The organism is Bifidobacterium callitrichos (assembly GCF_008698085.1).
GTDB lineage: Bacteria > Actinomycetota > Actinomycetes > Actinomycetales > Bifidobacteriaceae > Bifidobacterium > Bifidobacterium callitrichos.
Window position 1 is genome coordinate 173015 of the sequence record NZ_RZJP01000004.1, and the last position, 57671, is coordinate 230685.

General features: G+C 62.0%; 41 protein-coding genes and 1 pseudogene (2 of these 42 running past the window's edge). 30 read left to right on the forward strand and 12 right to left on the reverse strand.

Annotation, left to right across the window (positions count from 1 at the left end; genetic code table 11):
* From EMB92_RS09520 to EMB92_RS09530, 3 genes are all read left to right on the forward strand, one after another.
* On the forward strand, positions 1-840 hold the 3' portion of the coding sequence (locus tag EMB92_RS09520; protein ID WP_190973657.1) for a glycoside hydrolase family 27 protein. 522 nt of this gene lie to the left of the window's left edge; only the last 840 of its 1362 coding nucleotides appear in the window; its start codon lies beyond the left edge, outside the window; its stop codon occupies positions 838-840.
* 58 nt (positions 841-898) lie between these two features.
* Positions 899-3373 carry an alpha-L-arabinofuranosidase family protein gene (locus tag EMB92_RS09525; protein WP_150394695.1) on the forward strand — a complete coding sequence of 825 codons (2475 nt, stop codon included), beginning with the start codon at positions 899-901 and terminating at the stop codon, positions 3371-3373.
* Between the two features lie 92 nt (positions 3374-3465).
* Positions 3466-5031: an MFS transporter gene (locus EMB92_RS09530; RefSeq protein ID WP_150394696.1), complete on the forward strand. Its 1566-nt coding sequence runs from the start codon at positions 3466-3468 to the stop codon at positions 5029-5031.
* A 12-nt stretch (positions 5032-5043) separates the two neighbouring features.
* Here the strand turns inward: EMB92_RS09530 and EMB92_RS09535 are convergent, their stop codons facing one another.
* The 4 genes from EMB92_RS09535 to EMB92_RS09550 form a co-directional block, all read right to left on the reverse strand.
* Positions 5044-6474, reverse strand: a complete 1431-nt coding sequence (locus EMB92_RS09535) for an ATP-binding protein (RefSeq protein ID WP_150394697.1) — start codon at positions 6472-6474, stop codon at positions 5044-5046.
* Positions 6475-6944: 470 nt separating this feature from the next.
* Positions 6945-9299: an alpha-galactosidase gene (locus tag EMB92_RS09540; RefSeq protein WP_223847680.1), complete on the reverse strand. Its 2355-nt coding sequence runs from the start codon at positions 9297-9299 to the stop codon at positions 6945-6947.
* A gap of 202 nt (positions 9300-9501) precedes the next feature.
* The gene (locus EMB92_RS09545; protein WP_150394699.1) at positions 9502-10623 is read right to left on the reverse strand and encodes a DUF8462 domain-containing protein; all 1122 of its coding nucleotides are present in this window, start codon (positions 10621-10623) and stop codon (positions 9502-9504) included.
* 477 nt (positions 10624-11100) lie between these two features.
* Positions 11101-12561 carry a C1 family peptidase gene (locus tag EMB92_RS09550; protein WP_150394700.1) on the reverse strand — a complete coding sequence of 487 codons (1461 nt, stop codon included), beginning with the start codon at positions 12559-12561 and terminating at the stop codon, positions 11101-11103.
* A gap of 384 nt (positions 12562-12945) precedes the next feature.
* Between EMB92_RS09550 and EMB92_RS09555 the strand changes: the two genes are divergently transcribed.
* The 4 genes from EMB92_RS09555 (at position 12946) to EMB92_RS09570 (ending at position 18917) form a co-directional block, all read left to right on the forward strand.
* The gene (locus EMB92_RS09555; protein WP_181162592.1) at positions 12946-13929 is read left to right on the forward strand and encodes an ABC transporter permease; all 984 of its coding nucleotides are present in this window, start codon (positions 12946-12948) and stop codon (positions 13927-13929) included.
* 34 nt (positions 13930-13963) lie between these two features.
* On the forward strand, positions 13964-14971 hold the full coding sequence (locus EMB92_RS09560) for an ABC transporter permease (RefSeq protein ID WP_223847681.1): 1008 nt from the start codon (positions 13964-13966) through the stop codon (positions 14969-14971).
* Between the two features lie 47 nt (positions 14972-15018).
* Positions 15019-17112 carry a dipeptide ABC transporter ATP-binding protein gene (locus EMB92_RS09565; protein ID WP_223847682.1) on the forward strand — a complete coding sequence of 698 codons (2094 nt, stop codon included), beginning with the start codon at positions 15019-15021 and terminating at the stop codon, positions 17110-17112.
* A gap of 62 nt (positions 17113-17174) precedes the next feature.
* A complete protein-coding gene (locus EMB92_RS09570) occupies positions 17175-18917 on the forward strand; it encodes an ABC transporter family substrate-binding protein (RefSeq protein ID WP_150394702.1) in 1743 nt (580 codons plus the stop codon).
* A 664-nt stretch (positions 18918-19581) separates the two neighbouring features.
* Here EMB92_RS09570 and EMB92_RS09575 read toward each other — a convergent pair.
* Positions 19582-20379, reverse strand: coding sequence for a meso-2,3-butanediol dehydrogenase (locus tag EMB92_RS09575; protein WP_140445801.1), 798 nt, complete (start codon positions 20377-20379; stop codon positions 19582-19584).
* Positions 20380-20859: 480 nt separating this feature from the next.
* On the opposite strand from EMB92_RS09575, the gene EMB92_RS09580 reads away from it, so the two are divergent.
* The 4 genes from EMB92_RS09580 to EMB92_RS09595 all read left to right on the forward strand — a co-directional run bounded on the left by EMB92_RS09580 (position 20860) and on the right by EMB92_RS09595 (position 26283).
* Positions 20860-21819 (forward strand): TatD family hydrolase, encoded by a 960-nt coding sequence (locus EMB92_RS09580; protein WP_150394703.1) that lies wholly within the window; start codon positions 20860-20862, stop codon positions 21817-21819.
* Positions 21820-22016: 197 nt separating this feature from the next.
* Positions 22017-24491: a KUP/HAK/KT family potassium transporter gene (locus EMB92_RS09585; RefSeq protein WP_223847683.1), complete on the forward strand. Its 2475-nt coding sequence runs from the start codon at positions 22017-22019 to the stop codon at positions 24489-24491.
* Positions 24492-24577: 86 nt separating this feature from the next.
* Entirely contained in the window at positions 24578-25447 is an 870-nt protein-coding gene (locus EMB92_RS09590) for a class II glutamine amidotransferase (RefSeq protein ID WP_107044320.1), read from the forward strand.
* Between the two features lie 14 nt (positions 25448-25461).
* On the forward strand, positions 25462-26283 hold the full coding sequence (locus EMB92_RS09595) for an HD domain-containing protein (RefSeq protein WP_150394704.1): 822 nt from the start codon (positions 25462-25464) through the stop codon (positions 26281-26283).
* A gap of 27 nt (positions 26284-26310) precedes the next feature.
* Here the strand turns inward: EMB92_RS09595 and EMB92_RS09600 are convergent, their stop codons facing one another.
* Both EMB92_RS09600 and EMB92_RS09605 read right to left on the reverse strand, forming a co-directional pair.
* Positions 26311-27573: an ATP-binding cassette domain-containing protein gene (locus EMB92_RS09600; protein ID WP_150394705.1), complete on the reverse strand. Its 1263-nt coding sequence runs from the start codon at positions 27571-27573 to the stop codon at positions 26311-26313.
* Positions 27570-28943: an ABC transporter permease gene (locus EMB92_RS09605; protein ID WP_150394706.1), complete on the reverse strand. Its 1374-nt coding sequence runs from the start codon at positions 28941-28943 to the stop codon at positions 27570-27572. Before EMB92_RS09605 ends, EMB92_RS09600 begins: the two co-directional genes overlap by 4 nt.
* A gap of 355 nt (positions 28944-29298) precedes the next feature.
* Between EMB92_RS09605 and EMB92_RS09610 the strand changes: the two genes are divergently transcribed.
* The 4 genes from EMB92_RS09610 (at position 29299) to EMB92_RS09625 (ending at position 35146) form a co-directional block, all read left to right on the forward strand.
* Positions 29299-30924: an MFS transporter gene (locus EMB92_RS09610; RefSeq protein ID WP_150394707.1), complete on the forward strand. Its 1626-nt coding sequence runs from the start codon at positions 29299-29301 to the stop codon at positions 30922-30924.
* 11 nt (positions 30925-30935) lie between these two features.
* Positions 30936-32045, forward strand: coding sequence for a LacI family DNA-binding transcriptional regulator (locus EMB92_RS09615; protein WP_140445807.1), 1110 nt, complete (start codon positions 30936-30938; stop codon positions 32043-32045).
* Between the two features lie 152 nt (positions 32046-32197).
* Positions 32198-33718, forward strand: a complete 1521-nt coding sequence (gene gtfA, locus EMB92_RS09620) for a sucrose phosphorylase (RefSeq protein ID WP_150394708.1) — start codon at positions 32198-32200, stop codon at positions 33716-33718.
* 60 nt (positions 33719-33778) lie between these two features.
* Entirely contained in the window at positions 33779-35146 is a 1368-nt protein-coding gene (locus EMB92_RS09625; RefSeq protein ID WP_140445808.1) for an MFS transporter, read from the forward strand.
* A 140-nt stretch (positions 35147-35286) separates the two neighbouring features.
* Here EMB92_RS09625 and EMB92_RS09630 read toward each other — a convergent pair whose 3' ends face one another.
* The gene (locus EMB92_RS09630) at positions 35287-36036 is read right to left on the reverse strand and encodes a hypothetical protein (RefSeq protein ID WP_150394709.1); all 750 of its coding nucleotides are present in this window, start codon (positions 36034-36036) and stop codon (positions 35287-35289) included.
* Between the two features lie 836 nt (positions 36037-36872).
* On the opposite strand from EMB92_RS09630, the gene EMB92_RS09635 reads away from it, so the two are divergent.
* The 13 genes from EMB92_RS09635 to EMB92_RS09690 all read left to right on the forward strand — a co-directional run bounded on the left by EMB92_RS09635 (position 36873) and on the right by EMB92_RS09690 (position 50867).
* Complete coding sequence (locus EMB92_RS09635; protein WP_146143607.1) at positions 36873-37196, forward strand: hypothetical protein; 324 nt, start codon at positions 36873-36875, stop codon at positions 37194-37196.
* Positions 37197-37201: 5 nt separating this feature from the next.
* Positions 37202-37942 (forward strand): hypothetical protein, encoded by a 741-nt coding sequence (locus EMB92_RS09640; protein ID WP_150394710.1) that lies wholly within the window; start codon positions 37202-37204, stop codon positions 37940-37942.
* A gap of 126 nt (positions 37943-38068) precedes the next feature.
* The gene (locus tag EMB92_RS09645) at positions 38069-38710 is read left to right on the forward strand and encodes a response regulator (RefSeq protein ID WP_190973645.1); all 642 of its coding nucleotides are present in this window, start codon (positions 38069-38071) and stop codon (positions 38708-38710) included.
* A gap of 111 nt (positions 38711-38821) precedes the next feature.
* On the forward strand, positions 38822-39883 hold the full coding sequence (locus EMB92_RS09650; protein WP_150394712.1) for a sensor histidine kinase: 1062 nt from the start codon (positions 38822-38824) through the stop codon (positions 39881-39883).
* Positions 39884-40344: 461 nt separating this feature from the next.
* Positions 40345-40965, forward strand: a complete 621-nt coding sequence (locus EMB92_RS09655; RefSeq protein WP_223847684.1) for a hypothetical protein — start codon at positions 40345-40347, stop codon at positions 40963-40965.
* 78 nt (positions 40966-41043) lie between these two features.
* Positions 41044-41475, forward strand: a complete 432-nt coding sequence (locus tag EMB92_RS11720; protein ID WP_223847685.1) for a hypothetical protein — start codon at positions 41044-41046, stop codon at positions 41473-41475.
* Positions 41463-42176, forward strand: a complete 714-nt coding sequence (locus EMB92_RS11725; RefSeq protein ID WP_223847686.1) for a hypothetical protein — start codon at positions 41463-41465, stop codon at positions 42174-42176. The genes EMB92_RS11720 and EMB92_RS11725 overlap by 13 nt, the downstream gene beginning before the upstream one ends.
* Before the next feature lie 35 nt (positions 42177-42211).
* The gene (locus EMB92_RS09665; RefSeq protein ID WP_150394836.1) at positions 42212-42967 is read left to right on the forward strand and encodes an ABC transporter ATP-binding protein; all 756 of its coding nucleotides are present in this window, start codon (positions 42212-42214) and stop codon (positions 42965-42967) included.
* Entirely contained in the window at positions 42964-44076 is a 1113-nt protein-coding gene (locus EMB92_RS09670) for a hypothetical protein (RefSeq protein WP_150394714.1), read from the forward strand. The genes EMB92_RS09665 and EMB92_RS09670 overlap by 4 nt, the downstream gene beginning before the upstream one ends.
* A gap of 516 nt (positions 44077-44592) precedes the next feature.
* A complete protein-coding gene (locus EMB92_RS09675) occupies positions 44593-45945 on the forward strand; it encodes an MFS transporter (protein WP_150394715.1) in 1353 nt (450 codons plus the stop codon).
* A gap of 482 nt (positions 45946-46427) precedes the next feature.
* The gene (gene ilvC, locus EMB92_RS09680; protein WP_140445274.1) at positions 46428-47480 is read left to right on the forward strand and encodes a ketol-acid reductoisomerase; all 1053 of its coding nucleotides are present in this window, start codon (positions 46428-46430) and stop codon (positions 47478-47480) included.
* A gap of 619 nt (positions 47481-48099) precedes the next feature.
* Positions 48100-49152 carry a ketol-acid reductoisomerase gene (gene ilvC / locus EMB92_RS09685; protein ID WP_043166757.1) on the forward strand — a complete coding sequence of 351 codons (1053 nt, stop codon included), beginning with the start codon at positions 48100-48102 and terminating at the stop codon, positions 49150-49152.
* Positions 49153-49457: 305 nt separating this feature from the next.
* On the forward strand, positions 49458-50867 hold the full coding sequence (locus EMB92_RS09690; RefSeq protein WP_043166758.1) for an ATP-binding protein: 1410 nt from the start codon (positions 49458-49460) through the stop codon (positions 50865-50867).
* A gap of 14 nt (positions 50868-50881) precedes the next feature.
* Here EMB92_RS09690 and EMB92_RS09695 read toward each other — a convergent pair whose 3' ends face one another.
* The 4 genes and pseudogenes from EMB92_RS09695 to EMB92_RS11730 all read right to left on the reverse strand — a co-directional run bounded on the left by EMB92_RS09695 (position 50882) and on the right by EMB92_RS11730 (position 54871).
* On the reverse strand, positions 50882-52360 hold the full coding sequence (locus EMB92_RS09695) for an amino acid permease (protein WP_043166759.1): 1479 nt from the start codon (positions 52358-52360) through the stop codon (positions 50882-50884).
* Positions 52361-52654: 294 nt separating this feature from the next.
* Positions 52655-53233: pseudogene (locus tag EMB92_RS09700) on the reverse strand (TetR/AcrR family transcriptional regulator); the annotation flags it as partial.
* Between the two features lie 174 nt (positions 53234-53407).
* Positions 53408-54616, reverse strand: coding sequence for an ATP-binding protein (locus EMB92_RS09705; protein ID WP_223847687.1), 1209 nt, complete (start codon positions 54614-54616; stop codon positions 53408-53410).
* The gene (locus tag EMB92_RS11730) at positions 54617-54871 is read right to left on the reverse strand and encodes an RNA-binding domain-containing protein (protein ID WP_223847688.1); all 255 of its coding nucleotides are present in this window, start codon (positions 54869-54871) and stop codon (positions 54617-54619) included.
* A gap of 325 nt (positions 54872-55196) precedes the next feature.
* Here EMB92_RS11730 and EMB92_RS09710 point away from each other — a divergent pair, with 325 nt between their 5' ends.
* Positions 55197-55901 carry an ABC transporter ATP-binding protein gene (locus EMB92_RS09710; protein WP_043166760.1) on the forward strand — a complete coding sequence of 235 codons (705 nt, stop codon included), beginning with the start codon at positions 55197-55199 and terminating at the stop codon, positions 55899-55901.
* Positions 55902-55914: 13 nt separating this feature from the next.
* Positions 55915-57671, forward strand: partial view of an FtsX-like permease family protein gene (locus EMB92_RS09715; RefSeq protein WP_043166762.1) — the 5' portion only. Its footprint extends 967 nt past the window's final position; 1757 of the gene's 2724 nt are visible here — the first part of the coding sequence; its start codon is at positions 55915-55917; its stop codon lies beyond the right edge, outside the window.

Below are 57671 nucleotides of genomic sequence, written 5' to 3' on the forward strand. Positions count from 1 at the left end.
ACCCCGTTCCACGTCGACGAGATCGCCGCCTATCACCGCGCGATCGCCAAGGCCGAAGTCAAATACGGGCGCGCGATCGACCTGTCCCTGTCGCCCGGCGGCTGGGTGTCGACCACGTACGTCGACTTCCTGCGCGAGAACGCACAGATGTGGCGCATCTCCGACGACCTGTGGGACCGCTGGGAGGACATCTACCAGCAGTTCGCGCGCCTCGCCCGCTGGGCCCCGTTCCAGTCCACCGGCCACTGGGCCGACGCCGACATGATCCCGTTCGGACACATCGGACTGCGCGCCGAGCGAGGCGACGACCGCCAGTCGCGCCTCACGCTCGACGAGCAGAAGACCCTCCTCGCCCTGTGGTGCATGGGCCGCTCGCCGCTCATGGTCGGCGGCGATCTGCCCACCAGCAACGACGACGCGATCGCCCTGCTCGCCAACCCCGCCCTGCGCGAGGTGACCGCCGGATCGACGAACAACCGCGAACTCGTGCGCGAGCGCCAGTTCGCCAAGTGGTGGGACGAGAACAGCTATCGCGGCGAGTTCATCGTCTGGGCCGCCGACGCCGCCGACTGGGCCGACGGCACGCCCTCCGCGCATGCGGGCGGCCACTACGCCGCGCTCTTCTGGACCGGCGACGACGAGTACGAGATCGGCGGCAACATCCAGCTGCAGTCGATCGTCGGCCTCGACGCGCGCGACGACGACTGGACCCTGACCGACCTCTACGCCGACGCCCCCGGCGCCAAGGCCGACGTGCGCATCGAAGGCGAAGGCTCCGACCGCGTCATCACCGGCACGATCCCGCCCCACGGCGTGCTCTGGGTGGCCCTTGACAAATGATTCAGTTCCCGGGATTTCGTCGCGGAATCCCGAGAGCCCACGAAAGGAACAAAACGATATGACCGACACCCTCATCGCAACGCTCGACAAGGCGGGCGAGCGCTCCATCAGCACCGACCTGTGGGGCGTGTTCTTCGAGGACATCAGCTACGCGGCCGACGGCGGCCTCAACTCGGAGCTCGTCCAGAACGGCGCGTTCGAATACGATCGTGCCGATCGCGAAGGCTGGAGCAACTACAGCTTCTGGCGCGAGGTCGTGCCGGAGGGCACGTTCGCCGCGTTTGCGATCCGCGATGTCGCGCCCGTGGCCGACGAGAACCCGCATTACGCGGTCGCTGAAATCGGCAAGGTCGGGGAGTCGGGCGATCCGTCCGCCGCTCCCGCCCTCGAGAACGTCGGCTTCGACGGCATGACGTTCCGCGCAGGCGAGACGTACGATTTCTCCGTCTGGACGCGCGCGCACGGCAGGGGTCTGCCGATCGTCGTCTCGCTGATCGGCGACGACGGCGAGACGCTCGCCTCCGCAACCGTCCACGCGCCCGCATCCGCCGCCAATGGCGAGTGGACGCAGCTGCACGCGGAACTGAGCGTGCCGGGTACATCGGGCGAGTCGGTGTCCAACGCGTCGGGCGATCCTGCCGCCGACGACGTCTACGCCGGCAAACCGGTCGTCGCGCGCCGGGGCGTGCTGCGACTCGCCTTCCCCGAGACCGGCGTCATCGACCTCGACTCCGTCTCGCTCGAGCCGCGCACCACCTACAAGGGCCTCGAGCACTTCCGTCCCGACCTCGTCAAGGCGCTCGCCGACCTGAAACCCCGGTTCATGCGCTTCCCCGGCGGATGCGTCGCGCATGGTCTTGGCATCGACAACATGTATCACTGGGATCGCACGATTGGACCGGTCGAGCATCGCCCGCACGACTTCAACCTGTGGGGTTACCACCAGTCCTTCCGATTGGGCTACTACGAGTACCTGCGCCTGTGCGAGACGATCGGCGCCAAGCCGCTGCCGGTGCTCGCCGCCGGCGTGAGCTGCCAGAACACCAGCCAGGGGCCGGTGCCGATCGCCCTCGAGGACATGCCCGCGTACATCGACGAGGTGCTCGCCCTGATCGACTTCTGCAACGCGGACCCGGCCACCAACCAGTGGGCCGCCAAGCGCGCGGCGATGGGCCATCCCGAGCCGTTCGGCCTCGAATACCTCGGCATCGGTAATGAGGACCTCATCGACGACGTGTTCAAGGACCGCTTCGAGCGCATCTTCGACGTCGTCAGGGCCGCACACCCGGAGATCACCGTCGTCGGCACGATCGGCCCGGCGCCGGCCGGCCGCGACTACGAGCAGGGCTGGGACTACGCGCGCAAGGCCCGCATCCCGATCGTCGACGAGCACTCCTACCAGTCGTCGAGCTGGTGGTTCCACAACCTCGACCACTACGATCTGACCGACCGCGAAGGCCCCAAGGTGTACTTGGGCGAGTACGGCTCGTGGGGCACCGGGCTCATCAACGGCCTGTCCGAAGCCGCGTTCATGGGGCGTGCGATGGAGCTCAACGGCGACGCCGTACACATGGCGTCCTACGCGCCGCTGTTCTGCAAGAACGGCCACGATTCGTGGAACCCGGACTTGATCTACTTCGACAACGAGCACGTCTACCACCCGTACAGCTACTGGGTGCAGAAGATGTTCGCCAACACCACCGCCGACACCGCGTGGCCGGTCGCGCTTTCGGGGCCGACCACGCTGCGCCGTGATCTGCCGAACCGCATCGGACTGCGTATTGGTGGTGGCGCGAAGGCCGACATCACCGACCTGTCGATCGAAACGGCGGATGGCCGTCGCGTCGATCTGCCGGACGTCGAGTACCGCGGCAGCGGAATCACGCTGGATACGCCGGATGATCTCGCGGCCGACGCATACACGATCCGCGCCACCATCACCTACTACGAGGGCATGTGGGGCGTCGGATTCGACTTCGGCGACATCGACGGCAAAAATCACAACGGCGCGTCGTTCGGCCGCGGTTTCGCGCTGCGTTTGGTGCGCGACGGCTCCGGATACAACCTCGCCAACACCGAGGCGTCGATGGACGCGGTGCGTCCCGGCACCGTGTGGCACGCGCGCATCGAGGTCGCGGACCGCGGCGAGTCGCTGGCGTTGTACATCGACGACCGGCTCGTGATCGAAGGCCGTGAGGTCGCCGAGGAGCCGCGTCGCACGGTGTCCGTGTCGCGCGATTCCGCGGCGGGCGTCGACTACATCCGCATCGTCAACGCGCTGCCCGATGCGGTCGACGTGGATCTGACGCAGGTGCTCGACGCGCTGGGACTTGAGTCTGGTGAGGGCGATGGCGCGGTCGTCACCGCGACCGCCACCGTCCTGACCGGCGATGACCCGTACGCCGGGAACAAGGGCGCCGAATCGCCCACCGCTCCGGTCGTGATGACCGACGTCGTGTTGGCCGGTAGCGCTGGCAAGGCCGCATACACGGCCCCCGCCTGGTCGTTCACCGTCCTCGCTATCCGCCACTGACAGTTTTATTGATCGATCTCGGTCCCCTCTGACGAGGGGGCCACGTCGCGCCAGTCACCACCAATTCCGGACAGAAAGGTCGCAACCCTCCCATGACCGACAGCGAAAGCGACGCCCTACGCAGCGCAATCGACTCGTCGAAGGGCCGTCACATCACCTTCCCGCAGGCGTTCGGCTACGGTATCGGCGATGTGTTCGGCGGCGGCCAGTTGACGCTGATCACGACGTACCTGTCGCTGTTCTGGACGCGATTCTGCGGCATGGACATCGCCACCTCGCAGTCGGTGATCGGCATGAGCGCGCTGGTGAGCGCGGTGGCGGCCCTGTTGTTCGGCGTGCTCGACGACAATCTGTACCGCTACGATGTGGGCCGGCGGTTCGGTCGGCGTCGCTTTCTGCTGATGCTGACCTCGCCGCTGCTGCTGTTCGGCGTGTTCCTGTGGATCCCCGGACTGCCACTTGCCGCGTACGCGGCCGCCTACGTGCTGTGGGTGGTGCTCGCGCAGATGTTCGCGACCTCCTACAGCGCGCTGCCGGGGGAGATGACGACTGATTTCACCGGTCGCACGAAGCTGTCGACCGTGCGTCTGTTCGTGTCGACGGCGTCGACGACGGTGATCCCGCTGGCGGGCAGTGCGGTCCTGTCGGTGACGGGCGAGGATCGGCCGGTCGGGTATATGGTGTTCACGATCGCGACGGTCGTGGCGTTCTCGTTGGCCGTGTTCGTCTGCTGGCGTCGCACCTGGGAGATGACGCCGGAGGCTGCCGGTTTCGGCGCCTACGCGCGTGGCGAGGTGCGCGACGGGCATATTGGTCTGGCTGGTTGGGCTCGTCGTATGGTCAAGGTGTTGCACGAGTATGCGACGACGCTTCGGGTGAAGGAGTTCCGCAAGCATCTGGCGATCTATCTGATGGTGCAGGTGTCGATGGACGTGTTCGGGCAGACGTTCGTGTTCTTCGTGGTGTTCGACTGGGGGAGTACGGCCGCGTTCGCCTCGCTGCTCTTGGGTTGTGCGGCGGTGTCCCTGCCGTTGATGCCCCTGTTCGGCATGGGCATGACGAAGCTGGGCCCGCGTCGCATGTACGCGATCAACTTCGCCGGATGCCTCTCCGGCGTGGCGGGTCTGCTGCTGGTGTGGGTGCTGGCGGGTCGCCTGCCGGGGCCGGTGTGGACGGTGGTGGCGGTGGCGGCCTCGTTGTGGTTCTTCGCGTTCAAGTCCCTGTGCGGCTACCTGCCGTGGGCGGTGTTCCCGTACATGGCCGACGTGGATCAGGTGGTGACGCGTCGCTACCGGTCGGCGACGTTCTCGGCGATTCAGGCGTCGTTCCGTCAGCTGTTCTCGGGGCTGGCGACGATCCTGGTGGGCGTGGTGCTGGGCGTTGTCGGGTTCGATGCGACCCGGTCGGTGCAGTCGCCGACGGCGCGGATCGGCGTGGGCGTGGTGCTGTTGGGCTGGTTCGGGGTGTCGATGGTCCTGTGCTGGCTGATCTCCGCGCACCTGAGGATCGACAAGAAGACCGATGGCATGGTGCTTTCCGAGATCGACCGTCTGCAGTCCGGCGGGCGCAAGTCGGCGGTCGACAAGGAGACCCGTCGCACGATCGAGAAGCTCACCGGCATGCCCTACGACCAGGTCTGGCTCAACGGCGGCCGGTGACCTCGGTTCCTTTCAGACCTTCCTTTTCAAAACCTCCTCGAACATGTCCTTTACCGGAACGAATAGCATATCCGGGTCGTTCCGGTATTTCGCCAAGGTGGCTTCGTGCATTGGATTCTTGGTGAAAAATGCCAGGGTTGTTTTCCGATATCCGCCAATGAGACCGATTCGTTCCCGCAATGCCTCGATCATCTCGGTTTCATCGACTCTGTTGCGCCATTTGCATTCACCGAGCAGTATGTGCTTTTCGGCTGGATCGGCCGCTACGAGATCGATATCCGTTTCCTCTCGTTTCATCGGATTGTTGCCCCACCATTTACCTATCTGTGTAGGCATCAGCGGTAGTGTTCCGGCACCGAAGGAACGCAGTACCCATTGCTGACACATGCTTTCGAATTGTTGTCCCACATATGTGGCGAATGGTCCACTTTGCGCGATTCGTTGGGCAAGCCTCTCTCCGTTTCCTGTTTCGATGAGGGTGACGTTGGGAGCCACGAAGTGATACCAGTATGCGAAAAATGGATCTACGATGTGGACATGGGATTTCCGTGAGGTGGGTTTCTCCCCGAAGGGCACGGCCTTTTCGATAAGCCGTAGACCTTCAAGCGTTTTCATATAGAAGGGCAGGGATGTCTGTTCGATGCCTATGCGCTCCGCAATGACTTTCGATGTGTTGCATCCGTTGCTGATGGCCTGAAGTATGGAATCATAGATGGCGGGGCTTTTGAGCTCCTCTCGTAGCAGCATCATCGGCTCTTCATACAGCAGTCCTGTCTTGTTGAAGCAGAGGGACGCTACGTTTTCCTCGTAGGTCAGATCCGGCCTGAGCTGTGCGAGATAGTATGGGGTTCCGCCGAATGTTGCGTAATACAGCACCTTATCCTGCGGTGAGCAGCTGGCGATGAATTCGGAGGCGTCCAGATAATCAAACGGCTGCATACGTAGTTGTCCGGTTCGTCTGCCGTATAGAGGGCTTTTGTATCCGAGCACACGGTTTTCCATGAATCCCTGATTGCTGCCGGAAAGAATGAGCATGGTGTTGGTGTCTTTGAATCCGTGATCGATGGCGATCTGCAGGGTTGATGGCAGACTCGGCTCGGCCTCAGCGGCGTAGGGGAATTCGTCAAAGACGATGACGAGCTTCTCTCCGGTATTCTGTTGGGCCTGTTTGACGAGGTAGTCGATGGCATTGCTCCATGTCCCGAAGTTCAATACATCCGGGTATCCGAAGTATTCGGACATAGCTGCGGAGAAGGAACGAAGAACCAGTTGGGAATTCTGCTGCCGTGCAGTGAAGTACAGGGCCTTGCGTCTTGCGAGGAAGCGGTCGATCAATGCGGTCTTCCCTACGCGTCGACGTCCGTAAATCACCATCATCTCGAATCTGTCGCTGTCGTACATGCGATTCAGCGCGGTGAGCTCTTGCTGCCGTCCTACAAACATGGTTGCTTCTTTCGTCCCTGGCGTACCGTCTGTGCCTGAAGATAATGATAACACTATTATAGAAAATCCTATAATAGAATATTCTATTATAGGATTTTCTATAATAGATTCGTTGGTTCGGGGTGCCGTACGTTCTCTGTGGCTTGGGACGGGGATGCCCCGATGGGCGTACGGTGAGTCGGGCTGAGCGTACGCCCATCGGGGTGATGCCGGTTCTGTCACCCGTATTCGTACGCTGACTCCGGCCTGGCGTACGAATACGGGTGACAGAGCAGGGAAAGCCACCGGGAACGTACGCTGAGCATAGGGTGGCGTACGCAGAATGGGAGTCGGGCGACAATAGCCCCCGGGGACGTACGCCGGATGTGTAGCGGCATACGCAAAACGGGGGCGGATGGTGGACGACCACCGGGAACGTACGCCGGGCATGGGGCCGGCGTACGTACAACGGGGGTTGAATGTCCCGCCGATCAGAGTCGGTCGATGAGATAGAGTCGGGAGGTGAAGTCCGGGCCGATGTTGGTGTCGTTGATGCCGATATGCATGAGTTCGGCACCGGAACGGACGACACCGGGGGTGATGGGGGCGGCCTTGGTGTCGGTTCCGGATTCGGCATCGGCACTGGTCCCGGTGGTCCTGGCACCGATACCCTCATCCTCCGCCGAGTATCCGAGTCGCCCACGCAATGCGTCGTCGGGGCCAAGGCCCGGCCCCAAAACCGTCGTCACGCGGTACATTGCATCCGCGTCCAGCCCGCGCAGACGCAGCCGCGACTTGTGCCGGTTCGGCATGCCCAGAATCACATAGTCGCCAACGATCGCGTGCGCTTGGTCGGCCGAGACGACCATCCATGCGGCCTGACGGTGATCGTACGGCGCGCGCAGGCGGTACAGGTCGCCATTATGCAGGAGCGGCGCGTGCTCTTTGAAGAACGCGACCTGCCGCGCGATCTCGTCGAGCTCGTCTTCCCCCACCTGCGTCAGGTCCATCTCGTAGCCGAACGTGCCGAACATCGCGACCGAACCGCGCATCGCGAGCGACTCGGATCGCCCGGTCTGATGGTTTGGCGTGATCGACACGTGCGCACCCATCGACGAGACGGGGAAGAAGTAGCTGGTGCCGTACTGGATCGACAGGCGTTCGACCGCATCGGTGTCGTCGCTGGTCCAGATCTGCGGCGAGTAGGCGAGGATACCCATGTCGAAGCGCGATCCGCCGGACGCGCAGCCTTCGATGATGAGGTCGGGGAACGCGGCGAGCAGTCGCCGGTAGAGTGCATACACGCCGAGGATGTAGCGGTGGAACACCTCGCCCTGATGCTCGGCGCCGCGCGTGGCGTCGTACGCCTCGGTGATGAAGCGGTTCATGTCCCACTTGATGTACGCCACGTTCGCGGAGTCGAGGATCGCGTGCATGCGCTCGTAGATGTGGTCGACGACCGCGGGATTCGCGAAGTTGAGCACGTACTGCTGGCGGTACACGGCGCTTTCGCGGCCTGGGGTCGCGATCACCCAGTCGGGGTGCGCCTCGTACAGGTCGGTGGCGCGGTTGACCATCTCCGGCTCGAACCACAAGCCGAATCGCATGCCGATCTCGTTGATCTTCCGGGCGATGCCGGCGATGCCTTCGGGCAGTCGCTCGGGATTCGTGATCCAGTCGCCGAGTCCCGCGCGATCGTTGACGCGCGCATGATCCCCGCGACCGAACCACCCGTCGTCGAGCACGAACAGCTCGATGCCGGCCCTGTGCGCGATCCGCGCGAGTTCCAGCAGCTTCTCCTCGGTGAAGTCGAAGTAGGTGGCCTCCCAGTTGTTGATGAGGATCGGCCGTTCGCGCCGCGCCCACTGCGGGCGCTCCAGATGGTCGAGGACGATGCGGTGGAGGGTCTGACTCAGGGCGTTCAATCCGCGATCGGTGTAGCCGAGCAGCGCCTCGGGGCTCTGGAACGAGTCGCCGGGCGCGAGTCGCCATGCGAATCCGGCCGGGTTGATGCCGAGCTGGAGTCGGGTGGCGCCGTACGCGTCGACCTCGGCGTGCAGGTCGAAGTTGCCCGAATAGACGAACGACAGGGAGAACGCCTCGCCCCGGTCCTCGTTGGTGTCGGGTCGGGCGAAGAGAGCGTTGGGGCTGAAGTAGGGGCTGCTCGCGCCCCACATCGAGGCGACGCTTTGCACACCCGGGTGCAACGGCTGGCGATGCGGCTCGCGTTCGCGCGCCCACGCGCCGGTGAACTCGATCATCTCGTAGTCGCTGTCCGGCAGGTCGAGGTTCAGGCTCGCGATGCGTTCGATCGTGACCGGTTCGTCGCCGTGGTTCGCGACGAGCACGCTGCGGGCGATGACCGGCTCGTCGCGGAAGATCGTGTAGTTCAGGGTGGCGGTGAGACCTGTGAGGTCGTCGACGAGATCGATGCTCAGGGTCTCGGCACCGGTATCACCCGGCACTGAAGTCGCGTATGTCGCCGGCAGTCCCTCGAGTTCCGGCTTGCCGGGGGCGACGCGGAACCCTGCGTACCGGAAGTCGGTGATGCGCGAGCCGTTGCCTTGCAGCACGGTGATCGCGGGACCACGGAAATCGCCGCGTCCGTATTCGGGGAACTCCTGGCGCGACTGCTCGATATGCAGCTCGCCGTGCTCGTCGGCGGTGGTCGCCTGCACGCGGAACCCGTCGTCGACGAGATAGCCGAAGTCAGGGCGATCGGGCACCGCCGCGCCGGTGTACAGGTTGATGAGCTTGCCTTCGACGACCTTGAGGATCATGCTCACCCGCCCATTGGTCAGGTGGAACTGGTTCAGGTCCTCATTGACTGTGATCAGGGATGTCATAGGGTCTTCCCTTCGTTGCGAACACGGCATGGTTATCGTTAACCACAGCGTATCACGCCGCAGCGGGTTTTGCATCACGCCCGCATTGAGCGGGTGCTCGAGATGATCACCGGCTACATTCAGGCCGGTTTCCCCGATGCCACACTCAAGCAGGTGGAGCATCAGGCGCCGAAGATCGCGATCAGGAACGACTGACCGTTCTTCATCCCCGCGGTTCCGTGGCCTGCAGGTACTCCCGCAGGAACGGGATGGCGAAGTCGACGCGGCCCCGCGCCGGTGCGGCGATGATGTGCTTGTCGAGCAGCCGTTGCCGGTAGATGTTGGCGTAGTTCATGCTCTCTCCCATGCGCGATGCCACCACCGAAGTCGATGACGGCACATCATCCTGGGCCATCGCGCGCAGGTAGTCGACCGCGCGTTCGGAGAGCTGGTTGACGACCGGGGCGCATACGCCCTCGCCCAGCTTCGCACGCGCCTGCTCCACGCCCGAACGCACGTCGTCGAGGAGTATGGCGTTGCCGCTCACGGACGGGGTGGTGTTTTCGCGTCGTCTGGCCTGTCGCCAGATGTGGTAGCCGACCAGCTGGATCATGTACGGGTATCCGCCGGTCGATTCCGTCGCCAGAGTCAGGGCGTCGTCGCTGATCGTCACGCCCGCGCCGCGGATCGAAGTGGACAGTGCGTGATGAACGTCATCGAGCGGGACGTCGCCGAGCTGCTTGATCGATGAGCGACGCAGGAACGTGAGCACTTTGGCGTTCAGCAGGTCGGAAACCAGTGAGGGCAATCCCGCGAATACGAACGCCACTTCGGCGTTGTCGCGCAACATGTGCTGGGCGGCGGTGGCGATGGCGGTCATGTCCTCCATCGAGGCGTCCTGCGTCTCGTCGATGGTGATGAGCAGGCCCTTGCCTTTGCCAAGGGTTTTCAGTCTGGCAGTCATCGCGTCACGGAGCGTCGACGGCCGCAGGGCTGGAGCAATGCTTAGTTCGCCGAGGCTGGCGCCCATCGCGGACGGTTTGATGGTTAATCCCGCGATCCGTCCCGGTTCAGGGGCGATGCGGGCGATGAGTCGATCGCACAGGCCGTTCGAAGCGGTTTCGTCGATGACTTCCCAATGATGGGTTTTCGCGATCAGTCCGAGTTCGGTGAGCATTACCGTTTTGCCGCTGCCTCGCGGTCCGGTGATGAGCATGAGCCGGTCGGGCGCTCCGGGGCCGTCCTCCAGTCCTTCGCGGAAATCCATGCTCACGGATTCACGTCCGATGAGCACGGGAGGCATGACGCCCGCGGTCGGTTTGAACGGATTGGGAGGGAACGGCATGTTGAGCTCCTTCGACCTCACGACGATGTACCGTACTCAGTGTAACAAATAGAAAAACTATAGAACAAAGTCTGTTCGTGTGCTGGAGTGTCTGCTATGGCAGCGTTTGCAGGTGATTTCGGCATATCAGGTATGCGGAAAATAGAACAAATAGAACAGGTGGATAAGCGCTGCATGGGTGCGGCTGGCGTTCCCCAGTCGGCATCGGTCTGCGGGGTTCTGTGCGGTGTTCCGATTCCGGTAACGGCGTACGGATACCGTGGCTTGAAGGAGGGTAGCCTCGCGGAGCGTGCGCTGAGGATTCGTCAGCGTACGTCGGGCGGGGCTTGATCCCGCTTGTCACCCGTATTCGTACGCTGCCACGCTCGCAACGTACGAATACGGGTGATTGGATGCCGATGACCCCGGGAAACGTACGCTGACGAAGTCTCAGCGTACGGGGAATGGGGCTTACGGGTTTGGAGACCCGGGAGGAACTCAGCGGCAGGGGCGGGTGAGGGGCTGCCAGGGGTCGAGTTCGACCGGTTCGGCGGTGAGCAGGGCCCGGGTGGTGTCGTCAAGGTATTCCTTGCGGATGATGAGCTCGGTGACGAAGCGGTCGAACCACTTGTCGGACATCACGTAGTAGCCGTCGACGCCGGCGTCCTTGCCCCAGCTGTTCTCCACCTTCCAGCGATCCGGCTTGCCCTCGGAGTCGAGGTTCACGCCGGTGAAGGTCATCGCGTGGTTGCTCGGGCTGTCGGCGTACTCGAGGGCGTCGGCCTTGTCGAGCGTGAACTCGGTGCCGAACAGCTGGTCGACGCGTACGACCGACTGGTCGAAGAAGCCCTCCTTGCGCAGCGAGAACTGCGTGCAGTCGCAGGCGAACCAGATCGGGTGTCCGGCCGAAAGCTGGTCGATCGCGGCCTTCTTGAACACGTCGAGCGGCACGTTGACGAACTCCATGTCGCCGGCCTCGGCCACGTTCGCCGTGTAGCGGATGCGGTATCGCGTGTTGAACGGCGTGCGCGCCATCGGCGCGTTGGCGAGGGTCGCGAGATCATTGACGTCGACCGGCACGTACTTCCGGTAGAACTCCAGCGGGGTGATGCCGGTCTCTCGGATCTGCGGGCGATCGTCCTTGCCGGACTTGTCCTTGTCCTTCTTCTCCGACTTCTTCTCCGATTTCTCGGCCGAATCGCCCTTCTTGTCGTCCTTATCCCCGTCCTCGTCGTCCTTCACACGCGCGAGGAAGTCGAACCGCTCCGGTGGCTCGCCGAGCGCGATCGAGCAGATGCGGTAGACGACCGACATGTACTCGTCCTTGATCGCGCGCAGCTCCTCCACGCCCGTGCCATCGGCCGCATGGCGACGACGCAGCTCGATCGCGAACTCGCGCAGCTTCGAGTTGAGGTACTGCTTGAAGTCGTCCGAATTGCGCGAATTCGCCGACTCCGGGTACGCGCTCTTCGGCGCCAGGCCGTACTTGTTCACCAGCGCCGCGAACATCTGCCACCATCCGCCGTCATCGGACGGGCCGTCGTTGATGATCTCGAACAGACGGTCGTCGCTCGGACGGTCAAGCGTCGACAGCACGTTCTCGAGGTACGTGTTCGACTTCTCCATCGTGTCCCAGAAGAACAGGTAGGACTCGGAGAACTCGAAATCCTCGAGATTCCAACGGTGCATCAGCTCATAGCGCAGCGTGTTGAGCGAGGCGAACATCCAGCAGCGGCCCGAACGCTCCTGATCGGTGATCGACCCCTGCTTGAGCTCGATCGAGAAGTCGCGCGGCAGCTCGCGCACGCCGCGGTAGTCGGTCGCCGCCTTGAGCACGCCGGCCGACACGGCCGCGTTCGCCGCGACGAGGTTCGCGCGCTCGCCGTTGAAGTGCTTGGAATAGTCGCGCAGCAGCTGAGGCTTGATCGCCTTGCCCTCGTTGAGATCCGTGTTCGTCATTGATGCTCCCGCCTGATGAATGGCCTGATATAGGGCCGATGAATGATGCCGGCTGACCGTTCGGTCGTGTCCGCGATCGAGCGCAAAGTCCAGCGGCAGTATACGACCATCGTCTGCGAAGACAGGAAACACAAAATTAACAAATCGAGTATTGACTTCCTTGCAAGTTTATGAAAGCCCGGAAAACAGCCGCTGAACGATTGCTGAAAAAAGTAAACCGGGTGATTTTGCCTACATTCACGTGTGTCACCTGTCAATACCTCATCTCAAATGTTGGATTCCGTTTGGGGAAACAAACGGGGGAGGGTATCACATCGCATAGCAATTTCGGGAATGGCCGGGAGCGACCGGTAATGACCGGAGTGATCGATTGGAGGTGTGAGGATGCTCAAATACATCGTCAAACGAATCGCGAACTACATCGTCATGCTGTTCGTCGCGGTGTCAATGACGTACTTCCTCGCAAGCGCGTTCATGGATCCCCGCTCGAATTACATGTCGCGCCATCCGCACCCGCCGATCGCCTCGATCAACCGTTCGCTCGACAACGCGAACATCAACGACCAGACGCCGGTCATTCTGCGTTACCTCCGCTGGCTCAAGAACATCGTGACCCGCTGGGACTGGGGTCTGAGCCCCGACCAGTCGCCGGTCGGCCCGGCCATCGCCACGCGCATCGGCGCCTCGCTGCAGCTGGTCACGCTCGCCACGATCCTGGCGATCATCCTCGGCGTGAGCTTAGGCGTCTACACCGCCATCCGCCAGTACCAGTGGCAGGATCGCGTGCTCAACGCGACCGCCACGTTCTTCCTGGTCATCCCGGCGGCGGTCATGGGACTCATGGTCGTGCTGCTGGCCATCAACATCAACAACCTCGCCGGCGTGCGCGCGTTCTACGTCACCGGCCTGCACTCCTATCAGGGATCCAACCCCGTGCTGTGGGTGCTCGACTATCTGCAACATCTGATCCTGCCGACCATCGTCATGACGATCCCGGGCATGGTCGGATACCACCTGACGCAGCGCACCTACCTGCTCGACACGATGAACGCCGACTACGTGCGCACCGCCCGCGCCAAGGGCCTGCCGCTCAACATCGCGATCCGCCGCCACGCGCTGCGCACGAGCCTCATCCCGACGGCCGTGGACGTCGCGTTCTCCATCGCAGGCGTGTTCACCGGTGCGGTCATCACCGAGAACGTGTTCGCGATCAACGGTCTGGGCATGTACTTCACGCAGACCATCAACCAGAACGACATCAACGGCGCGGTCGCGGTCGCCGCGTTCGGCGGCGTGTGCACGCTGACCGGCGCCCTGCTCGCGGACATCTTCTCCGCGTGGCTCGACCCGCGCATCCGCCTGAGCTGATCCATCGCACTTGCGTACTCGAAGGACCATCGAAATGAATGATACGGAAGTCATGATCGAAGACGCCGACGCCCAGTCGGACGAAGTCCAGCAGGCTCGTCAGATCGAACGGGCCGAACAGAGCCAGCAGCCGGACCAACCGGAGCGGCCGACCCAGCAGGACGACGACGACTTCAAGCGCACCGGCCGCCTCATGCTGTATGTGCGTCGCTTCTGCCGCCGCCCCTCCGCGGTGGTGGGCCTTGTGGTGCTCGTCATTCTGATCTTCTTCGCGATCTTCGGCGCGAAGTTCTCCCAGTGGACCTACGACGATCCCGACTTCGCGGCGCTCGCCTCCCCGCCCTCGGCCGAGCACTGGCTCGGCACCACCGTCGGCGGCGGCGACATGTACGCGATGATCGTGCGCGGCCTCGGCCGTTCTCTCACCATCGGCTTCATCAGCTCGATCGGTACGACCGTCATCGCTGCGCTCATCGGCACTGCGGTCGCCTTCTTCGAGGGCTGGTTCGAGAAGGTCGGCATGTGGGTGCTCGACATGCTGCTCGTCGTGCCGTCCTTCCTGCTGATCGCCCTGATCGTCGGCATGGCGTCGGGCGGCAGCGACTGGGTGTGGCTGGCCATCGGCCTGACCGCGTTCGGCTGGATCGGCTACGCGCGTACGCTGCGCACCCTCACCCTGAGCCTGCGCGACCGCGAATACGTGCGCGCCGCCAAGTTCATGGGCGTTCCTTCGTTCACGATCATCGTGCGTCACCTCGTGCCGAACCTCGGCTCCGTGCTCGTCATCAACACGGTCCTCGGCGTGATCGGCGCGGTCAACAGCGAGACGTCGCTGAGCTTCCTCGGACTCGGCATCAAGGCGCCCGACACCTCGCTCGGCACGCTGCTCAATGCGGGTCAGTCGGTCGTGCAGACCTCGCCGTGGGTGCTGCTGTTCCCCTCGATCGTGCTGATCATCCTGACCTTCTCCGTGCAGCTGATCGGCGACGGACTGCGTGACGCGATCGACCCGTACTCCCGCTCGACGGGCAAGGCCAAGTGACCGAGTGACACGAGTGACAAGTGAGTGACGACGAGATGAGTGACGACATGAACGACACGACCATGAACGATACGACCGGCGAGCCGGTCATCGAGGTGCGCGACCTCACCGTGAGCTTTGCCTCCGAGGCCGGCACCGTGCACGCGGTGCGCGGCATGAACTTCGACCTCTACCGCGGCAGGACGCTCGGCATCGTCGGCGAATCCGGCTCCGGCAAGTCCGTGACCTCCATGGCCATCATGGGCCTTCTGGACAGGAATGCGAAGATCACCGGATCGGTCAAGTACCATGGCGAGGAGCTCCTGACCAAGACGGATCTCGAGATGAGCAAGATCCGCGGCAAGGGCATTGCGATGGTCTTCCAGGATCCGCTCTCCGCACTGACCCCGGTCTTCTCGATCGGCGATCAGATCAAGGAGGCGCTGGTCACCCACAATCCGAAGATGACTGAACAGCAGATCCACGATCGCTCCATCGAGCTCATGGATCTGGTCGGCATCCCGGACCCGGAGGACAGGCTCAAGTCCTTCCCGCACGAGTTCTCCGGCGGCATGCGCCAGCGCGTCATGATCGCCATGGCCATCGCCAACGATCCGGACGTGATCATCGCCGACGAGCCGACCACCGCCCTCGACGTGACGATCCAGGCGCAGGTGCTCGAGGTGCTGCGCAAGGCCCAGCGCGAGACCGGCGCCGCCGTCATCTTCATCACCCATGATCTTGGTGTGATCGCCGGCATCGCCGACGACATCGTCGTCATGTACGCCGGCCGCCCGGTCGAGAAGGCTGACATCGACACGATCTTCGCCCATCCGGCCATGCCGTACACGATGGGTCTGCTGGGAGCGGTGCCGCGCTCCGACCGTGAGCGCGCCAGCCGTCTCGTGCCGATCCCCGGCTCCCCGATGAATCTCGTCAACATGCCCAAGGGCTGCCCGTTCGCACCGCGCTGCCCGCTGGCCACGGACGTCTGCCGTCGTAGTGAACCGCGTATGGCTGCGGTGCCGGGGCGCTCAGGGCAGTTCGCCGCCTGCCATCGCACCGCCGAGATCGTCTCGAAGGGGCTCACCTTCCGTGACGTGTATTCGGTGGGCGAGGGTGTCGCCTCGAAGTTCGCCGGCGTGCCGCGTGAGAAGCGTAAGGTCGTGCTCGACGTCAAGCACATGCGCAAGACGTTCCCGCTGACCGGCGGCGGGTTCCTGCGCCGTCGGATCGGCGAGGTCAAGGCCGTCGACGACGTGACGCTCGACGTGCGCGAGGGCGAGACCGTCGCATTGGTCGGCGAGTCCGGCTCCGGCAAGTCGACGACGCTGATGGAGATCATGGAGCTGCGCCAGCCGCAGGCCGGCGAACTGACCGTGTTCGGCACGAAGCTCGAGGGGCATCTGCCGCGCGAGAAGCGTCGCGAACTGCGTTCGGCCGTGCAGTACGTGTTCCAGGATCCGATGAGTTCGCTCGACCCGCGTCTGCCGATCTACGACATTCTGGCCGAGCCGATGAAGGTGCAGCACTATTCGAGCGAGCAGATCCGCAAGCGTATCGCCGAACTTATGCGTCTGGTGGAGCTCAATCCCGATCAGGTCGATCGTTTCCCGACGCAGTTCTCCGGCGGTCAGCGTCAGCGCATCGCGATCGCGCGCGCCTTGTCGGTCAACCCGAAGCTGGTGCTGCTCGACGAGCCGGTCTCCGCGCTCGACGTGTCCATCCAGGCCGGCGTGATCAATCTGCTGGAGGACCTGCAGAACAAGCTCGGCGTGGCCTACCTGTTCGTCGCCCACAACCTGTCGGTGGTGCGCCACATCTCCAGCCGTGTGGCGGTGATGTATCTGGGCAGCATCGTCGAATCGGGGGACACGGAGGACGTGTTCGAGCATCCGCTGCACCCGTACACGAAGGCGCTGATCAGCGCCGTGCCGGTGCCCGATCCGGTCGCCGAGCGCACGCGCCGGCGCATCGTGCTCGAGGGCGAGGTGCCGAGTCCCACCGAATCGTTCAAGGGGTGTCCGTTCGCGGGTCGATGCCCGCTGATGCCCACCCTGAACGCTGAGCAGCAGGCGCGCTGCCGTGGCGAACGCCCGGCGCTGCGCCCGTATGACACTTCCCGGCCGGGCGGCCATCAGGTCGCATGCCATTTCGCGTGATCCACAAGATCCTCGGCATGACGGTCGGATATATCAGATATATCAATAGAGAGGAAGCAATCATGAACAAGATGCGCAAGGTGACCGCACTGGTCGCCGCCACCGCTGCCTTCGCCATGCTGTTGGCTGGCTGCGGCGCGCAGAACGGCGGCAACGGTACCTCCAATGGTTCCGCTACCACCACCGAGGAGCCGGCCGCCGGCTTCGACTCGTCCTACACCGGCGACCTGCCGATGCCGAAGACGACCGAGCGTTACGACAACCACCAGAGCCGTGACAACGTCAAGGACGGCGGCACGCTGACGCTGCCGATCGTCGAGATCGGCCCGAACTGGAACTACCTGTCCACCGACGGCAACACCGGCTACATGTCCGATCTGTGGAGCTGGTACCAGCCGAGCCTGCTGATGACCGATCAGGTCGGCGGCGATCCGCTCAAGGTGAACCCCGACTACCTGACCGACATGAAGCTCGTGAGCTCCAACCCGATGGTCGTCCAGTATGATATCAACCCGAAGGCCAAGTGGAACGACGGCACCGATATCGACTGGACCGCGTTCAAGACCATGTGGGAAGCCTCCAACGGCACCAACCCCGCCTACAACCCGCCGAGCACCGACGGCTACGACAAGATCAAGAGCGTCGAGCAGGGCAGCAACCCGAAGCAGGTCATCGTGACCTATTCCACCCCGTACTACCCGTGGCAGCTCGTGTTCACCAACCTGATCAACCCGAAGGCCGGCGATCCGAAGACCTTCACCGAGGGCTGGGTCAAGAACCCGCACAACGAGTGGGCCGCCGGCCCGTACAAGGTCGATTCCTTCTCCGACACGCAGGTCACCTTCGTGCCGAACGAGAAGTGGTGGGGCGACAAGCCGAAGCTGGACAAGATCGTCTACAAGCAGATGTCCGACGCCGCCTCGCTCAACGCGTTCCAGAACGGTGAGATCGACGCCGTGGGCGCCTCCACCAAGGACGACATCAAGGCCATCCGCTCCGTCAAGGACGCCCAGCTGCGCTACGGCTACAGCACCAAGACCCGTGTGCTCGAGTACAACGGCAAGTCCAAGCCGCTCGACAGCCTCAAGGTGCGCAAGGCCCTGACCCAGGCGTTCGACGCCAACACGTACAACAACATCCAGTTCCAGGGCATGAACTGGAAGGCCGAGCAGCCCGGTTCCGAGATGCTGCTGCCGTTCCAGAAGGGCTATGAGAACAACATGCCCGCCGACTCCAAGTACAGCGTCGACGCCGCCAAGAAGACCCTCGAGTCCGACGGCTACAAGATGGGCTCCGACGGCTACTACGCCAAGGGTGGCAAGACCCTCGAGGTCTCCTTCACGTTCTTCGGCGACGACGCCACCCAGCAGGCCCTCGCCAACGCCTACCAGGCGATGATGAAGAAGGCCGGCATCAAGGTCAAGGTCGTCAACAAGTCCGAGGCCAAGTTCTCCGACACCGTCACCAGCGGCGACTATCAGGTCCTGCCGATGGCATGGCAGTCCCCCGCGGCCCTCACCTTCGTGACCTCCGCCCCGCAGCTGTACACCTCCGACGGCCCGTCCAACTTCACCTACGTGGGCAGCCCCGAGGTCGACAAGCTCGTCAAGGTCGCCGGCAACCACGAGAAGTACGACGATCAGACCAAGGCCGTCAACGCCGCCGAGAAGGCCGCGCTCAAGCTCTACGGCACCGTCCCGGTCTCCAACCCGGGCGATTACTACGGCGTCAAGAAGGGTCTGGCCAACTACGGCCCGTCCGGCTTCGCCGGCAACCTGCCGCAGGACATCGGCTGGGCCAAGTGAGTAATGCTTCCCGTCGGGGTTAGTCCGGAGCGGCTTGGTACACCGATTCGGTCCGACGGGATATGATCACGGCCGTCGTGCGTCTTTCTCTCCTGAATTCTCCGCACGCGACCCGTGATTGGTTGTGTCCTCCCGTCTTAAGGGCCGGATTCTCTCCACGAGATGAGATCCTGGCCCCCGGGCGGGAGGTTTTTCATATGCGCCCGAACCGCCTGAGGTTTCCGGTCGGTTCCGGGTATCGGTCTCCGGTTGTACCCAGTCGATCCTCGGTTTCGGTCTCCGAGTCCCCCGCGTGCCCCGGCCATTCCCCCGGTCGTCGGCCTCCAGTGCCACTCAACGTGTTTTTGGGTGATTATCGCGTCGAGTGGCAGCATCGCGTGCCATTCAATGAAGAAACGGGCGATTTTTGCGTTGAGTGGCAGTTCCTTCTGCTGCTCGGCGGTTATTCCGTGGTACGGGGTTCTCAGAAACGGCCATTTTCCAACGATTCGCAATTGCGAATCAGGCGTCGTGTGTGTGGATGCCGCTGCTCGACTGCCACTCAACGCAATAATGGTCGGAAATCGCGTTGAGTGGCACGAAATCCTGCCACTCGACGCGATTTTTCGTCAAATCACGCGTGAGTGGCAGGAAAGCCCGCTTCGAGAGGCATCACAGCAAGGCATCACAGCACGGAGCGGGTGTCGTTTTCGTAGGAATTGCGGCCCTGGCCGGTGGCGGCGGTGGTGCCGCCGTCGACCGGCACGACCAGTCCGGTCAGGTATGCGGCGTCGTCGGAGGCGAGGAACAGGGCGATGCCGGCGCAGTCCTCGGCCCGGCCTGTACGGCCCAGAGCCACGCGGTCGAGGTACGGCTTGACACGCTCGGGATCGGTCCACACCTCCTTGTTGATGTCGGTTTCGATGAAGCCGGGCGCGAACGCGTTGACGCGCACGCCCTTGGCGCCGTAATCGAGGGCGACGCAGCGTACGAATCCGTTCATCGCGTGCTTGGTGGAGTTGTACGCGGTCTGCCCCCAGTCGCCGCGCAGTCCGGAGACCGACGTGTCGACGACGATGTTGCCGTGCGACTTGATCAGGTGCGGCAACGCCTCCTTGGTCAGGTAGAACAGGCCATCGAGGTTGACGGAGAACAGTTTGTGCCACACCTCGTCGGACACGTGCTCGACCTCGCCGCCCTCGAAGACGCCCGCGTTGGAGACGACGACGTCGAGGTGTCCGAACTCCTCGACGACGGAGTTCACGAGTTCCGCCACCTGCTCGTGGCTGGAGACATCGGTGATGTGCGTGTGGCCGTGTTCGTAGCCGGCGACCGTCTCGTCGAGCGGCGCCTGCCGACGTCCGACCGCGACGACCGTGGCGCCGTTGTCGAGGAAGGCGCGGGTGACGGCCCGCCCGATGCCGGTGCCGCCGCCCGTGACGATGACGACTTTGCCCTCGAAATGATATGTATTGCTGGTCATGAAGATCCCCTTCGATTAGGTTGTGCGATGGTCGGTTGACGGCCGCCCATTCTTTACTGTAGTGATCGCAGTCGCATGGCATGCGGATGGCTGATGTGATCTGCATGTAATTGACTGGGAATGAGTGAACAGGATGGAACATGATGAAAAGCGACCTATGCTTGATTCGGCCTGACCACGCGGGCCGTACGCTGAGGGTTTGCCAGCGTACGTCGGACGTGGGTTGATCCCGGTCATCACCCGTATTCGTACGCTTGCGGCGCGGCACCGTACGAATACGGGTGATAGGGTGCTGATGACCACGGGGAACGTACGCTGCCTGCGTGGCAGCGTACGGAGATAGGGGGTCGGATGCCGATGGCCACGGGGAACGTACGCCGTATGTCCGACGGAGTGCGGAAACGGGGGACAGGGTGACCGGATGCCACGGGGAACGTACGCCGGGTCACCCCCCAGTTAGCTCGCCTACACTGGGTAGCTATGAGCAAGCATCATCATCGTGACCGCAGTTGGGCGCCGGCCCCCGAATCCCTTCCCGCCGACGCGCAGGTCATCGACAATCACACGCACGTTGCCTCGGTCGTGCCGTTCGCGCGGGCGATGAGTCACGAGGCCGTCGCCAAGGGCCAGCCGGAGGTGCCGGTCTACGGCGTCGACGAGCTGCTCGCGCAGGCGGCGGCGGTCGGCGTGACCGGGATCATCGACTGCGGCTGCGAATACCCGAACATGCAGAAGGCGATCGACATGGCCGTCGACCACCCCGGGCAGGTGCACGCGGCGATCGCCATCCACCCCAACGAGGCCGTGCGCCACGGACATCGCGCCGAACCCGGCCCCGACGGACTGCCCGTCACTTACAAGCCGTACCACGACGTCAGCTTCGACGACGCGATGGCCGAAGTCGCCCGACTCGCCCGCGCCTACCCGGATCAGGTCGTCGCGATCGGCGAGACCGGCATGGACCTGTTCCGCACCGGCGGCAACGCGATCGCCCTGCAACGGGAGGCGTTCCGCGCGCACATCGCGCTCGCCAAGGAGCTCGGCCTGCCGATGCAGATCCACGACCGCGATTCGCACAAGGAGGTCATCGAAACGCTGCTGGCCGACGGTGCGCCGGAACGCACGGTGTTCCACTCCTATTCCGGTGACGCCGAGATGGCCGAGATCGCGCGTGAGCACGGCTGGTACCTGAGTTTCTCCGGCACGGTGAGCTACAAGGGCAACGACGGGATCCGCGAATCGCTGCGCATCGTCGGCCTCGATCACGCGATGGTCGAAACCGATGCGCCGTATCTGACGCCGATGCCGTACCGCGGCCGCACGAATGCGCCGTACATGATCCCCTACACGCTGCGTGCGATGGCCGACACCCTCGATCTTCCCCTCGCCGAGGTCGCCCGCGGCACCCGCAACACCACCCGCACCGTCTACGGAGTGTGAGCGGCGTCCGGTTCCCTGAATCATGGTCATACGTTGGGATAAGGTAAGCGTTAAGAATTTGTGAGGTTTTCGTTAGGGCGCTACCATGTCCTTTCGAAATAGACGTCGAACAGTCCAAATAATCGTCCGACGGGAAGTTTAGGGAAGATCGCGGGTTGCAGTTGGTCCCGCGCGAAGACCGGTGGAGGACCGAACGTATGGCTGAGTCGAATCAGAGGCCCGAACGCGCCCGAAAAGGCAGCGGCGACGCTCAGGGCATCGATCAGAGCGTCAGCAACGCTACCAATTCCAGCAGTGTCAGCAGCAACGTCAATAGCACCAATAGCGCCAACAGCAGCGCCAAGTCTAGAGGCGAATCCGGCGGCAGGCCGCGGGTCGGCGGCAGGCCGGCAAGCGTCCCGCCGACGGCGACCCCGGCGGTGAAGACCGCCGAGAAGGCCGCCGTGGCCAAGGCCCGTCAGGAGAAGGAGGCCCTGCTGCGTGCCGACACCTTCACCAACGCGCCGAAGGTCTCCCGACGCACCCTCACCAAGGAGGAGCGTCAGGAGCTCGTCAAGCAGGCCGAGGCCAAGAACAAGGAGGCCGAGAAGCTCGCCAACACCGCGGCTCGCGGTCGATTCGGCCGCTGGTGGGCGCGCCTGCAGTCCGGTCCGGACAAGGTCACGTGGGGCATGGCGATCGTCGCGCTCGGCGTCGTCTACGGCGACATCGGCACCTCGCCCCTCTACACCGCGCAGACGTTCCTGTCCGGCCAGGGCGGCATCGGCAACGCCGACCGCGAGGCCGTTCTCGGCATGCTTTCGCTGGTGTTCTGGTCGATCACGCTGATCACCACCGTCAAGTACGTGCTCATCGCGATGCGCATCGACAACAACGGCGAGGGCGGCATCTTCGCCCTCTACTCGCTGATCCGCCGCTACGGCGCATGGCTGGCGATTCCCGCGATGATCGGCGGCGCCGCGTTCCTCGCCGATTCGGTGCTGACGCCGGCCGTGTCGATCAGCTCCGCGGTCGAGGGTCTGCAGACCCTGCCGCCACTCGAGGGGCTCTTCAATGAGAATCCGAGTCTGACATTGATGATCACCGTTGTGATCATCGTCGTGCTGTTCATGGTGCAGTCACGCGGCACCGAGTCGATCGGCAAGGTGTTCGGCTCGATGGTGCTCATCTGGTTCAGCTTCCTCGCCGTCGTCGGCATCGTGAACCTATCCAACGACTGGACCGTGTTCGCAGCTCTCAACCCGGTCTACGGCATCGAGTTCCTGTTCAGCCCGCACAACGCCGCCGGCATCGCCCTGATGGGCACGGTGTTCCTGTCGACCACCGGCGCCGAGGCGCTCTACTCCGACATGGGCCATGTGGGACGCGGCAACATCTACTTCACGTGGCCGTTCATCAAGATCGCCCTCGTCTTCAACTACTTCGGTCAGGGCGCGTGGATCCTCGCGAACAATCGCAATCCCGAATACACCACGATGAAGACGCTCAACCCGTTCTTCCAGATGATGACCCCGAACGTGCGCTACATCGCCGTGATCCTGTCGGTCACGGCCGGCGTGATCGCCTCGCAGGCCCTCATCACCGGCGCGTTCACGATGGTCTCCGAGGCCACGCGACTCAACTGGATGCCGCATCTGCAGGTGCGCTACCCGGCCCGTACGCGCGGTCAGCTGTACATTCCGGTCGTCAACGGCGTGCTGTGCGTCGCGACCCTGCTCGTGCTCGCCCTGTTCAAGGACTCCGAGCACATCTCCGCCGCGTACGGTCTTGCGCTGACGATCACGATGATCACGACGACCGTGCTGCTCGCCGTATACATCTGGCACGACCGCCATCGCGTCGGTGCGATCGTGTTCCTGCTGGTGTTCCTCGCGATCCAGTTCATGTTCTTCATCGCCTCGATGGCCAAGTTCCTGCACGGCGGCTGGTTCACGATGCTGCTGACCATCGCGATCCTGTTCGTCATGTACACGTGGAACGAGGGCACGAAGCTGGAGCGCGCGCAGCGCCGCCACATGCAGCGTCAGGACTTCCTGCCCACGCTGGAGAAGCTGCACGGCGACTTCCGCATCCCGTACTTCGCGGACAACATCGTCTACCTGACCTCCGATAACATCATGAAGAGGCTCGACACGGACATCTTCTTCTCGATCTTCGCCGATCACCCCAAGCGCGCCCGCGCATGGTGGGCGGTGAGTGTCGAGACCACCGACGAGCCGTTCACCCGCGAGTACGAGGTCGAGAACTTCGGCACGAACTTCCTGTTCCGCGTGCGCATCCGTCTGGGATTCAAGGTCTCGCAGTCGATCCCGGCGTACCTGCACCAGATCATGCACGACCTGTCGAAGACGGGGGAGCTGCCGCAGCAGAAGTCGATCTACCCGAAGGTGGACGCCGATCCGAACATCGGCACGATCCGCTACGTGCTGATCCACAAGGCGCTGATGCCGGAGTCGAAGGTCTCCGCACGCGGCGCGCTGTCGCTGTCGGTCAAGTACGCGATCCGCCACGTGGCGGGATCGCCGGTCAAGTGGTTCGGTCTGGCGCCGTACAACCCGCTGGTCGAGGTGCAGCCGCTGTTCGTCTCGACCCGCCGCCCGCCGCGCCTGAAGCGCACCGAGCGCATCGACCGCGACGAGCCCATCACCGCCAACATCCCCCCGGTCAAGTAACCCGTCAAGTAACCCACCCAACCCTATAAGCAACGCTTATACCCGCTGCCGCGCGTCGCAACATATCCGCATTAAGGTAGCCAACCATGTGCAGATTATTGGGATACGCGACAGCCGGGTTCAACCTCAGCCTCAACGCTATCCTTGGCACAGAAGACGTCGTGGAATACCGCGAGATGAGCGAGATCCACAACGATGGCTGGGGATGCTCGATGCTGTACGAGCCGGTGGAGACCCCCGGCACCCAGGATGGCGGCGCACCGGCCCCGGAGACCGGCACCAAGCTCTACAAGACCACCGTCGCCGCCCGACTCGATCCGGTGTTCCCCGAACTCGCCTCCGAGCCGGCGCGCGGCGCCCTGTGGCATCTGCGTCTCGCCTCCTCCAATCTGCCGCTGATCCTCGAGAACCAGCAGCCGTTCTTCACCAACGGCCTGAGCTTCATCCACAACGGCGACATCTCCGACTCCCACGGCCGCAACATCGTCACCAACGACCAGTACCCGGTGAGCAACAGCGTGTTCCTGTCCACCGGCGGCCGCTCCGATTCGGCGATCTTCTTCGCCGTGATCCTCGAGTACCTCGGCTTCGGCTACGAGCTCGACGAGGCCCTCGCGCAGGCCGTGCGCGAGCTGCGTCAGGCGTACCCGCGCTCCAGCTACAACTGCATGATCCAGTCGCAGGACCAGTTCATCGCCCTGAACGCGGCCGGCCGCGAGCGCACGTCGTCGCGTATCGTCGAGATCTACGACGAGTACGGTCAGGGCGCGAAGGCGCTTGACTACCGTGTGATGCGCTACCGTGCGCTGACCGACGAGGACGGCGCCCCGGCGGGCATCGTCGTCGCCTCCTCCGGCTTCGAGCAGACCGAGGCCGACGGCTGGGCCGAGCTCGGCAACGATCAGATGATCGTCGCCTCCAACCGCACCGGCGAGTGGTCCATCCGCTCGATCTAGCGGTTCGCTCTACAATGGGGCTCATGATCCCCACACTTGAGCAGATCGACGAGCTGCACCATAAGATCGCCCCTTCCGAGGCCGCCTACGACCTCGTGCACACGCATTGCGTGATCGTTTCGCGCATCGCCCGCGCCCTTGCCCACCGTCAGAATGCGCTGTTCATGCGCCGTTGCACGCTGCCGGCCGGTTCCCCCGAACTTGATCGCGATCCCGATTCGGCGGGTGCGTCCCTGCTGACGCTTGGCACGCCGGCCGACGCCTCCGGTGACGCCTCCGATGCCCGGACCGACGTCCCGCAGCTCGACTTCGCCGTCGCCCCGTCCGACAACGTGACCGGTGGCCGCGTGCCCCCGCGTCTGATCGACGAGCGACTCGTCACGATCGGCGGCCTGCTGCACGACATCGGCACCTATCAGGTGTTCAAGCACGACGGCAACGACGACGAGCCGCTCAAGTTCAACGGCAAGCAGTACATCAAGCACGGCCTGCTCGGCTATGAGTACCTGCTGGAGAACGGCGTCGACGAGTCGATCGCCCAGTTCGCGCGCAATCACACCGGCGTCGGCCTGACGCGCGAGGACGTCGAGCGTCAGGGACTGCCGTTGCCGCCGGCCGACTACGTGCCGGTCAACCTGGAGCAGGAGACCGTGATGGTGGCCGACAAGTACAACAGCAAGTCCCTGCCGCCGAAGTTCGTCACGGCCGAGGCGTACACGCGCCGCGCCGCGAAATTCGGCGAGGAGAACCGCCGCCGCTGGCTGGAGCTCCTCGATCAGTACGGGGTGTTCGACGTGTGCCCGATGGCCGCCGAATACCACATGATCGTCATCTGACGGGTCATCCATCGACCACGGGACGGCTCAGTCGGCGAGCTTGTAGACCTTGTCGGCTCGATCGGCGACCTCGTCCGAGGAGGTCACGATGATGACGGCGCGCTTCGGATCACGGGCGTGGGCGATCGAGACGATGAGGTCGAGGATCGCCTTGGCATCGTTCACGCTCAGGCCCTTGGTCGGCTCGTCGAGGATCAGCGTGTCCGACTCGCAGCTGATCGCACGGGCGATCGCCACGCGACGCTGCTCGACCAGCGCCAGATCGCGCACCTTCCTGCCGCTCGTCGCCTCGCCGAATCCGACCTTCGCGAGGAACTCGCGTGCCGCGATCGGCTTGGGCTTCAGATACGTGCGGCCGGACGCGTTCATCGCGTACAGGACGTTCGACTCCGCGTCGAGATCGCCGCGCACCGCGAACCGCTGCGGCACGATGCCCAGACGATGGCCGCGCAGCTCGCCGACCTCGAGTTCGAGCAGGTTCGCGCTCTTCGCCATCGCGGAGCCGGAGGTCGGCGCCTGGAATCCGCCGAGCACCTCCATCATCGTGACGCGCTGCTCGGCGTCATCCGCGTCGGGCAGCACGCGCACCGCGTACAGTTCTCCCGCGTAGAACGCCATCGACGTGTCATCGAGCACATGACGGCCGGACTTGCGGTTCGTGGTCGTCGCGTGGTTGAGCGAGAAGTTCGGATACGACTTCAACAGCACGCGATCCGCGACCTGCTTGTCCACCTCGGATTCGGCCTGCGACTCGGAATGACGCAGCTCGTTCGGGTCGCCGTGCCCGCCGTTCGCCATCGCGTCGCCCGCCAGCGCCATCGTCTCGTTGACGCGACGCGCGTTCGCCTCGGTTGCGGCGGCGCTGGTCTCGCCCGGCACCGTGCCGGCGTCGGCGTCCGATCCTGCGGTATCGGACGTTTCCGAGCCCGCAGAGGCCCGGTTTTCGTCCGATTCAGTAGTATCGAACGTTTCCACAGCCTCCGAGGCCTCGTTTTCGTTCGATCCTGCAGTATCGGCCAGTGCGGCGAGGTCCGCCGACTCGTCATCGTCGTCGAACGTGAAGCTGAAGGACACCTCGGGGGTGGCGGACTCGTCCGCATCCGGTCCGTCGGCCTTGATGGGGGAGTCCGGCGTCGGCTTGTCGTCCGGCTGCTCGTTGATCTGATCCGTCTGATCGGTCTGATCGGTGTTCCTGGTCATCTCGTCCTCCACGTTCCTGGCCTCTGCGCCCTCGGCCTTCATCTCGGTGTCCTCACTGTCCCTGATGTCCTTGACGTCCTTGCCGCTCATGCCTTCACCTCCGTACCGAGCTGCGCGTCATCGTAGGCGACCGGCGCGAACAGCTTCGCGTAGTTGAACGTCGCCACGCGCAGCATCGCGATGATCGCCAGCACGATCGTCACGCCCAGCGAATCCCACACGAGCGTCCACACGATCGTGGAGGTGACGGGCGTCGCGTGACCGCCGGCCAGTGCGGCGCCGATCGACTTGACGCCGAAACCGCCGGCGAGCAGTCCGATCGCGATCGGAACCACGGTGATCATGAACGTCTCGACCATGAACTGCCAGCCGAGGCGGCCCTTGGACACGCCGGAGACGAACGCCATACCGATCTCGTCGGTGCGGCCGAACCACGTGCGGGCGGCGGTCAGCACCAGCAGCAGCACGATGCCACCGATCGCCAGCGCCCATGTGGCCGGGCGGACCTTGGCGGCCAGCGCGTCGAGCGGCTCGATCGACTTCTCATACGCGGCCAGCGACGGCGACGTGATCTCGTATCCGTCGGGCAGCTTCGCCTTCGTGGCGAGCTTGACGAACTGGTTGTACGTGTCGACGTCGGTGAAGTCGAAGATCACGTTGAGATCCGGCACGGACCAGGAGTCCGCCTTGGGGGAGTCGGGGTCGAGGCCGAACGTGTAGGCGGTGGCGTAGGCCGTGTAGATCACGTTCTCGCGATTCTCCTTGGCGAGCTTCGCGGCGGAGGCATCGGAGGTGGTGCCATTCGTGGAGGTGACGTCGCCCGTGTACTCGTAGATGCCGCGCACCTTGAACTCGTACGTCTTCTTCGTGTCGGTCGGATCGCCCACCTTGAACGTGTCGCCAACCTTGAGGCTGTTCTTCTCGGCCACGGACTTCGAGATCAGCGCGCCGGTGGCCTTGGTGTCGGTGAAGACGAGGCCCTTGCCCTCGACGATCCTGTACGTGCCGTAGTCGTTGGCCTTCGCGGCCTTCGCATCATAGAAGCTGCGCAGCTGGAACTCGCCGCCCGTCTTGTCGGCGGATTCGTCGGCCGAGCCGGGAATCGCCTTGAACGTGTCGCCCTGACGCACCGGGAGCGTCTCCGTGAAGGTGTACGTAAACGACACGCTCTTCTCCTGTGCGGCGATCGCGTACGGGTTGTAGTCGGTGAACTTCAGATACTTCGATGCGGTCGACTTGGCGTCGTCGGCCTTCATCGCGGCCGCGGTCTTCGCGGTGGGGCGGAGCACGGCGTTCGGGGTCTGCGCGTTGTAGTCGGTGCCGTGCGCGTCGGACTGCTCCTGCAGGATCGCGAGCGAGGCGATGGTGCCGAACGAGACGAGGAGCGCGACCACCACGGTCAGCGCTGAGATCACCCAGCTGCGCGTTACCGCGCGCCAGGCGTTAGTGAGAACGAACATGCGCTACTTCTCCAGTTCTCTAAGTTCCCTAGACGATTCTGTTCACAGCCAATCCCAGAGCCAACATATCGGCGTGCGGTCGACGACATGGTCGACGATCCGCCGGTAGGTCACCGGTGGGCTCGGCAATGCAACAGTTCAACAGTAAGACAGTACGTCGGCAATAGTGGGCGTTGTCTTGCCCGTTCCTGAAAGCTTCCTTAAAAGCGGAGGGCTGTGGAGACCTGTGGAGTGCTGTGGAGGACTACGGCGGTCCTGCGGCGTTGCCGGCGATGCCACGGCACTCTCTACAATGGACGCAGGAAGAGAAGAGCTTTCCCATGGAAAGATGGAAAGAAAGGAACGGTGAATCGTCATGATGAACCCCTATGTGCGTCCGGGCATCGATGACAGGCCGGATTACGACAAGGCCCTGAGCCCCGAGGACAAGGCGTCGGTCCAACGACTTGCGGTCGATCCGAAGCAGCAGGCTCCGGAGGCGTCGGCCGATCAGCCGGGTGCGCAGGCCGCACGTCTCGCCGCCGACGGCACCACGACCGTCGCCGCCGCGTCCACGGTCGACGCGGCCGTGCCCGACTACGCGTCGTCGTTCCTCGACATGCGCGACCCGATGGTCTCCGCCGACGGCCACCGCCCCTCCGCGATCGAGGTGAGTCGCCTCAAGTGGGGATTCGCGGTCGGATCCTTCCTCATCACCGCACCGTGGGCAGCGTTGAACCTCGTCGCGATCCCGGATCACATCGCCCGCATCGCCGGGTTCGACACCGACGCCGATTGGCTCGCCATCCCGGGCATGGGGCCGGGGCAGTCCATGTTCACCCTTGTACGCGACCTCCCCCTCCTCGTCGTGATCGGCGCGCTGTTCTCGATCTTCCTGAGCCCGTTGGTCTCGGCGTTCTCCGACCGCACCCGCGTGCCGCTGGGCCGCCGTACGCCATGGCTGATCGGCGGCGGAATCCTGTCCGCCCTGATCGCCCTGATCGTGGGTGCCATCGGCAACCTCGCCGGCGTCATATTCTTCTGGATCCTGCTGCAGTTCACGTACGCGGCGCTGATCGTGCCGCTCGCCGCGGCCCTCTCCGAGCGCGTGCCGGACAAGTTCCGCGACGTGATCGAACGTTGGAACGCGATCGGCGTGATCGCCGGTCAGGCGGCCGGCGGCGTGATCGGCGGCCTGTCGATCGCCTTCGGGGCCCGCGAGCCGTTCACGTGCGCCGCCGTGCTGTTCGCGATCTCGGGCATCGCGACCGTCCTCGTCTGGCCGAAGGAGCCGTCCAGCACGTCCCAGCCGCGCGTGCCCCTCGACGGCATGGCGTTCGCCTCGCTCAAACCCCTGCCGCGCGAGGATCGGTACCGTCCGTTCCGCAAACTCTTCTGGTCGCGCACGTTCATGACCTCGGCCATCTCGATGACCGCCGTCTTCCTGTGGTATGTCGTGCGATTCTCGGTCTACGGCAGCGAGCCGATGTTCACCTCCGCGCCCCTGACCCTGCCCTCCGGACTGCTCATCGCGATGCTCGCGCTCGCCTCGCTCGCCGGTACCCTGCTCGCCTCCTACTCCGCCGGCGCGATCACCGACAAGTTCGCCGAGGGATTCGGCCCGTGGTGGCGCGACTCGCGCGCGGCCGTGGTCTGCGCGTGCGCCCTGTACGCAGTCGGTCTCGCCGTGGGCCTTGCGATCGTCGCGATCGGCGGCGAGAAGAGCCTCATGATCTTCTCGTTCATCACCGGACTCGCCTCAGGCCTCTACGACGTGTTCATCCAGCCGCTGGTCGTCGACGCGCTGCCCGACCCGCATGACAGCGGCCGTGATCTGGGCACCTACGCGCTCGCAAGGCCTCTGGGACTGATCATCGGCGCGCTCGGCGGCGAGCTCGCCATCGCGGTCGGATCGCAGATCACGGGGTCGTTCAGTTTCACCGCCGTGTTCCCCGGCGCGATCGCATGCGTTGCAATCGCCGCCCTGTTCCTTAGGAAGTGAGGTGAAGACCGATGGTCGGAATGCGTGACGTGGCGAAGAAGGCCGGCGTATCCCTCAGTACTGTGTCACTGGTCGTCAACGGCACCGGATACGTGTCGGACGACATGCGCGCCAAGGTCCAGGCCGCGATGAAGGCGCTCGACTACATCCCCAACGAGCTCGCGCGCAACCTCGCCCACAATCGCACCAACATCATCGGCGTGATCGTCCCGACGATCCGCCACCCGTTCTTCGCGACCCTGACCTCCGCCCTGCAGCGCGAGTTCTCCGAACGCGGCCTGCGTACGATGCTGTGTTCCACGGCCGATTCGGACAAGGGCGAGGCCGACTACGTCGACATGCTCCAGCGGCACATGATGGATGGACTTGTCATGGCCGCGCACACCGCGCATCCGGTCGGCTACTGGGCCTCGATCGGACGGCCGGTCGTCGCGTTCGACCGCTACCTCGGCCCGGATATCCCCTCGATCGGCTCCGACCACGAGCAGGGCGGGCGGCTCGTCGCCCGGGAGCTGATCGCCACCGGCGCGCATCACGTGGTGATGGTCGGCGGACCGCGCTCGCAGTTCCACGACCTGGAGAATCTCAGCGAGGGCGATGCGGACACCACGTTCCCGACGGTCCGCTACTACCTGACCCTCGAGCACGAGCTGAAGGCGGCCGGCGTGCGCTACGAGTACGTCGAGGCCGGTGAGGTCTACGATCTGGAGGGGTATGCCCACGCGGTGCATGACCTCTTCGACCGGTTCGTGGACGTCGATGCGGTCGTCAGCTCCGATTTCGGCGCGTCCCTGTGCGTGCAGGAGATGCTGCGCCGCGGCATCCGCCCGGGCGTCGACATGCAGGTGGTCGCCTACGACGGCACCTATCTGGCCGACGCCGCCGGCGTGCGTCTGACAGCCGTATGCCAGGACTTCGATGCGATCGCCTCCGCCCTTGCCGCGCGCATGACCGCGCTCATCGAGGGGGAGGAGAGCTCTGCGGCGCCGAGCGATCTGGATCCCGCGGCGGCGGGTGCGTCATCGGCCGACGTGCCGGTGCCGCCTACGGACGGCCGTCTGCCCGGCTCCGCCGTCGAGCTCATCCCCGTGACCCTGCGCAAGGGCTATTCCACCCGCTGAAGGGCGCATTGACCGTCTGCGGATCAGTGCATCGGCGTGTCGAACCGGTTCGAGTTTGACTGTCTCGAACCGGTTCGATATACTGTTCATCAACAGGGCGGCGAGCGGTTGGCTGTCCGGTGTCAATGAAGGCTTCCCAACAAGGAGTTTCAATGAAGAACAAAGTCCAACTCATCACGTATGCGGATCGGCTGGGTGACGGCGACTTGAAGTCCCTCACCGAGATCCTGCGCACCCGCTTCGACGGCGTCTACGAGGGCGTGCACATCCTGCCGTTCTTCACGCCGTTCGACGGCGCCGACGCCGGCTTCGACCCGGTCGACCACACCAAGGTCGATCCGCGCCTCGGCAGCTGGGACGACGTCACCGAGCTCTCCAAGACCCACGACATCATGGTCGACACCATCGTCAACCACATGAGCTGGGAGTCCAAGCAGTTTCAGGACGTCATGAAGCGCGGCGAAGAGAGCCCGTACTACAGGATGTTCCTCACGATGAGCACCATCTTCCCGGACGGCGCCACCGAGGAGGACCTCGTCGGCATCTACCGCCCGCGCCCGGGCCTGCCGTTCACCCACTACAACTGGGCCGGCAAGACCCGCCTCGTGTGGACCACGTTCACCCCGCAGCAGGTCGACATCGACACCGACTCCGCCGAGGGCTGGGCGTACCTGACCTCCATCCTCGACCGCCTTGCCGCCTCGAACGTCAAGTTCATCCGCCTCGACGCGGTCGGCTACGGCGCCAAGGAGGCCAACTCTAGCTGCTTCATGACGCCGAAGACCTTCAAGCTCATCGAACGCATCAAGGAGGAGGGCGAGCGCCGCGGCCTCGAGACCCTCATCGAGGTGCACTCCTACTACAGGAAGCAGGTCGAGATCGCGCACAAGGTCGACCGCGTGTACGACTTCGCCCTGCCTCCGCTGCTGCTGCACTCGATCTTCACCGGCCGCACCGACGCTCTCGCCCACTGGGTCGAGGTGCGTCCGAACAACGCCTGCACCGTGCTTGACACGCACGACGGCATCGGCGTGATCGACATCGGCTCCGATCAGCTCGACCGCAGCCTCAAGGGCCTCGTGCCCGACGAGGACGTCGACAACCTCGTCAACACGATCCACGCCAACACCCACGGCGAGTCGCAGGCCGCCACCGGTGCCGCCGCGAGCAACCTCGACCTCTACCAGGTCAACTCCACGTACTACTCGGCGCTCGGCTGCAACGACCAGCACTACATCGCCGCCCGCGCGGTGCAGTTCTTCGTGCCCGGCGTGCCGCAGGTGTACTACGTGGGCGCGCTGGCCGGCGCGAACGACATGGACCTGCTGCGCCGAACCAACGTGGGCCGTGACATCAACCGCCACTACTACTCCACCGCCGAGGTCGACGAGCAGCTGGAGCGTCCGGTCGTCAAGGCCCTCAACGCCCTCGCCCGCTTCCGCAACGAGCTCACCGCCTTCGACGGCGACTTCTCCTACGAGGTCGACGCCGACCGCTCGATCCGCTTCGCGTGGACCGCCGCCGACGGCTCTACCTCCGCGGCGCTCACGTTCGAGCCCGGCAAGGGCCTCGGCGCCGACAACGCCGCGTCCGTCGTGACCCTCGCATGGACCGACTCCGCCGGTCTGCACGAGACCGACGACCTCATCGCCAATCCGCCGGTCGTTGCCTGACCGGATCTGACCATCTGAATCAAGCCAAATCAAGCCATTTATCAAAAGGGGATATACATCATGGCTGATGCAACCACCACGGCGCCCGACGCCTCCGCTCTGGCCTCGAACGCGCCGATCCACGATCCGTCCGTCTCCGCCGACGGCCACCGCCCGACCAAGGCCGAGGTGATCCGCCTCGGCGTCGGCTTCACCGTCTCCGCCGTCGCCTGCGCCATCCCGTGGGTGGCGCTGAGCTCGCTCATCCTGCCGTACGTGTTCGAAAGCATCGATCCGTCCACCAAGGAGGCGATGCTCGGCACCGTCAACGCCGCCGGCTCTATCGTCGCCCTGCTCGCCAACGTCATCTTCGGCACGTTCTCCGACCTGACCCGCTCCCGCTTCGGCAAGCGCAGCCCGTGGATCATCGTCGGCGGACTCATCACCGGCCTGTCCATCGGCGCGATCGCGTTCACCCACTCGCAGATCCTCATCATCGTGCTGTGGTGCTGCGCCCAGCTCGGCTACAACGCGATGCTCGCCCCGTACGTCGCCACCATGTCCGATCGCGTGCCCGACAAGTTCCGCGGCACCGTCTCCGGCTTCTACGGTGCCGGCATCGCCGCCGGCCAGACCATCGGTTCGTTCGTCGGCGCCCAGCTGCTCAAGAGCGGCGAGGCCGGTGTGTTCGGTGGCTGGATGATGGGTATGGTCATCTTCGGCCTGTGCGGCATCTTCGTGGTCGTCGTCTGGCCTCGTGAGAAGTCCAACGTCGACGAGCCGCGCGAGGAGATCACCGCGAAGTCCGTCCTGCTGCGCTTCCGCCCGCCGAAGAACGCCCCCGACTTCTACTACGCCCTCGCCGGCCGCACGATGATGATGGGCGGCTACTGGATGATCAACACCTACCAGCTGTTCATCGCCCAGGACTACGTCTTCGCCGGCGACCCGGACGCCAAGCTCAAGGCCGCATCCGTCATCGCCAACATGGCCGTCATCACGCTGGTCGTCTCCCTGATCGCCGCCGTCACCGCCGGACCGCTCACCGACAGGATCGGCATGAGGAAGGTCCCGGTTGCGCTCGCCAGCTGTCTGTTCGCCGTCGGCGCGCTGATGCCGCTGCTGTTCCGCTCCGAGATGGGCATGTACCTGTTCGCCGGTATCGCCGGCCTCGGCTACGGCACCTACAACGCGATCGATCAGGCCCTGAACGTCTCCGTCCTGCCGAACCCGGACGAGGCGGGCAAGGACCTCGGCATCCTCAACCTCGCGAACACGCTGTCCACCGTCATCGGTTCGGTGATGACCTCGGTGATCGTGGTGATCGTCAAGTCCGTGATGGGCGTCACCAAGACCCCGCCTGAGGCATACTCGGTGGTGTTCATCGTCGCGATCGTCATCGTGCTCATCGCCTCCTGGCTCATCATGCGCATCAAGCACGTGAAGTAGGTCTTGGTAGGCCGCCGCCGCACATCCTTTCTTTGAACGGGTTCCTTCGGTTCATGTCTGTTCGTGCATGAACCGAAGGAACCCGTTTTCGTTGTCGAATCTGCGCTTGCGTCTTGTATGGTCCGTATTCGTGTCGACGCCTATTCGGGTGACTGCCACAGTTGTTCGGTGGGATCGTCTTCCGTGGAGCGGAAGATATAATTGGCGACTTCACATGATCTCGCCTCGGCGTTGGTGGTGTCGTATGAGTAGCCTTTTCCAGCTTGGGCTTCCTGTCTGTATTGCTCTGCTGTGTATTGCTGGTTCACAAGATTATTGCGTTTAAGGCAGTCGACAAATCCTTCGGCAGTGCTGGAGTAATAATTCGGATTTCCTTTTTGCGTGCCGAATACGTCTTGAATGTACATGACGTATGTGTTGAAGCACGAGTTCCGATCTCTGCCATATTTCTCCTCCTGCTTCGCGGTGCCTCCGATGTGGCGGGCTTCCACGAGCATGCCGTTTGAATATCTGTTGAGGAGAATTTCCTTATATCCTTTATCGAGCATGCATGACTTGTATTGTGACCATGATTGTTCGTACGCGGAGATCGATAGCTCGCCGGATTGCTTTGCCGTTTCCAAAACAGTTCTCTGCTGCTGTGAGAGTGGTGGATCAAGATTGGGGTTCTTTAGCCAGTAATCGATGTAATCGGCGAATGACGAAGCGATTCTCGCTCCTTGCTGTGGCGTGCCGTCACTGGATTTGGAATCGTCGTTCGTGAAATCGCTGGTTGTACTGCCGTCAGAATCCGCGGAAACGGTCTGCGACGCCGAGCATCCAGTCAATCCCATAATCAACAGAGTAAATAGTAATACTCCGTTGAGTGTTTCAAGAAATATTTTCTTCATAAAACCTTATTTCAAGATATGATGATGGCGAGGCTTTTTGCTGTTAAAAAAGCCTCGCCTGTCAAATTATTAACCCCTTATACTTCGTTGTATTGATTGCACTTGTATTGTAGCTCAACGAAAACACTGTTGGTTGCTCGGCCTACTTACTATGTGTAGATTGATCTTCTGTGTGCGCACTTGTGGCTTTGTGTTCGTTCTGCAGAGGATCCGTTGGATTTCCTCGCGTCTGTCGTCTGAGATGAAGCCTGGATTGCCGTAGATCCTGTCTCGCTCGTGCGACCATGAGATCAGGTCCCGGTTGACGGACTTGCTGCCGTTGTCTGAGTCGTAGGAGCGGGTGCAGAACGGCAGATGGGACTCGACCGGTGCCGCGCCCTTGAGCAGTTCGCGAATGCGTTGTTCATGCAAGACGCGTTCTCGGCTCATCCGGTGGCGATGTCATCCACTGTCTGGGTGCGGCAGAACCCGCCCCAGGCTTGGCCCCACTGTGGGGGGGGGCGACGATGTCGGCTTCGACGTTGCCGGTCAGCACGTCGAGCTCGTCTCCGGCCTTCCTGATCGTGATTGAGCCGCGCAAGCTCGCCTGCGGGCATCATGCCTGCCTTGAGATGCTTGACTTACCGGCGCCGTTGAGTCGTGTCATGCAAGCAGATGAAGGGCGGAATTTTCCCGCATGTAAAGAGTTCTGCACAAAGTGAGTAGATGGGGGATTGTGGTCGCTGGAGGAAGGTCTATCATTGGAAGTGATCGGAAGTGGTGGATGTCAATGGTGATTCGCCGATCAGAATCACGGGAATCATATAGTTTCTGATAATTGAGTATTTAAGGAGTGAATGGATGGTATCTTTAAAAGGATCATAGCTGGAGGGGTCTCTTCTGTGGTATGCTTGGGAGTTATGGGTGTTGGTGCCATGACTGCTAACGCAAAAGAACTCCCTTGTGATTTCAGATGCTACACAGAAATTAATGTTAGCGATAGCCAGGATTATTCCTTGGCGATTTCCACTAGTCGGCATACTGTGCGTGTGTATGCGCGTGCAATTCAGGATGGGCTTGCTAGCTATGTCGAAGCAGGTCCTGGTGGGAGGGCAATTGCCGAGAAATGGGGCTCTCCTTACAACTATAATGATGATGCTAAGGCTGGTCGCCTAGGCTGATGCAGATGGAGGCAATGATGCATACTGCGTTTTATGTCAGGCCGATAATGAAGGTGGTTGGGATCATTGCCTGCATCTGTTTGGCATCTGCTTGCGGTGCTCCTTCAAGTAATGCCAGCAAGAGTGAGCCGCAAGCGGATGGCGCATCGTCCAGTAGGTCAAACGGTGGGAATGACGGCGTGACGTCTGCCGCCCCCGGTCAGAAGCTTGCAGGCAATATGAACGATTATATCGATCAGTTGCTGACGTGGGCCAGCAAGGACGAGAAGCCCGTATTGGAGCGGGCGAAAAAGAACGGTGGACTGTCGGCATCCGACTACGAGAAGGCGTGGTCGGATTACAAGTCCTGCATGGTATCTCGTGGCTACAAGCCGTTTGAGCTGATCAAATGGCCCAACGGGGTGTATGAAATGCCGTCGCATATGGTAGGTACTCAGAAGCAGGAGGAAAAATATGCCGAGGATTATCATGAATGCTATGGCAAGAAGATAATGGCCATCGATACTTTGTATACCGCTCAGGTAGGTAATCCATCGCTATACGCCGATCAGACAGAAGGTGTTGCGGATTGCCTCAAGCGAAGCGGTGCGGTGTCGATGGATTTCAGCATCAGTACTTTCAAGAGTGAGATTGGGGCAGGAAAGTATTCGCAGTTCGACATTCAGGATCCGAAGGTCAGAGCCTGCTTTGCCGCTAATGATTGGCATATGGGTCTCCAGAGTGATCCATATGCTCAATTGTGGTGATGTTAACTCTGCTTTAGTTTGTTTCATATAAGTCTGTCGAAATGAGGAGGTACTAATTTTAAGAGTCATTTAGTGAGTTATAATAGTTTACTGTCATATTATATTCTAAGCGATGGTTTATTGAAGATGGCAAAATCATTTAGCGTAGGGATTGTTGATAATGATGAGCGTTCGTTGCATTCGTTACGAGAAATATTAACAGATCTGATCGATGAACTGAGTGTTAAGTGGATGGTGACTTCTGGTGAAGATGCTGAGCCTCTATGCCTTGAGTCCAAGAGTCGCCCAGATATGTTACTTGTTGATATGTCGCTGAATGGAATGCAGGGTCCAGTGCTTTGTCGTCGAATTCGAGAGAAGATTGATGTGATGCCGATCCTTGCTATGACTGCTTTTCCTGTGGAACGATATGCTATTAAGGCCGCTAACAGTGGGGCTCAAGGCATTTGTAGCAAGAATAGTGAAGCTGACTTGGTTAATTGTGTTAATACAATAAATTGCGCAGGTGTTCTCGGCGCAGGTTTTGATACGGTTCGTCATGCTCACGAACGTCTTGTGGAGGAGCGACAGAGAAATGCAAAGAGTTTGACGTTTAAGGAAATGGAAGTGATGGATTATGCTTCCGAAGGAATGTTGGATGAAGAAGTTGCTCATAAGATGAATATAGCGGTGTCAACGGTACGCAAGCATATGCAGAATGCCAAAAATAAGTTAGGTGCAAAGAACCGTTTTCAAGCGCTTTGGATGTGGATTAACGGTGAGGATTAAAAATTGCGACAGTGCTTATTTAGATTCCTCAATTTTATATATAATATTCTAACTCGTAGGTCATAATTTATAGTATATTTTGTTTTGGTTGGTTTGGCAGAATCTTGGTCTGTGGCTGAATGGTATTATAATCCACCTAGAAACATTAGTTCTCTCGTATTTGCTGTTGTTCATCTTGTTGCTATTTTTTGTGTATTATTGAATGCTAAGTTTGGCTGTTTTATAGTAATTGTCGCATCTATTTTCTTTTCTATAAGTCAAAGTTCGGATAGCGGCCCTTCACAGATTTGGGGAATCTTAATTTTGTTAGGTATTGCTGCGTATGAATTTAAGGCTTTTATTTCTTTCTTTCTTTTATTGTCGCTTATTGTTTGTCAATTTTTTGTTACACTTAATTTTAATATTGGTCAGTATAGTTACATGACTTTGGCGAGCTTATCTTCCTTTTTTGTTGTCTCCTATTTATTGGGCAAGTCAATAAGTTGGAAAAATATTGCTAATAAAAGACAAGAGGAAGAAAAAATGCTGAATTTAAAGAAAGCCGAGGATGTTAGAAGGCGACGAATTGCCGTCACTATACATGATGGTATGAGTGGATCCTTGTCGCTTGCTACGCGTGAGCTGCAACGTTTGATAAGGAAAACTCCGAGCGAAGTTGAGCGTATTGAACTAGTAAAGGTTAACGGTTATGTGGGTGAAGCATTGATGGGAATGAAATATGCTCTTGATTGTCTTGATGGAGATGTTGATTTTCCTGATATAAAGAATATGAATGATTTGAAATTGCTTATTGCAGATGAGGACGCGAGGCTTAAACGACTTGGATATAAAGGCTCGTGGGATTGTGAGGGGACTTGCTTCTTTAATTCATATATTGGATATGTTGTTGTTTCATTTGTTCGTGAATGTTATGCAAATATTCTAAAACATTCTTTGCCGGGTTGTGTTTATCATATCAGAGTTTCTGTTCTTAGCGGTAATATGAATATTGAATGTTCAAACAAAATTGACAAGGGTCATGATGCTATAAAACACTCCCAGGATGGCTTTTTTTCTTCGGGCTATGGCTTATCGCTTCAAAAGGCTAATATATCAAGTATTGGTGGAAGCTGTGTATATGGCATATATAATGACGAATGGAAGGCAATTGCTTCGATCCCGTTAAGAATATAGTATGCTTTCTTGTTGGATTTTTTAATAGGGTTGCATAGCCACTGAAGCCAAGAATGAGGTCTGGGCTAGACTGAAGCGTCTGCTAATGTTCGTCAAGGCACAGTCTACACAAAATGAGTAGTTACATTTGCCTCTTTCAATTTGCTGTGCTACTATAAACATAGCTGATAAGCTAAGGCGACGTAGCCTTAGCTATATGATTCAGTTGAGGATAGTCAGCTTACTCCTCGCGGAGGGCGGTGATTTTCCTGAAAGTTCATAAAAGGATTATTGCATCTGCTTCTGCTTTTATTACTTGCTTCGTTATCTAATAAGGGTTAATCATGTCTTCGTTTAAGATATGTGCCGGATGGCCGCGGTTTTTCGCGGCCGTTTGTGCGTTTGTGATGTTGGTTGCCGTTGGGGGTTGTTCACATGAAAAGTCCGACGGATCGAGCTCCACAGGTACGGATTCCTCTGCCGTGGATAATGAAGGCCATTCAGGGGATCAACATGATGAAGATTACGAGTTGGTCGGATCGGGGCAGAAGAAGGCTGATTCTCTCAATGCCTATATCGACCAGATTCTCTCGTATCCGGAGACCACGGACTCGGCCCGTGAGATTCTCACGCGTGCAAAGGCCAACGGTGGCGTTTCGGTTTCCGACTATGAGAGAACGTGGACGAACTACAAACAATGCCTGTTGGATAAGGGGTACAAGGAAATAATCCTTAACAAATATCCCAACGGCATATATGAAGAGGCGGCGTACTATGCCAACGGAACCCCATCGCAGATACAGAAATTCGATCAGGACAGACAGCTATGCTTCAAGGATGTCGGTCCGGTCAATGAAGTGTTCAGTATGCAACAGGGGAATCCGAACCTTGCGGCCAACGTCAACGAGGCGATCGTGGACTGTCTTCACCGCAATAACCTTGTTCCGAAGGAATACACCGCCAAGCAGTATGCCGCCGAACGGGCGGAGGGCGATCTCAAGGCCTTCAGCATCAATATCAAGGACCCGGGTGTTCGCGGATGCGAGGTGGCCAACAGCGTGTTCGCCTCATACCCCGATGACAAGCTGGAACATCCATTTTAGGCATGTACGACATGAATTGTGCATATAAGATGAAGCTGGCTTAGGCTCGGATATCCGGCATATGAGTTGGGGGAAGTCATGAGGGGAAAGCAGGGATTGCGGTCCAAGCGGGAACGGACGAAGGGGTCGCGTGCCCGTACGGTTCCGGTGGTCTGGCTGTTGTTGGCCGTGATCACGGTGGCGGCGCTCACGGTGGGGGCGTGCGCGTTGTGGCTGCCTGATCGCGCGCCGGCGTTGCTGGGAGCCGGTGGCGAGGCGACAAGCGCGCCGGCGGGCGTGCAGGAGTATTCGGGTGGCCAGCAGGTCACGGTCGTGCCGATGATGTCCGCCGATCGGGAGCTGATCGGCAACGCGACCGGCACGGTGACGACCGACTGGTCGGGCGAAGGACTGACGTCGGGGCGCCGCGCATACCGGGTCAACGATCGCATGGTCGTGGCTCTGGCGACCGCATCCCCCTGTACCGCGATCTCAAGGCGAACGATACAGGCGACGACGTGCGTGCGCTGAACGACGAGCTCAACCGTCTGGGCTACCGGTCCTCACCCGGCTCGAACAGGTACACGTGGCGCACCGTGCAGGGCGTGAGCCAGCTGATGAAGGACAACGGCAACACGTCCGACGGTTCGCTCGCCCTCGCCGACACCCTGTGGATCCCGTCACCGCAGGTTGCGGTCGGCTCGTGGACCGCGTCTCAGGGGCTCTCGGTCACGGCCGGCAGCTCGGTCGGTTCGATCGGCGGCACCATCGTCAAACTCGCCATCAAGAACGGCCAGCCCTCCGATCGGGACCGTACGATCACGGTCCTGGGCCAGAGCGGCACCCTGCCGGCCGGCGCCACCGAAGTGACCGATGCCGGGTTCTGTGCGAAGGTCGCCGCGACTCCGGAATTCACCGGCATGCCGAAGGATGCGCGGTCGACGGGATTCGACGCGACCGTGACCCTGCCCGAGCCGATCCGTGTGCTGCGCGTGCCCTCTGGAGCCGTGTTCGGTATCGACGGACAGTCCGGATGCATCGTGCCCACCTCATCCAAGGGGACGAGCGGCGGCCGTGGATCGGATGATCCGATCAAGGTGACGATCATCGGCGGCGAACTGGGCGCGAGCCTCGTAAGCCCCACGGACGTATCGGGCGCCTCGATCAACCCCTCCTCGATCACGCGCGTGACCATCGGACGCGCGCTTGACGGCCTGTCATGCGGGCGGTAAAGGCGGCAGGGATGGTGACGACAACGGGCGAATCCATGGACGCGGCGGTGCGGTCGCACGGCATCGACGATGCCGACGGCGGCGATCGCTACGTGTCGGTGCACGGACTGGCGCACCGGTTCGCGGGCACCGACCTGCTGTTCGAAGGGCTTGACTTCACGGTGCGGCCCGGCCAGACGGTTGCGGTATGCGGACCGAGCGGATGCGGCAAATCGACACTGTTGTCGATCCTCGCAGGATGGCAGAAGCCGTACGCCGGAAGCGTGGAACGCCACGGGATCGACCGTATCGGCTGGGTGTTCCAGAACCCGTACGGAGTGGCCGGACGAACGGCTCTGGACCATGTGGTCTTCCCGCTGCTGTGCAAGGGCATGCGTCGGCGCGACGCCGAACCGCTCGCCATGGAGGCGATGGGCCTGTTCGATCTGGGGTACGCGGCCGACCGTCGATTCAGCGACCTGTCGGGCGGTGAGGCGCAGCGGCTGATGCTGGCCCGGGCGGTGTGCTCGCGTCCGGACATGCTGCTGGTCGACGAGCCGACCGCCCAGCTCGACACGCGCACGGCCCGCTCGGTCAGCCACGTGCTGGGCAATCTCGCTGGCCGGGGCATGATCGTGCTGGTCGCCACCCATGATCCGGACACGCGCGACGCATGCGGACGGATCATCGATCTGGCCGACTACGCGCCCGGCACCCGCTCCGACGATACGGCCGACGATGATATGGCCGATGCGGATACGGCCGATGTGGACGCCGTAGGGACCGGCGCACGGGGGGAGGAGTCGCGATGAGGCTATGGGCGGTGCTTTCCGAGGCATGGCGCAACGTGGGCGCGGGCACGGCGCACGCGCTCGTGATGGCGATCGCGGTGCTGCTGGCCGGCGGCCTGCTGGGCGGCTACGAGGCCGTATCGGTCGAGACGCTCGAATCGCAGGCGGTCACGCGCATCCGCGCATACGCGGATGTCAAGACCGTGGTTGGCGCGCCTGTCGACGGAGCCGCATGCGACGCCCTCGCCGCGCCCGCATCCTCATCCGCGTCCTCGTCGGGACTGCCGTCCGTGTCCGGCGCGATGCGTCAGGGACCGCAGGTCACCCCGCTGGCCACCCCGGGCCGTGACGTGTCCTCCTACGAGGCGACCCCCGGCATGATCCGCCTGATCACGGCCACGGATCACACGCGCCGAGCGGACGCATCCGGCGTATGGGTGTCCACCGCCATGGCCCGCGACTTCGGACTGACCACCGGCTCCCCGCTGCCCACCGACAAAGGCGCGACGCATGTCGCGGGCGTGTTCGACTGGCCCAACGACGGACGCGACACCCGCTTCGCGTACGCGATCGTCACGCCCGTATCGCCGTCGGACGGCACGTTCGAGGAATGCTGGGCCAAGCAATGGCCCGCCGACAGCGCGCTCGACACGCTGCTGCTGTCCGTGGCGCGCGTACCCGACGTCGCCGGCGCGTCCCCGGGCTCGGCCGGCGTGACAGCGCTCAACAAGGGCTTCGACTCCCACTACGACGCGCAGGCCTCCTATGCGAACCGCCCCACGCGCAGCATGCCCTACGCCGGTCTCGCGATCGGCCTGCTCATGGGCGTGATCGCGGTGCGTCGACGCCGGCTCGAATACGCCGGGGCCCTGCATTCGGGACAGTCCAAGGGCGCGCAGCTCTTCGGCGTCGGCGTCGAGACCCTCGTCTGGTCCGGGGCCGGCACCATCGTCTCCATTAGCCTGATCGGCGCATACTGCGCGCGCATGGTCACCTCCGATCCGCTGGCCGTGTTCCAGACCGCCATCCGCACGCCGATCGCCCTGCTCGCCGGCGCGCTCGTCGCCGCCCTGCTCACGGCACTCACCATCCGCGAATCCCAGCTCTTCCACTACTTCAAGACCCGATAGACGCCCGACGCCCGAACACCTGTTTCCCGTGTCCGCCGTATTACGAACAGTGACGCTGTTCACATAGTGAACCCCCGCTGGTTTGTCACATTACGCGCGCCTATGTTCTGTGTCCAGATCGAGCGGAAAGCCAAGACAAGCCGCTTGATGACATACTTCGAGACCGAAAGGAGGCCGCCGCGATGACTGGATACACTGCCCTCAACACCGTTAGCGAACTGGTTCTGACCGTCGTTAACGTCGCTCTGCTGTCCGCACGAATTATTATCCCGTCTTCGCTGGCGGACTGATTTCGGCTTGATGAGCTTGAGCCCCGCTGGCGAAGGCAGGGCGGCAAGCATCGATCACGTTTGAAGCCCTGCGCAAGATAGCGGGGCTTTTTCATTGTGCGTCCTTTCAAGGTCCGCGGCCCACAGCCCACAAGGCGCCGGGTCTACGGTATCGGGGCGATCCAATGGCAAGCATTCCCGGAAGAGAACAGACAAGAACCAAACGAGATTGGAAGGGATTCCTCTCATGACTTCAGTCGACACGACCGCAGCAGGCAAGGCGAAGAGCCTGGCCCGCGATTCGGTCAAGACCGTGATCGCAGCATCCATGGTCGGCACGGCCATCGAATTCTACGACTTCTACGCTTACGGCACCGCAGCGGCCAATTACTTCCCGCACATCTTCTTCTCGGCGAAGGACAACCCGACCGTCGCCCTGCTGATGAGCCTGCTGACCTTCGCCATCGCGTTCATCGCCCGCCCGCTCGGCTCGCTGGTGTTCGGCCACTTCGGCGACCGCATGGGCCGCAAGACGACGCTGGTCGTCTCCCTGATGACGATGGGTATCGGCACCTTCCTCATCGGCTGCCTGCCGACCTACGACCAGTGGGGCGTCGCGGCGGTCGCCGTGCTGTGCCTGCTGCGCTTCATCCAGGGCATCGGCCTCGGCGGCGAATGGTCCGGCGCCGCGCTGGTCGCCACCGAGAACGCGCCTGAGGACAAGCGCGCCCTGTACGGCTCCTTCCCGGAGCTCGGCGCTCCGATCGGATTCTTCCTGTCCAACGGCACCTACTTCATCCTCGAATCCTTCAACGACTCCGACGCGATGCTCGCCTGGGGCTGGCGCGTGCCGTTCCTGCTGTCCGCGATCCTCGTGATCGTCGGCCTCGTCGTCCGAGTCCACATGGAGGAGACCCCGATCTTCCGCATGGCCCAGGAACAGAAGAAGGTCGTCAAGTCCCCGCTCACCGAGGTCTTCAGGAAGTCCTGGAAGCAGGTCCTTCAGGCCACCTTCCTTGTGGCCGTTACCTACACGCTGTTCTACACGCTCGCCACTTGGTCCCTTGCATGGGGCACCAAGGAGCAGGGCGAGGGCGGCGGTGGCCTCGGCTTCACCAACCAGGAGTACCTGCTCATGCTGATGATCGCCATCTGCGTGTTCGCCCTGTTCATCGTGATCTCCTGCGTCAACGCCGATAAGCTCGGCCGCAAGCGCGTGATCACCTTCTCCTCCTGCGCCCTCGTCGTGTTCGCCGCCCTGTTCCCGTTCCTGCTCAACGGCCAGATCGTCGGCCAGCGCAACTTCTTCGCGAACATGGTGTTCCTGTGCGTCGGCTTCGCCCTGATGGGCACCGCCTTCGGCCCGATCGGCGCGTTCCTGCCCGAGCTGTTCGACGCCAACGTGCGTTACTCCGGCTCCGGCATCGGCTACAACCTCGCCGCCATCGTCGGTGCGGCCTTCGTGCCGACCATCGCCACTTGGCTGTCCTCCCACTGGGGCGTGCACTCCGTGGGCATCTACCTCGGCGTGATGGCCGTGTGCTGCCTCGTCGCGGTGCTGACCTGCAGGGAGACGAAGGACGTCGATTTCACCAAGTGAAATCGACGGCAGGTTCCTGCCTTCGCTTGGCTGTCGCCTCGCTCAGGCGTCGCCTACTGACAGTCCACTGGACTGTCAGCTTCACGGCGCCGCCCGGACATCGATTTCACCAAGTGACATCCTTGCTCGGCCCCCTCTGACGAGGGGGCTCCCGCGAAGCGGGTGGGGGAGAGACTACCCCTCAGTCCCGCTTCGCGGGCCAGCTCCCCTGACAAGGGGAGCCAAGGGGGCTATCGACTACGGCTGAAGCCCAACATTCCAGCTGTAGTCCGCCAAGATTTCATAACTGAAAATCACAACTCAATATTTGGACGCGGGGGACCGCGTCAGTCACCGGGCGACTAGAAATAAGACCCAGTGATCGATGACTTTCAACGTCAAGGGACACAATCCTTTCTCGCCGAAGGCCGTCAGCAATCTCACCGATTGCCGGGCGTGCAGTTTTCGTTCGGCATACCGAACAACATAAAGGAGTGCCAATCATGGCAGCAACTATCTGGTACGAGAAGGACGCCGATCTGTCCGTGTTTGATGGCAAGAAGGTCGCCATTCTGGGCTACGGCTCCCAGGGCCACGCCCACGCGCTGAACCTTCGTGACTCCGGTGTCGACGTGGTCGTCGGCCTGCGTCCGACCTCCAAGTCCGTCGAGTTCGCCAAGGAGCAGGGCCTTGAGGTCAAGTCCGTTCCGGAGGCCGTCGCCGAGGCTGACGTCGTCATGATCCTTCTGCCGGATCAGTACCAGGCCGCCGTCTACAAGAAGGACGTTGAGCCGAACCTGAAGCCGGGCGCCGCTCTGGCCTTCGCCCATGGCTTCAACATTCACTACGGTTACATCAAGCCGTCCGAGGATCACCCGGTCTTCATGGTTGCCCCGAAGGGCCCGGGCCACATCGTGCGTCGTGAGTACGCCGCCGGCCGTGGCGTCCCGGTCGTCGTGGCCGTCGAGCAGGACCCGGATGGCAAGACCTGGCCGCTGTGCCTCGCCTACGCCAAGGCTCTCGGCGCTCTGCGCGCCGGCGCCATCAAGACGACCTTCACCGAGGAGACCGAGACCGATCTGTTCGGCGAGCAGGACGTCCTCATGGGCGGCATCAACCACCTGTGCGACATGGGCTTCGATGTGCTGACCGAGGCTGGCTACCAGCCGGAGATCGCCTACTTCGAGGTCTTCCACGAGCTGAAGATGCTCGTCGACCTCGCCAACGAGGGTGGTCTGAACAAGGCCCGTTGGTCCTGCTCCGACACCGCCCAGTACGGCGACTACACCTCCACGGTCATCACCGAGGAGACCAAGAAGCGCATGCAGTACCAGCTCAAGCGCATTCAGGACGGCTCCTTCGCCAAGGAGTTCATGGATGATCAGGCCGCTGGCGCTCCGAAGTTCAAGAAGCTGCAGGAGGAGTTCTCCCACCCGCACCTCGAGACCGTCGGCCCGAAGCTGCGCGCCATGTTCTCTTGGAACAACGGCCCGGCCAAGGATCAGGACGAGGCCGAGTCCTTCAACGGCAAGATCGCTCGTACCCAGGTTCAGTGAGCCCGGCGCGGCCCTCAGCTTGGCCGCATGAGCGTCGCCTAAACGCGACTGAAGTCGTATGACCAAAGACCGCCATTCCGATCTCTATCGGTTTGGCGGCCTTGTCGTATATGGGCTCCATATGTAATGCGGATGCGTGGGCGTATGGATGTGCGGAAGTGGCGTGCCTATCTTGATTCCGGGGATTCGAGGACGAAATCGGCCGGAACTGTGCTGAGTCCCACGTATTCGCGCGCGGATTGGTGGGACTCAGCGCGGATACGGCCATTCTTGGCGTTGAATCCCTCGGGATTAGTGACTGACCCCGGAATGTGTCATGGTGTCTTCGTTCCATATAGATGCGTCCACGATATGGTTCACAAAGTCGTGATTTGGCCCACCTTGTGGACGCAAACGTGCCGGCGGGGCGCGTGTCGGTAGGATGGAGCCCAGTTTCGAGGACACAATCCTCAACGCCTGGCATCGCCCCGACCCCGCGGCCGGAACACCGGAACATCGACCGGCAATCCGGCGGACACGGACGAACGCCACATGCGCTACATGCGCAACCACAACAACACCGTGTGCCGACCGCGCGAACCGTATGTCGCGGAAGGTACGCAAGTTAAAGGAGTGCTACATGGCTGCACAGATCTGGTATGAAAACGACGGCGATCTCTCCGTGCTCGAAGGCAAGAAGGTCGCGATCATCGGCTACGGCTCCCAGGGCCACGCCCACGCGCTGAACCTGCGCGATTCCGGTGTCGACGTGGTCGTCGGCCTGCGTCCGACCTCCAAGTCCGTCGACTTCGCGAAGGAGCAGGGCCTTGAGGTCAAGTCCGTTCCGGAGGCCGCCGCCGAGGCCGACGTGATCATGATCCTCGCCCCCGACCAGTACCAGCGTACGATCTGGGCCAACGACATCGAGCCCAACATCAAGCCGGGCGCGGCCGTCGCGTTCGCCCATGGCTTCAACATCCACTACGGTTACATCAAGCCGAGCGAGGATCACCCGGTCTTCATGGTCGCGCCGAAGGGCCCGGGCCACATCGTGCGTCGTGAGTATGCCGCCGGCCGTGGCGTCCCGGTCGTCGTGGCCGTCGAGCAGGATCCGCGCGGCGACGGCTGGGCGCTGACCCTGGCCTACGCCAAGGCCCTCGGCGCTCTGCGCGCCGGCGCCATCAAGACCACGTTCAAGGAGGAGACCGAGACCGATCTCTTCGGCGAGCAGAACGTGCTCATGGGCGGCGTCAACAAGCTCGTCGAGATGGGCTTCGAGGTCCTCACCGACGCCGGCTACCAGCCGGAGATCGCCTACTTCGAGGTGTGCCACGAGCTCAAGATGCTCGTCGACCTGATGAACGAGGGCGGCCTGAACAAGGCCCGTTGGTCCTGCTCCGACACCGCCCAGTACGGTGACTACACCAACACCGTCATCAACGAGGACTGCCGCAAGCGCATGGAGTACCACCTCGGCCGCATCCAGGACGGCTCCTTCGCCAAGGAGTTCATCGACGATCAGGATGCCGGCGCCCCGCACTTCAAGGAGCTGCAGGAGAAGTACTCCAACGAGCGCATCGAGACCGTCGGCCCGAAGCTGCGCGCCATGTTCTCCTGGAACAAGGACGGCGTCAAGGATGCCGACGAGGCCAACTCCTTCACCGGCAAGATCGCCCGCGCTCAGGTGCAGTGAGCGATCTAAGGCGTACAGCGAATCGTTCTCACTAACAAACGTGTGAGGGTTGACGCTGCGTCAATCGAACATGAATAATCCCCGAAATCAGCTTCCTTCCGCTGGTTTCGGGGATTTTCGTCTATGGGCGATCGTGGGCGATCCCGTGCGATCGGCTCACACTTTTCTTAATGAGAACGATTCGCTGCAGCGTAGACATTATCTTATCTTAATTATTATAATCGTGATACAATAAATCGTGATGCAATAAGCTATCCGACGACGCAGTGACGGAGGCAAGGGCCGCGAACAGCAAGGGAGGCGTCATGGCATTCATCGGGCGTGAAGACGATCTGAATCAACTTGAGGAATGTTTCGCCGCGCGCAAGGCGCAGCTGGTGTTCGTATACGGTCGGAGGCGCGTGGGAAAAACCGAGACCCTCAGTCATTTCTCGCACGGCAAGGAAACGCTGTTTTTCGCGGCCCAGAACGCCACCAAGGAGGAGCAGCTGGAATCGTTCTCCCGCCTGATGTTCGAGGCCGGCGCCCCCGGTCGGGACTACCTCAGCCGTTACCCCTCCTGGGAGAGCGCGTTGAACGAGTTGGCACGATTGCCCGAGCCGAGGGGCGGCGCGCGAAGACTGGTCGTGTTCGATGAATTCCCGTACTTGGTCAAGTCTGATCCGTCACTGCCGTCGGTACTGCAGAATCTCTGGGATCACACGTTGCACAATGCGAATCTGATGATCGTCATCTGCGGCAGCGCTATGAGCTTCATCGAGAAGGAGCTGTTGGGAGAGAAGTCGCCGTTGTATGGTCGGGCGACCGGCATTCTGAAGATGCTGCCTCTGCCATATTGGGATGCAGTGCGGTTCTTCCCCGACTACGGCGGTGAGGACAAGGTGCTCGCATACGCGATGTTGGGCGGCATCCCCCGGTACCTTGAGGAGTTCGACCCGGACGAGTCCATAGAGGCGAACATCAAGCGCCACATCCTGCGGCGCATCTCCCCGCTGTACAGCGAAGTCGAGTTCTTGCTGCATGAGGAGCTGCGGGAGACGGCGAAATACAACAGTGTGATACGGGCCATCGCGCTTGGCGCCACCTCGCTGAACGAAATCGCCACACACGCGATGATGACAAATGCTACGGTCTCGTCCTATCTCGCCAATCTCATGGAACTCGGCATCGTGGAGCGCGAGTTCCCGGTCACCGCGAAACTCAAGGAGCGGGCGAAGGGTGCTCGGGGCCTATACCAGTTGAGCGACAACTTCTTCCGATTCTGGTATTCGTTCGTGTTTCCCTACCGCTCGGAACTGGAGCGGGGCGATGTGGACGGCGTGTACGAACGGCATGTCGGGCCGGTGCTGCATGATTTCGCGGGCAAGCCGTTCGAAGCGCTATGTCGTGAGTGGGTGTGGCGCGAGAGCATAGCCGGGCGTCTGCCGTTCCACGCGCGCGAGGTCGGGCGTTGGTGGGACCGGCGTGATGAGATAGACGTGATGGCAGTCGATGGATCGGGGGCGGCGGCGATCATGGGTGAGTGCAAGTTCCGTAATACTCCGGTGGATCGCTCGGTGCTGAACCTGTTGCGCGACCGCGCCTCGCGCACGGGGATTGACCGTCGCACGTATGTGCTGTTCTCGCTTGGCGGTTTCACGCAACCGTTGCTCGACGACGCCGCGTCATCCGAATCCGATGTTCGGCTGGTCGGTGTCGACGAGCTGTTCGACTGATTCGCTGTTACGCGTTATTTCCTATTGCTCACCTGATAGGCGACGAACAGGATCGCCAGCCAGATCACGCCGGCGATCACGGCCACGCGATAGCTGGCGGAGAAGCACATGAGCACCACGACGAGCGCGAGGAACGCAAGCACAACCCACGGGGTGACGCGCGCGAACGGCAGCTTGAAGTGGATCGCGTCGAGCGCCTCCTGACCCGAGAGCCCGGCCAGATCGGTGTCCTCGGGTGCGCCGCCGGCCGCCACCACGCGACGGAACTTCATCTCGGTGATCATGATCATCGTCCAGTTGATGATGCCCGCGATCGTGGCGATCGACATCAGATAGTTGAACGCGAAATCGGGCCATACGAACACGACCACCACGGCGAACGCGGTGATCACGGCCGACGTGAGCACGCCCGCCACCGGCACGCCATGCGCGTTCAAGCGGCCGAGGAACGCGGGGGCGTTGCCCTGCTTGGCCAGCGAGTACAGCATGCGCGAGTTGGCGTACAGGCCGGAGTTGTACACGCTTATCACGGCGGTGAGGCACACGAAGTTCAAGATACCGGCGGCCGCGTGCACGCCCACCGAGTCGAAGATCTGCACGAACGGGCTCGACTTGCCGTCGATCGTGTTCCACGGCACGACCGCCATGATCACGCCCAGCGCGCCGATGTAGAACACGAGGATACGCCAGATGATGTCATTGGTGGCGCGCGGGATCGTGGTCTTCGGATCCTCGGTCTCGCCGGCGGTGATGCCGATGAGTTCGGTGCCGCCGAAGCTGAACATCACGACGACGAGCGCCATCAGCAGGCCCGTCCACGAGCCGTCGGACGCGCGTCCCATCAGGCCGTTCGGCAGGAATCCATCGCCCACGGTGAACCAGTTCGCGAAGCTCGCCTTGACGCCCGAATCGGTCGGCAAGGCGAAGACGATCACGGCGAGGCCGCCGATGATCATCGCGATCACGGCGACGATCTTGATGATGGCGAACCAGAACTCGAACTCGCCGAACTTGGAGACGCCCAGCAGGTTCGCCGCGCAGATCACGACGAGGAACACGGCCGCCGACACCCACGTCGGAATCGCCGGGAACCAGTAGTTGACGAACGAGCCCACCACCGCGAGCTCCACCATGGAGACGAGGATGTAGTTGAACCAGTAGTTCCAGCCGGAGATGAATCCGGCGCGCTTGGACCAGTATCGCGTCGCGTAGTAGCTGAACGCGCCCGCCTTCGGGTCCTCGACGCTCATTTCGGACAGCGCGCGCACGATCATGAAGATCGCGAGGCCGCCGATCAGGTAGGCGAGCAGGATCGCAGGGCCGGCCAGCGCGATCGACTCGCTCGAGCCGTAGAACAGGCCCGTGCCGATCGCGCCGCCCAGCGCGATCAGCTGGATATGGCGGTTCTTCAGCGACTTGCGCAGCGTCGCCGGCACCGGCACGTCGTCGGTCTCGCGCGGCTTGTTGGGCTGTGGCGCGTTTGCAGCGCTCATGGATATTCTCTTTTCTCTCGTGTTATTGTGCGATACCGTCTGGGATTGGGCGGGTGCTGGTGCATCCGTGCGATGCGGCATCATGGACAGCAGTATTGTACGGCTGTCATACTGTGTGACGCGTTTCACAGCCAGAGTCGTAGTCGTTTGCGGAAGTGTTTGTGTATGAGGCATCTGCGATGACGGATAAGTTGTGTGACAGTCCGTTTCGCCCCGTCACGCGCTTGTCCGGCGTTCGCAGGCAGTGTCGGAGCCAGGCTGTTCCGGTTCACCTGTCCGTTGCCCGGCCATATTGGCGGGAATGGACATCGTGAAAATGATGTGCGCCACGGATTCCGGGGTGGCGGCGAGATCGGTTGCGAGCCAGTGTTGGATGAGACCGATACTGCCGGAGACGGCGAACCGCATGCGCATCTGCGCCTCCTGCGGTGTGGCGGCGCCGGTCTGCATCCGCTCGACCATTGATTGTCTGCCGTAAATCAGTTCGAGCAGTTGCTGTTGGAATCCGACGTCCGCCTTCGGACTCATCAGCACTTGCAGATGATTGCGATTGTCGGCGATGTATCGGCACACGCGTTCGATGATGTGTTCGATGCCTGCCGGGTCCGGTTGCTTCATGAGCTGGTCGAGCGCGGCCGTGACCCATGCCATGGTGTCGTCCTCGATATCGTGCAGCAGCTCTTCGATGCTGGAGTAGTGGGCGTAGAACGTGGATCGGTTCACGTCCGCCCGTTCGCACAAGGCTTTGACGGTGATGTCACCGAGCGCCTGATCGCGGAGCAGCTCGATGAGTGCGTCCTGCATCGCGGCTCGGGTATAGCGCGTCCGTCGGCTTTCCGTCAGACCTTTGGCCTCTTTGGCTTCTTTGCCCATGATGTTGCCTTTCTGCTCGATAGTTCAATTCCGGAAAGTTGAGGAAAGTTGATTTCCATGGAATGGCGAGTGCGACTGACGTTGCCGTTCCTGCGTTTCCCGGCTCGTTGTCACGCGAGCGTCGGCTCATTTGGAGGAGCTCGGGAAAGTTGCGGCATGTGGCCGTGCGCCTGATCATGCCCATATGGGGATGTATTGCATGTAGCGAGGCGCTGTCTTCGGATCCAAAGGTTTGATGAGGGTTCTCTCCATAGTGCGTTTGATGAGTTTGGAAATCACTGGCTGTGATTGCTGTCCGAGACCGAATCGATGTCGAAGACTGCTGTTGGTCATATATGCTGATCCAGCGTCTTCATTGATATAGCGAAGGCAGGCGTGCATATAGCAAGCCCATTCCCTGTCGTCCATGGAGATGCTGTTGAACGGGCGCTCCGAGTAAAGCGTAACGCGTGTTCCTGTGTCATATCCTCGGATCCTCGGTGAAGGTAGCTCCATGAGTTCGCAGGACATGGCGATTTTGTCCCAGCCGGTACCGAGCTCTTCGCAGATTTTCATTCGGCGCATGAATGCGGCGGTGTCCTCATTGCGAGAGCGTGGCGGCGCGTCGATGATTCGCATTTGGTCGACCATGAGCGTGCCGGGATTGGTGATCTCCATGCGATGGTCGAAGATCTCGACCATCGGACCCGCTCCGGTCACGGTGAAATCCTGATGGATGAGGGCGTTGGCCACAGCTTCTCGAATGGCCAGTTCGGGGTAGTTCCCATGCTCCTCCCTCAATGACTTGCCGACTATCTCACGGGAGGGTGTCATGGCACTGATCAGTTTGATAAGTCCGTCGAAATCAACGGCGTAGCCGGTGGTGTATTCCTCTTCCTTGCTTGAGCCCATGCGGTTATCGCCGTCGTACCGGATGATCCTGACAGTCTTACGATTCAGCCGTGGGAAATCGGTGAGGTGTTTGGCGAAAAGAAGGGCGCCCATGTTGGAGATGGAATACCTTCCATCGTCCTGTCTGATGACGATCCCCTCCTCTTCAAAGTAGTCCACAATCGCTTGCATGGTTGAAGGATAGGGACGATTGAGATGGTCGAAACAGGATTGGGCGTCAAGTGATGACAGAACCTCTGTTGCGGTTAGATTGTTTTTGGCGATGTCGTTCTCGAACCTGCTGGCGCGTAGGCGATCCCATAGAGCTGTTTGCTTCGATGGCACGTCCCGCAGTTTTTTCGTATAGCTGCCGACTCGGATGTACTCTGTCTTGTTGAATGACACGGGACGGTTCACGGCGCTGCTGATCTTGAGAACAAGCACATGTCGTTGCTCGTCGATTTGGGTGCGTAGAAAATCCAGTTCGGTATTGCCTGACAGTTGTGTGCGCACCTAGTTCTCAATCTCCTGCTGCTTGACGTGCATGGTGCGCCACTCGTTATCGGTGCCGAGTATCTCGTGGGTGGCGTCATCGACGCCCCAGATCAGGTAAGCGAATGGGTGTCCGGCGAGAGCGGCACCGTTTGCCAAGGCGCTTACATCTTCCCCGATCATTTCGGGGGTGTACTTGTTGTGCTTGAACTCCAGCCATTCGGTTTCGGCTGGTTGCTTGGCAAGTTCATTCACCAATAGCGTCAGATTCTCCATACATGCATTATCCTCCATCGGGAAAGTTAGGGAAAGTTACTGATATTGCTGCGGCCGATGGTGAAGACGTTGAAAATCCAATGTTTTATGGTCATTCGCTGAATGGAATCGGGATGGTATCGGGTGTGTGGGCCTGAATGTGATGGCTGAGGAAAGTTAGACGGGCATGGATCGAATGGTTATGACCGGCGTCCGACATTTATCGACTCGACTGTTGGTTGTGGAACCGACACAGTGTTGTTTTACTTGATGATAGCATTCATCAACTCGAAGTCCGGGCCGTGCGTGTATGAGCGGACGGGTGTTTGCGGCGGAGGTGAGCGACATGGCGTACATCGAATTCGACAACGTGGTCAAGGAGTATCCGACGGGCGGCGGGCGGCCGATCCGGGCGCTCGACGGCGCAAGCTTCACCGCCGATCCGGGCGAGCTGACCGTGATCCTCGGCCAGTCGGGCGCTGGCAAGACCACGGCCCTGAACATTCTGGGCGGCATGGACACCGCCACCTCCGGTCGCGTGGTCGTCGGCGGCCGCGACATCACGGACCTCAGGAAACGCGACCTCATCACCTACCGTCGCAACGACATCGGATTCGTGTTCCAGTTCTACAATCTCGTGCCCAATCTGACCGCTCTGGAGAACGTCGAACTGGCGTCGCAGATCTGCCCGGACCATTTCGACCCGGCCGACACGCTGCGCAAGGTCGGGCTGGGGGAGCGGCTTGACAACTTCCCCGCGCAGCTGTCCGGCGGCGAGCAGCAGCGCGTGTCGATCGCCCGCGCGATCGCGAAGAAGCCGAAGCTGCTGCTGTGCGACGAGCCGACCGGCGCGCTCGACTACGAGACCGGCAAGGAGGTGCTCACCCTGCTGCAGGACATCTGCCGCGAGCAGGGGATGACCGTGATGATCATCACCCACAACTCGGCGCTCGCCCCGATGGCGCACAAGGTGATCCACTTCCGTTCGGGCCGCGTGACCGCCGCCGAGGTCAACGAGCATCCGACGCCCATCGCCGACATCGAATGGTGAGAGGAGGCGTGTGATGACCGGACGCGCGTTCGTCAAGGACATGCTGCGCTGCTGGCTGCGCTCGTGGAAGCGATTCGTGTCGATCGCGGTGATCTCGCTGCTCGGCGTGGCCGTGCTCACCGGCATCTACGCGGGATGCCGCGACATGTTCCGCGGCGCCGACCGGTTCTACGATGCGCAGGGTCTGCGTGACATCCAGGTGGTCTCCACGCTCGGGCTGACGTCCGACGACGTCGACGCCCTGCGCGCGGTCGACGGCGTCGAAACCGTGCAGGGCATGCGCAGCCAGGCCGTCAAGGTGCCGATCGACGGCGCCGAGAAGACCGTGACGATCAACGAGATCGCGGGCGGCGGCGCCGGCGGCGGCTCGGGCGATGCCGCGGCTCTCGACCGACCATATCTTGAATCCGGCCGCATGCCCACAAGGGCCGGCGAGGTGGCCGTCACCCGCAAGTTCCTCAAGGACAGCGGCTACAGGATCGGCGACAAACTCACCGTCACCCCGGTCGCCACGGATGATGCCAACACGGATTCCGCTGACGATTCGCCCTCATTCCCCACGCAGCTCACCATCACCGGGCAGGTGCTCGACCTCGCGGACCTGAGCAACCCGGACGGCATCAGCAGCGAGGCGTTCCGCAACAACGCCGCCTCCGACTACGCGTTCTTCGCGCCCTCCGACGGCGTGACCGGCGACGTCTACACCTCGATCAGCCTCACCGTGAGCGGCGCCAAGACCGAGGACACGTTCTCCGACCGCTACGATCGGACCGTCAGAGCCGTCGTCGACCGCATCACCGAGCAGATCCAGTCGCAACGCCAGAAGGCGCGCCGTCAGCAGCTCATCGACGAGGCCCAGCGGAAGATCGACGACGCCCGAGCCAAGGCGAGTCTGCAGCCTGCCGAAGTGCAGGCGCAAATGCAAGCGCAACTGGACCAGCAGCGTGCGCAGGTGCCCGACAAGATCGCGCAGGCACGCTGGTATGTGAGCACACGTTCCGCGATCGGCGGGTTCAGCCAGCTCAAATCCGACGTGAGCTCGATCGAATCGATCGGCCGCGCGTTCCCGGTCGTGTTCCTGACCGTCGCCGTGCTGATGAGCCTGACCGCGATGACCCGCATGGTCGAGGAGGAGCGCGGCCTGATCGGCACCTACGTCGGCCTCGGTTACGGGCCGGCCGCGATCGCCGCCCGCTACGTGCTGTTCGCCGCGCTCGCCTGCCTGATCGGCGGCGGACTGGGACTCGTCGCCGGTTTCATCGGGATTCCCGCGTTCCTGCTTGTCGTGTTGCAGGGCCTGTACACGGTGCCCGGCGTGCGTCTCGAATACGACTGGGTGTACGGATCGGCCGGCATCGCCCTGTTCGTCGTCGGCATCGTCGTCGCGACCATCGTCGCGTGCGCGGGCGAACTGCGCCAGACGCCGGCCGCGCTGATGCGTCCGAAGGCACCGAAGGCCGGCACGCGCGTCCTGCTCGAACGCGTGCGCCCGGTGTGGCGTCGCATGGGATTCCTCAACAAGGTGACCGTGCGCAACATCATGCGATTCAAATCGCGCTTGATCATGACGGTCGGCGGCGTGGCCGGCTGCACCGCGCTGATCGTGTGCGGCCTCGCGATCAACGACAGCGTCGACGCGATCCCGGCGCGCCAGTATCAGGACATCTACCGCTACGACCTGATGGTCGTCACCGATCACGACGATCTCGCCGCCGTCGAGCAGCGACTGCGCGGCGACGGCAAACTCGACGGCGCGATGACGCCCGCACG

Excerpts from the sequence above, each read along its gene's own strand:
- EMB92_RS09630 (WP_150394709.1), bottom strand. The coding sequence starts at position 36,036 with ATGAAGAAAATATTTCTTGAAACACTCAACGGAGTATTACTATTTACT.
- EMB92_RS09530 (WP_150394696.1), top strand. The coding sequence starts at position 3,466 with ATGACCGACAGCGAAAGCGACGCCCTACGCAGCGCAATCGACTCGTCG.
- EMB92_RS09550 (WP_150394700.1), bottom strand. The coding sequence starts at position 12,561 with ATGACGAACACGGATCTCAACGAGGGCAAGGCGATCAAGCCTCAGCTG.
- EMB92_RS09605 (WP_150394706.1), bottom strand. The coding sequence starts at position 28,943 with ATGTTCGTTCTCACTAACGCCTGGCGCGCGGTAACGCGCAGCTGGGTG.
- EMB92_RS09695 (WP_043166759.1), bottom strand. The coding sequence starts at position 52,360 with ATGAGCGCTGCAAACGCGCCACAGCCCAACAAGCCGCGCGAGACCGAC.
- EMB92_RS09540 (WP_223847680.1), bottom strand. The coding sequence starts at position 9,299 with ATGACATCCCTGATCACAGTCAATGAGGACCTGAACCAGTTCCACCTG.
- EMB92_RS09610 (WP_150394707.1), top strand. The coding sequence starts at position 29,299 with ATGATGAACCCCTATGTGCGTCCGGGCATCGATGACAGGCCGGATTAC.
- ilvC (WP_043166757.1), top strand. The coding sequence starts at position 48,100 with ATGGCTGCACAGATCTGGTATGAAAACGACGGCGATCTCTCCGTGCTC.
- EMB92_RS09595 (WP_150394704.1), top strand. The coding sequence starts at position 25,462 with ATGGGGCTCATGATCCCCACACTTGAGCAGATCGACGAGCTGCACCAT.
- EMB92_RS09565 (WP_223847682.1), top strand. The coding sequence starts at position 15,019 with ATGAACGACACGACCATGAACGATACGACCGGCGAGCCGGTCATCGAG.
- EMB92_RS09665 (WP_150394836.1), top strand. The coding sequence starts at position 42,212 with ATGGACGCGGCGGTGCGGTCGCACGGCATCGACGATGCCGACGGCGGC.
- EMB92_RS09635 (WP_146143607.1), top strand. The coding sequence starts at position 36,873 with ATGGATGGTATCTTTAAAAGGATCATAGCTGGAGGGGTCTCTTCTGTG.
- EMB92_RS09670 (WP_150394714.1), top strand. The coding sequence starts at position 42,964 with ATGAGGCTATGGGCGGTGCTTTCCGAGGCATGGCGCAACGTGGGCGCG.
- EMB92_RS09600 (WP_150394705.1), bottom strand. The coding sequence starts at position 27,573 with ATGAGCGGCAAGGACGTCAAGGACATCAGGGACAGTGAGGACACCGAG.
- EMB92_RS09675 (WP_150394715.1), top strand. The coding sequence starts at position 44,593 with ATGACTTCAGTCGACACGACCGCAGCAGGCAAGGCGAAGAGCCTGGCC.
- EMB92_RS09640 (WP_150394710.1), top strand. The coding sequence starts at position 37,202 with ATGGAGGCAATGATGCATACTGCGTTTTATGTCAGGCCGATAATGAAG.
- gtfA (WP_150394708.1), top strand. The coding sequence starts at position 32,198 with ATGAAGAACAAAGTCCAACTCATCACGTATGCGGATCGGCTGGGTGAC.
- EMB92_RS09690 (WP_043166758.1), top strand. The coding sequence starts at position 49,458 with ATGGCATTCATCGGGCGTGAAGACGATCTGAATCAACTTGAGGAATGT.
- EMB92_RS09585 (WP_223847683.1), top strand. The coding sequence starts at position 22,017 with ATGGCTGAGTCGAATCAGAGGCCCGAACGCGCCCGAAAAGGCAGCGGC.
- EMB92_RS09645 (WP_190973645.1), top strand. The coding sequence starts at position 38,069 with ATGGCAAAATCATTTAGCGTAGGGATTGTTGATAATGATGAGCGTTCG.
- ilvC (WP_140445274.1), top strand. The coding sequence starts at position 46,428 with ATGGCAGCAACTATCTGGTACGAGAAGGACGCCGATCTGTCCGTGTTT.
- EMB92_RS09555 (WP_181162592.1), top strand. The coding sequence starts at position 12,946 with ATGCTCAAATACATCGTCAAACGAATCGCGAACTACATCGTCATGCTG.
- EMB92_RS09525 (WP_150394695.1), top strand. The coding sequence starts at position 899 with ATGACCGACACCCTCATCGCAACGCTCGACAAGGCGGGCGAGCGCTCC.
- EMB92_RS09535 (WP_150394697.1), bottom strand. The coding sequence starts at position 6,474 with ATGTTTGTAGGACGGCAGCAAGAGCTCACCGCGCTGAATCGCATGTAC.
- EMB92_RS09570 (WP_150394702.1), top strand. The coding sequence starts at position 17,175 with ATGAACAAGATGCGCAAGGTGACCGCACTGGTCGCCGCCACCGCTGCC.
- EMB92_RS09545 (WP_150394699.1), bottom strand. The coding sequence starts at position 10,623 with ATGCCGTTCCCTCCCAATCCGTTCAAACCGACCGCGGGCGTCATGCCT.
- EMB92_RS09560 (WP_223847681.1), top strand. The coding sequence starts at position 13,964 with ATGAATGATACGGAAGTCATGATCGAAGACGCCGACGCCCAGTCGGAC.
- EMB92_RS09580 (WP_150394703.1), top strand. The coding sequence starts at position 20,860 with ATGAGCAAGCATCATCATCGTGACCGCAGTTGGGCGCCGGCCCCCGAA.
- EMB92_RS09625 (WP_140445808.1), top strand. The coding sequence starts at position 33,779 with ATGGCTGATGCAACCACCACGGCGCCCGACGCCTCCGCTCTGGCCTCG.
- EMB92_RS09575 (WP_140445801.1), bottom strand. The coding sequence starts at position 20,379 with ATGACCAGCAATACATATCATTTCGAGGGCAAAGTCGTCATCGTCACG.
- EMB92_RS09710 (WP_043166760.1), top strand. The coding sequence starts at position 55,197 with ATGGCGTACATCGAATTCGACAACGTGGTCAAGGAGTATCCGACGGGC.
- EMB92_RS09590 (WP_107044320.1), top strand. The coding sequence starts at position 24,578 with ATGTGCAGATTATTGGGATACGCGACAGCCGGGTTCAACCTCAGCCTC.
- EMB92_RS11730 (WP_223847688.1), bottom strand. The coding sequence starts at position 54,871 with ATGGAGAATCTGACGCTATTGGTGAATGAACTTGCCAAGCAACCAGCC.
- EMB92_RS09615 (WP_140445807.1), top strand. The coding sequence starts at position 30,936 with ATGGTCGGAATGCGTGACGTGGCGAAGAAGGCCGGCGTATCCCTCAGT.
- EMB92_RS11720 (WP_223847685.1), top strand. The coding sequence starts at position 41,044 with ATGAGGGGAAAGCAGGGATTGCGGTCCAAGCGGGAACGGACGAAGGGG.